Source organism: Granulicella aggregans (assembly GCF_014203275.1).
In the GTDB taxonomy this organism is placed as follows: Bacteria; Acidobacteriota; Terriglobia; order Terriglobales; family Acidobacteriaceae; genus Edaphobacter.
The window spans coordinates 630,495-688,165 of the sequence record NZ_JACHIP010000002.1 but is presented as its reverse complement, the minus strand read 5'-3'; the positions used below and the strand labels follow the sequence as shown (position 1 = coordinate 688,165).

At 60.8% G+C, this 57,671-nt stretch carries 39 protein-coding genes and 1 pseudogene (2 of these 40 cut by a window edge); 22 read left to right on the top strand and 18 right to left on the bottom strand.

All coding sequences use genetic code 11. The features are described 5' to 3' along the window. A protein-coding gene (locus HDF16_RS08215) for a DUF1501 domain-containing protein (protein WP_184215404.1) crosses the window boundary here: on the top strand, positions 1 to 1,465 show its 3' portion. Its footprint begins 5 nt before the window's first position; the window shows 1,465 of its 1,470 coding nt (coding positions 6-1,470); its start codon lies beyond the left edge, outside the window; the stop codon is at positions 1,463 to 1,465. Here the strand turns inward: HDF16_RS08215 and HDF16_RS08210 are convergent, their stop codons facing one another. Next, positions 1,466 to 1,813, bottom strand: coding sequence for a hypothetical protein (locus tag HDF16_RS08210; RefSeq protein WP_221312602.1), 348 nt, complete (start codon positions 1,811 to 1,813; stop codon positions 1,466 to 1,468). 108 nt (positions 1,814 to 1,921) lie between these two features. Here HDF16_RS08210 and HDF16_RS08205 point away from each other — a divergent pair, with 108 nt between their 5' ends. Next, the gene (locus HDF16_RS08205; RefSeq protein ID WP_246408877.1) at positions 1,922 to 2,404 is read left to right on the top strand and encodes a c-type cytochrome; all 483 of its coding nucleotides are present in this window, start codon (positions 1,922 to 1,924) and stop codon (positions 2,402 to 2,404) included. Positions 2,405 to 2,409: 5 nt separating this feature from the next. Here the strand turns inward: HDF16_RS08205 and HDF16_RS08200 are convergent, their stop codons facing one another. Both HDF16_RS08200 and HDF16_RS08195 read right to left on the bottom strand, forming a co-directional pair. After that, complete coding sequence (locus HDF16_RS08200) at positions 2,410 to 3,705, bottom strand: MFS transporter (protein WP_184215396.1); 1,296 nt, start codon at positions 3,703 to 3,705, stop codon at positions 2,410 to 2,412. Between the two features lie 103 nt (positions 3,706 to 3,808). After that, positions 3,809 to 4,717 carry a tetratricopeptide repeat protein gene (locus HDF16_RS08195; protein WP_184215393.1) on the bottom strand — a complete coding sequence of 303 codons (909 nt, stop codon included), beginning with the start codon at positions 4,715 to 4,717 and terminating at the stop codon, positions 3,809 to 3,811. 519 nt (positions 4,718 to 5,236) lie between these two features. Here HDF16_RS08195 and HDF16_RS08190 point away from each other — a divergent pair. The 7 genes from HDF16_RS08190 (at position 5,237) to HDF16_RS08160 (ending at position 14,189) form a co-directional block, all read left to right on the top strand. After that, positions 5,237 to 8,062, top strand: a complete 2,826-nt coding sequence (locus tag HDF16_RS08190) for a DUF1553 domain-containing protein (RefSeq protein ID WP_221312600.1) — start codon at positions 5,237 to 5,239, stop codon at positions 8,060 to 8,062. 21 nt (positions 8,063 to 8,083) lie between these two features. After that, positions 8,084 to 9,463 carry a DUF1501 domain-containing protein gene (locus tag HDF16_RS08185; protein WP_184215388.1) on the top strand — a complete coding sequence of 460 codons (1,380 nt, stop codon included), beginning with the start codon at positions 8,084 to 8,086 and terminating at the stop codon, positions 9,461 to 9,463. Between the two features lie 70 nt (positions 9,464 to 9,533). After that, the gene (locus HDF16_RS08180; RefSeq protein WP_184215386.1) at positions 9,534 to 10,517 is read left to right on the top strand and encodes an ABC transporter substrate-binding protein; all 984 of its coding nucleotides are present in this window, start codon (positions 9,534 to 9,536) and stop codon (positions 10,515 to 10,517) included. 8 nt (positions 10,518 to 10,525) lie between these two features. After that, the gene (locus HDF16_RS08175; protein WP_184215383.1) at positions 10,526 to 11,902 is read left to right on the top strand and encodes an amidohydrolase family protein; all 1,377 of its coding nucleotides are present in this window, start codon (positions 10,526 to 10,528) and stop codon (positions 11,900 to 11,902) included. 3 nt (positions 11,903 to 11,905) lie between these two features. Then, positions 11,906 to 12,670, top strand: coding sequence for an ABC transporter ATP-binding protein (locus tag HDF16_RS08170; RefSeq protein ID WP_184215380.1), 765 nt, complete (start codon positions 11,906 to 11,908; stop codon positions 12,668 to 12,670). Continuing rightward, complete coding sequence (locus HDF16_RS08165; RefSeq protein ID WP_184215377.1) at positions 12,667 to 13,431, top strand: ABC transporter permease; 765 nt, start codon at positions 12,667 to 12,669, stop codon at positions 13,429 to 13,431. The genes HDF16_RS08170 and HDF16_RS08165 overlap by 4 nt, the downstream gene beginning before the upstream one ends. Further along, entirely contained in the window at positions 13,431 to 14,189 is a 759-nt protein-coding gene (locus HDF16_RS08160; protein ID WP_184215374.1) for an ABC transporter permease, read from the top strand. Before HDF16_RS08165 ends, HDF16_RS08160 begins: the two co-directional genes overlap by 1 nt. Before the next feature lie 55 nt (positions 14,190 to 14,244). Here the strand turns inward: HDF16_RS08160 and HDF16_RS08155 are convergent, their stop codons facing one another. Then, entirely contained in the window at positions 14,245 to 14,826 is a 582-nt protein-coding gene (locus HDF16_RS08155; RefSeq protein ID WP_184215371.1) for an AAA family ATPase, read from the bottom strand. Between the two features lie 77 nt (positions 14,827 to 14,903). Beyond that, entirely contained in the window at positions 14,904 to 15,830 is a 927-nt protein-coding gene (locus HDF16_RS08150; RefSeq protein ID WP_184215368.1) for a LysR substrate-binding domain-containing protein, read from the bottom strand. A 463-nt stretch (positions 15,831 to 16,293) separates the two neighbouring features. Between HDF16_RS08150 and HDF16_RS08145 the strand changes: the two genes are divergently transcribed. After that, positions 16,294 to 19,485, top strand: a complete 3,192-nt coding sequence (locus tag HDF16_RS08145) for a TonB-dependent receptor (RefSeq protein WP_221312599.1) — start codon at positions 16,294 to 16,296, stop codon at positions 19,483 to 19,485. 73 nt (positions 19,486 to 19,558) lie between these two features. On the opposite strand, the gene HDF16_RS08140 is transcribed toward HDF16_RS08145, so the two are convergent. The 3 genes from HDF16_RS08140 to HDF16_RS08130 are packed head-to-tail and all read right to left on the bottom strand — an operon-like array spanning position 19,559 to position 23,689. Beyond that, entirely contained in the window at positions 19,559 to 21,283 is a 1,725-nt protein-coding gene (locus HDF16_RS08140; RefSeq protein WP_348641289.1) for a tetratricopeptide repeat protein, read from the bottom strand. A gap of 45 nt (positions 21,284 to 21,328) precedes the next feature. Then, positions 21,329 to 23,122, bottom strand: coding sequence for a tetratricopeptide repeat protein (locus HDF16_RS08135; RefSeq protein ID WP_184215362.1), 1,794 nt, complete (start codon positions 23,120 to 23,122; stop codon positions 21,329 to 21,331). After that, positions 23,123 to 23,689, bottom strand: a complete 567-nt coding sequence (locus HDF16_RS08130; protein WP_184215359.1) for a hypothetical protein — start codon at positions 23,687 to 23,689, stop codon at positions 23,123 to 23,125. A gap of 71 nt (positions 23,690 to 23,760) precedes the next feature. On the opposite strand from HDF16_RS08130, the gene HDF16_RS08125 reads away from it, so the two are divergent. Then, on the top strand, positions 23,761 to 26,232 hold the full coding sequence (locus HDF16_RS08125; protein WP_184215356.1) for an amylo-alpha-1,6-glucosidase: 2,472 nt from the start codon (positions 23,761 to 23,763) through the stop codon (positions 26,230 to 26,232). On the opposite strand, the gene HDF16_RS31205 is transcribed toward HDF16_RS08125, so the two are convergent. Both HDF16_RS31205 and HDF16_RS30555 read right to left on the bottom strand, forming a co-directional pair. Then, entirely contained in the window at positions 26,233 to 26,667 is a 435-nt protein-coding gene (locus HDF16_RS31205; RefSeq protein WP_281383439.1) for an alpha-glucosidase C-terminal domain-containing protein, read from the bottom strand. Between the two features lie 105 nt (positions 26,668 to 26,772). Further along, positions 26,773 to 28,071, bottom strand: a pseudogene (locus tag HDF16_RS30555) (alpha-amylase family glycosyl hydrolase); the annotation flags it as partial. Positions 28,072 to 28,509: 438 nt separating this feature from the next. Between HDF16_RS30555 and HDF16_RS08115 the strand changes: the two are divergent. The 3 genes from HDF16_RS08115 (at position 28,510) to HDF16_RS08105 (ending at position 35,697) form a co-directional block, all read left to right on the top strand. Continuing rightward, a complete protein-coding gene (locus HDF16_RS08115) occupies positions 28,510 to 32,181 on the top strand; it encodes a TonB-dependent receptor (protein WP_184215353.1) in 3,672 nt (1,223 codons plus the stop codon). A 102-nt stretch (positions 32,182 to 32,283) separates the two neighbouring features. Beyond that, entirely contained in the window at positions 32,284 to 33,342 is a 1,059-nt protein-coding gene (locus tag HDF16_RS08110) for a tetratricopeptide repeat protein (RefSeq protein ID WP_246408871.1), read from the top strand. A gap of 57 nt (positions 33,343 to 33,399) precedes the next feature. Next, complete coding sequence (locus HDF16_RS08105) at positions 33,400 to 35,697, top strand: FG-GAP-like repeat-containing protein (RefSeq protein WP_221312598.1); 2,298 nt, start codon at positions 33,400 to 33,402, stop codon at positions 35,695 to 35,697. 137 nt (positions 35,698 to 35,834) lie between these two features. On the opposite strand, the gene HDF16_RS08100 is transcribed toward HDF16_RS08105, so the two are convergent. After that, positions 35,835 to 37,211: an NAD(P)/FAD-dependent oxidoreductase gene (locus tag HDF16_RS08100; RefSeq protein ID WP_184215347.1), complete on the bottom strand. Its 1,377-nt coding sequence runs from the start codon at positions 37,209 to 37,211 to the stop codon at positions 35,835 to 35,837. A gap of 133 nt (positions 37,212 to 37,344) precedes the next feature. Further along, positions 37,345 to 38,199, bottom strand: coding sequence for a sulfite exporter TauE/SafE family protein (locus HDF16_RS08095; RefSeq protein ID WP_246408869.1), 855 nt, complete (start codon positions 38,197 to 38,199; stop codon positions 37,345 to 37,347). A 311-nt stretch (positions 38,200 to 38,510) separates the two neighbouring features. Between HDF16_RS08095 and HDF16_RS08090 the strand changes: the two genes are divergently transcribed. The 3 genes from HDF16_RS08090 (at position 38,511) to HDF16_RS08080 (ending at position 43,638) form a co-directional block, all read left to right on the top strand. Further along, positions 38,511 to 40,415 carry a CRTAC1 family protein gene (locus tag HDF16_RS08090; protein ID WP_184215345.1) on the top strand — a complete coding sequence of 635 codons (1,905 nt, stop codon included), beginning with the start codon at positions 38,511 to 38,513 and terminating at the stop codon, positions 40,413 to 40,415. Beyond that, complete coding sequence (locus HDF16_RS31545) at positions 40,412 to 42,280, top strand: FG-GAP-like repeat-containing protein (RefSeq protein ID WP_348641272.1); 1,869 nt, start codon at positions 40,412 to 40,414, stop codon at positions 42,278 to 42,280. The genes HDF16_RS08090 and HDF16_RS31545 overlap by 4 nt, the downstream gene beginning before the upstream one ends. A gap of 263 nt (positions 42,281 to 42,543) precedes the next feature. Continuing rightward, positions 42,544 to 43,638, top strand: coding sequence for a GntR family transcriptional regulator (locus tag HDF16_RS08080; RefSeq protein ID WP_246408867.1), 1,095 nt, complete (start codon positions 42,544 to 42,546; stop codon positions 43,636 to 43,638). 196 nt (positions 43,639 to 43,834) lie between these two features. Here the strand turns inward: HDF16_RS08080 and HDF16_RS08075 are convergent, their stop codons facing one another. Further along, positions 43,835 to 44,809: a PfkB family carbohydrate kinase gene (locus HDF16_RS08075; protein WP_184215340.1), complete on the bottom strand. Its 975-nt coding sequence runs from the start codon at positions 44,807 to 44,809 to the stop codon at positions 43,835 to 43,837. 260 nt (positions 44,810 to 45,069) lie between these two features. Here HDF16_RS08075 and HDF16_RS08070 point away from each other — a divergent pair, with 260 nt between their 5' ends. Genes HDF16_RS08070 through HDF16_RS08060 form a run of 3 tightly spaced genes read left to right on the top strand, consistent with a single transcriptional unit; the run spans position 45,070 to position 47,966 of the window. Beyond that, on the top strand, positions 45,070 to 46,131 hold the full coding sequence (locus HDF16_RS08070; RefSeq protein ID WP_184215337.1) for a galactitol-1-phosphate 5-dehydrogenase: 1,062 nt from the start codon (positions 45,070 to 45,072) through the stop codon (positions 46,129 to 46,131). Beyond that, a complete protein-coding gene (locus tag HDF16_RS08065; RefSeq protein ID WP_184215334.1) occupies positions 46,132 to 46,929 on the top strand; it encodes an SDR family oxidoreductase in 798 nt (265 codons plus the stop codon). It abuts the gene before it with no gap. An 8-nt stretch (positions 46,930 to 46,937) separates the two neighbouring features. After that, a complete protein-coding gene (locus HDF16_RS08060; protein ID WP_184215330.1) occupies positions 46,938 to 47,966 on the top strand; it encodes a ComEC/Rec2 family competence protein in 1,029 nt (342 codons plus the stop codon). A 132-nt stretch (positions 47,967 to 48,098) separates the two neighbouring features. Here HDF16_RS08060 and HDF16_RS08055 read toward each other — a convergent pair whose 3' ends face one another. Together HDF16_RS08055 and HDF16_RS08050 are read right to left on the bottom strand one after the other, a co-directional pair. Then, positions 48,099 to 49,427: an MFS transporter gene (locus tag HDF16_RS08055; protein ID WP_348641271.1), complete on the bottom strand. Its 1,329-nt coding sequence runs from the start codon at positions 49,425 to 49,427 to the stop codon at positions 48,099 to 48,101. 85 nt (positions 49,428 to 49,512) lie between these two features. Beyond that, positions 49,513 to 50,295 (bottom strand): SDR family oxidoreductase, encoded by a 783-nt coding sequence (locus HDF16_RS08050; RefSeq protein ID WP_184215324.1) that lies wholly within the window; start codon positions 50,293 to 50,295, stop codon positions 49,513 to 49,515. Between the two features lie 90 nt (positions 50,296 to 50,385). On the opposite strand from HDF16_RS08050, the gene HDF16_RS08045 reads away from it, so the two are divergent. Beyond that, the gene (locus tag HDF16_RS08045) at positions 50,386 to 50,916 is read left to right on the top strand and encodes a TetR/AcrR family transcriptional regulator (protein ID WP_184215321.1); all 531 of its coding nucleotides are present in this window, start codon (positions 50,386 to 50,388) and stop codon (positions 50,914 to 50,916) included. Positions 50,917 to 51,021: 105 nt separating this feature from the next. After that, complete coding sequence (locus HDF16_RS08040; protein ID WP_184215318.1) at positions 51,022 to 54,417, top strand: S41 family peptidase; 3,396 nt, start codon at positions 51,022 to 51,024, stop codon at positions 54,415 to 54,417. Positions 54,418 to 54,700: 283 nt separating this feature from the next. On the opposite strand, the gene HDF16_RS08035 is transcribed toward HDF16_RS08040, so the two are convergent. The 3 genes in view from HDF16_RS08035 to HDF16_RS08025 are tightly spaced (each overlapping or abutting the next) and all read right to left on the bottom strand, a layout consistent with a single transcriptional unit that may run on beyond the window. Further along, complete coding sequence (locus tag HDF16_RS08035; RefSeq protein ID WP_221312596.1) at positions 54,701 to 55,540, bottom strand: thioesterase domain-containing protein; 840 nt, start codon at positions 55,538 to 55,540, stop codon at positions 54,701 to 54,703. Beyond that, positions 55,537 to 56,751, bottom strand: coding sequence for an NAD(P)-binding domain-containing protein (locus HDF16_RS08030; protein WP_221312595.1), 1,215 nt, complete (start codon positions 56,749 to 56,751; stop codon positions 55,537 to 55,539). Before HDF16_RS08030 ends, HDF16_RS08035 begins: the two co-directional genes overlap by 4 nt. Next, positions 56,748 to 57,671: the 3' portion of an ATP-grasp domain-containing protein gene (locus tag HDF16_RS08025; RefSeq protein WP_184215312.1), read on the bottom strand. The gene runs 366 nt beyond the window's last position; the window shows 924 of its 1,290 coding nt (coding positions 367-1,290); the start codon falls outside the window, past its right edge — the gene reads right to left on this strand; it ends in the stop codon at positions 56,748 to 56,750. The genes HDF16_RS08030 and HDF16_RS08025 overlap by 4 nt, the downstream gene beginning before the upstream one ends.

Below are 57,671 nucleotides of genomic sequence, written 5' to 3'. Positions count from 1 at the left end.
GTGTGTCAAACCGAAACCGATCGATCGTAGAGACGCCCTTCGCCGCATTGGCGGCGGATTCGCCATGATGAGCTTTGCCGGAATGATCGGCGAGTCGCTGGCGCAGGCCGAAAGCCTCGGTGGCGCAGCGGCTGTCACTGAATCGACCCCCGTCCCCGAGTACATGCTGAAAGACCCCGGCTTTAAGCCCAAAGCCAAACATGTGATCTTCCTCTTCATGAACGGCGGTCTTTCGCACATCGACAGCTTCGACAACAAGCCGGCGCTTGTGAAGTACCACGGCCAGCCCATGCCCGGTGGCGATCTTGGGCACGAGCGCAAGACCGGCACGCTGATGAAGTCGCCGTTCGAGTTCAAGCGTTACGGCAAAAGCGGCCTCGAAGTCTCGGAGCTCTTCCCCAACGTGGGCGAGTGCGCCGACGACATCTGCGTCGTCCGCTCGGTCTTCACCGAGATCCCCAACCACGAGCCCGCGCTGATCATGATGAACACCGGCGCGAACATCATTGGCCGTCCGTCGATGGGATCGTGGCTCACCTATGGTCTCGGTGTCGAGAACAAGAACCTTCCCGGCTTCGTGGTCCTCTGCCCGCAGGTTCCCAGCACCGTCGGGCCGCCGCTCTGGAGCTCCGGCTTCCTCCCCGCTGTCAACCAGGCGACCTATGTTTCCACCGACACGAGGCAGAAGGACTTTGACCCTTACAAGCTGATCCCCAACATCCACAACGACAAGTTCGACATCGGCCAACAGCGCAAGGAACTCGACCTCGTCAAGAAGCTCGACGCGCTGAGCGAGCAGCAGACCTACGGCCCCGCAGACGCCGATCCGCAGCTCGAGGCGACCATCGGCTCCATGGAGACGGCCTTCCGGATGCAGACCGAGGCCCCCGACGTCTTCGACGTGCGCAAGGAGAGCGAGGCCACCATCAAGATGTACGGTGAGGGCTCAACCGCCCGCGGCTGCCTCACAGCAGCCCGCCTCATCGAGAAGGGTGTTCGCATGGTGCAGGTCTATTACTCGCTGGGCGACCCGTGGGATGCACACGCGGACATCCAGTCGCACCGCAAGAACGCAAAGGATTCCGACCAGCCCTTCGCCGCGCTGATCAAGGACCTCAAAGCACGCGGCTTGTTGGACGAAACGATCATCGTCTGCGGCTCGGAGTTCGGCCGTACCCCGGTCGTCGAGCTAGGCGGCGGCGGAACCCACGCCGGTCGCGACCACAACCCGCACGGCTTCAGCATGTGGCTTGCAGGCGGCGGCATCAAGGGCGGCATGACCTACGGCGCGACCGATGACTTCGGCTGGAAGGTGGTCGACAAGCCAGTCCACGTCCACGACATCCACGCGACCATTCTTTACCTGATGGGCATCGATCACACCAAGCTGACCTTCCGTTCCAGCGGCCGCGACTTCCGGCTGACGGACGTCTCCGGCAACGTGATCCACGACATCATTGCCTAACTAGCTACAGCCGCGAAGCACCGCCAGCCACAGCAGCGATAGGACGATCGACCCAGCAACGCCGAGCGCGAATACAGGCGCTCGGCCCGCGCTGGCACCTTCTGAAGACCGATCGTTCTGCTGCGGTGCCAAAGGGTTATAACAAATCGAAAACTGCTCATTTTGCGGAATGGCCACAGCGGATTGAAACTCGTCGGAGTAGGTCTGGCCGTGCGCAACATAGTCAAATGCGATGCGGTATTTTTCGCCACTCTGCACCCCCATCCGAAACGTATTCATTCTCGCAAACTGATACCTGCAGGAGACGACCGTCGCGGTGGTTTCAATCCATCCTGATTGTTCAGTCAACTTGCAGTCCCTCGCTGTTCAATTTGATGCCGTAGGCGATTCGCCGCCTACGTTTGCCTCGCAAAAGAAACGGAGCTTTACAATCCGATGATGCCTCGTACTATATCGATGAAGAGACTGGGTAGCCTGATCATGCTCGTCGCCCTGCCGACTCTACTCGCTGGCTGCGCCGCGAAACCGCCCTCAAAGGCAGAGACGAAGATCGCCAACTGGACCAAGCACCACGTCACGGTCGGCGGGAAGAAGGACATCAACCCGATCAAGGCATCCGAAGGGAGCATCGACGAAGGCAAGCAGAGCTTCACTGCATACTGCATGGTCTGCCACGGGCTCGACGGCCAGAACACCGGCGTTCCCTTCGCGACGACCATCTCGCCGCAGGTGCCATCGCTCGCCAGCGCCGAAGTTCAGTCTTACACCGACGGGCAGTTGCACTGGGTCATCAAGAATGGCATCTACCCTTCTGGCATGCCGCCTTCGAGTGGCGACTTCTCTGACAAAGAAATGTGGCAGATGGTCCTCTACATCCGCCATCTTCCCAAGGCCGGCAGCCTCGGTGAACCAGCGGTCTACGGCGGCGCTGCGAAGTAGCCGGCTCAGCCTTCGAGACACACTGGCTCTTCACGCGTCCGATCCGCGCTGGGATGTCCCACAACCGGCGTGCGCCGCCCGGTCAAGTGACGCAACGTCGCCAGCGCGATAAAGCTCATCGCCAGTCCACATACGCCATTCCACTTCCAGTGTGTCCACGCTATCGTCGCCAGAGCGGAGCCAGCGGCAGCTCCACTGAAGTAGATCGTCATGTAGACGGTATTCAGACGGCTCCGCGCCGAAGGATCGAGGCCGAAGATGCGCGTCTGGTTGGCGATCTGAATCATCTGCGCGCCCACGTCGAGGATGATCACACCCACCGCGAGCGCCGCAATGTGTACGGCGAAAGGCAGCCGCGCCTCCTCCGCGCCCCACAACAGCGCGTAGGAGCTCGCCAACACCACGATGCCGAGACTGATCACCCATCGCGATCCGCGCCTGTCCGCGAACTTGCCGGCTATGGGCGCGGCCAGCGCACCGGCCGCGCCCACGAGCCCGAAGCTTCCGGCTATTCCCGGCCCAAGCCCATAGTGGCTGAACAGCACGAAGGCCAGCGTCGTCCAGAAGCAACTGAAGGACGCAAAGATCAGAGCGCCCAGCACGCAGGATTCGCGCAGCAGCGGTTGCGTGCGAAAGAGCGTCCATAGCGAACGCATCGCGTCGGGATAGGCGATGGTCTGCTTCGGCGGCAGCTTCGGCATGTAGCGCCAGATAAGCGGCGCAAAGGTAGCGTTCACGATAGCCGCGATGATAAAGACGCTGCGCCATCCGCCAAGATTGCTGACCCACCCCGAGAACGTCCGCGCCAGCAGTATACCCAGCAGCAGCCCCGTCATCACGATGCCGATCGCGCGTCCGCGCTGCGCGTCGTCGACCAGGTCGGGCGCGATCGGAAGGACGATATGCGTCACCGAGCAGAAGATCCCCATCAATGCGCTGCCGATCAGCAAAATAGTAAGGTTCGGCGCAGCAGCGACCAGCAGCAACGCTCCGGCCACGGCGGCGAACATGCGAACGATCAGCGTGCGGCGCTCCAGCACATCGCCCAGTGGCACGAAGAAGAGAAGGCCGATGGCATATCCCACCTGCGTCGCGACCGCGACGAATCCGGTCCGACCAGCCGTCGTATGGAAGGTCCGCGACATCTCCAGCAGCAGTGGCTGGTTGTAATAGATTCCCGAGACGCCCACGGCGCACGCCAGCCCAAGAAAGGGCAGCGGAGCCTTCGGAATCGGCGTATTTACCGGGCCAGTGGGCGCAGCCGGTGCGGGATATTCGGATTGGACATCGGTCGGGTTCATCAGGAGAGCAGTTTTAGCTGCTAGCTCAAGTGTAGTCTTTTCGCGGCGAACGTAAGGATTGGTCTGTCAGATAGTGGGTGCTGTCAGGCCACGAATCCGCAGTCTATCCCGCGATGGGCACTCGCTGGCCGCGCCGGCTCACGATCGACAACCGTTCGCTGCTCAGGATCTTCCGAGCCTGGATCTTGGCGTGGCTGGCCCATGGGCCGACGGGATCGAGCCGGGTGTACATCAGCCAGTGGCGCAGCGCACGCCGACGTTCGCCTTGTCGTTCATAGGCGAGGGCAAGGTTGTAATGCGCGTCGGCGTAGTGAGGCACCAGCGCGATGGCGCGTTGATAAGCGGCGATCGCCTCATCGAGCTGCAGGGTCTCGTCCAGCACATTACCCAGGTCGAAGAAGGCGAGAGCGTAGTCAGGATCGGCAACAGTCGCGTTGCGATACAACTCTTCGGCGCGAACGAAGTCGCGGCGATTGTAGTGAATCGTTCCAAGATTGATCGACGCCGGAGCGTGATCCGGGTTCATCTGCAGAATCTCGCCGTATAGCAGCGCTGCGGCGTCCAGCGTCGACGCGTCTTCCTCAAACTGCACCGCCCGCAAAAACATCTCCTGCACCTCCACCGCACGCTGCGAACGCGTGATCACGCCGCCGTTTGCAACCTGCAGCACCTCGGTGAGGCTCTGGTCAAAGTCGAAGGAGAGTTGATGCGTGACCGGGTCGAGCAGGGCTCCGGCATATCGGAAGGACACGCGCGAGCCATGCCGCACCACGCTTGATTCAAGCAGAGGATTCACAACGCCGGACATGCGCTGCATCGCGGTGACGGAGGCACGAATGTTTCGCGAGGGCAACCGCGTGGCCCGCAGGTCGCGCAAGGTTCGCAACTGGCTCAGGTGGGCAAAGCTGTAAGTTTCCGTGGGAAGAACCAGCCCCGCCCGCTCCCATGCCGCAAGCTGGTGGTGGTGCAGGTGCAGAATTCTCAAAACATCCTGACGGCTATATCGGCTCACGTTGTGGTCTCGTCCTGCCCGTCTCTCGCCCGCGTGTCTGATGTGTTCTGTGAATCGCAATTCAGCTTCCCTACAAGCCTGAGTATCGATGGGAAGACCGCGTCAATCAAGGGGATTCGCGTTGCGTAACGGTGAAAACAGTGGATATCGCGTACCTAATTAGGTTCCAGTGCTGAAACCGAACGCGAAGGTGCTTCGCAATGTGATAACGACAACAATCTGACTCCTCGCGAACTTCGTACGAGGCGATCAAAAGTACGAGCTGTAATCACTTCCGCGAATGGACCCATCGTGACAATTGATTGGACTTCACAGGGTAAAGTTTGTTGTCATTATCACTAGAGCGAATCCATCGATTGTGCCTCGACGCGCGTCGGTACGCTTCACAACTCCCACCAATTTCTCTGATGATCTAACGGCGGAAGTGCCCCTCGCCCTGGAGCTTTGTTCATCCTCCCCGTGCAACATCGGCGACCGCGTAGTGCGCCATTCAGCCACCAGTCGCAGAAGGATGTGTTCATGTATTTAGGTCGACGACTACGCGAAGTTCAAATGCCGTGGCGTAAGAGCGCGGGCATGGCAGCGGCGTCGCTCGCGCTCGTCTTCGCGGCAGCATCTGTTGACGCAATGGCCCAGACCACAAAGCCTTCGACAGAAGACAGCTTCCAGCAGAACGTAAAGCCGATCATCGACCGCAACTGTGCCGGCTGCCACGTTCTGGGCGGCCACAGTGGACAGCTTCGCCTCGACTCCCTCGCCGATGTGATGAAGGGTGGCGAGGACGGCGCCATCGTCGCCTTCGGCAAGCCCGAGAAGAGCCTGCTGACGAAGACCATCCACTACGAAGATCCCGATATGCAGATGCCGCCCAAGGGCAAGCTCTCCGCGGAGGACATCGCAACCATCGACAAGTGGATCGCCGAGAGCGCGGAGCCGCTGCCGGGAGATTTGAAAGACAACCCCACCCCCGCCGCTCCGGTGCCGGTTGCAAGCGCGCCTGCTCCTGCTGCCGCTGTGAAAGCAGTACCGGTTGCGCTGGGAGGCGCACCCCAGGCGGCAGCCTCTCCGCTGATGTCCGCCGAGCAGGAACAGTTCTTCGAGACCAAGGTTCGCCCGGTGCTGGTGAACAACTGCTATAGCTGCCACGCCAGCGCGGCGAAGGCCGGCCTGCGGCTCGACTCGCGTGAAGGCGTGCTCGCCGGAGGCAAGAGTGGCGATATCGTCGTCCCCGGCCACCCCGAGCAGAGCACACTATCGACCGCCGTCCACTACAGCGACCCGAAGCTGCAGATGCCGCCGCGCAAGGCACTCAAGCCCGACGAGGTCGCCGCGATCGATCGCTGGATCGCCGACGGTCTGCCTTGGCCGAAGGGATCGGCTTCGCCAGCGATCAAGACCGTCTCCGCCGCGCAGCGCGACTTCTGGTCGTTCAGGGCGCCCGTCACGCCCGCCGTTCCTGATGTTAGGAGCGCATGGGCAAAAAACGACATCGACCGTTTTGTCCTCGCGAAGCTCGACGAGAAGCACCTGAAGCCTATCGCCGACGCCGACAAACACACGCTGATCCGCCGCGTCACCTACGACCTCACCGGCCTGCCACCTTCCCCAGCTGAAGTCTCTGCCTTCATCTCAGACCACTCGCCCCTCGCCTACGAAAACCTCGTCGACCGCCTGCTCGCCTCGAAGGCCTACGGCGAACGCTGGGGCCGCATCTGGCTTGATGTCGTCCGCTACGCCGACACCTCCGGCGGCGGCGGCGACTATCCCATCGCACAGGCCTCGAAGTATCGCGACTATGTCATCCAGTCCTTTAACGAGGACAAGCCCTACGACCGCTTCATCAAGGAGCAGATCGCCGGCGACCTGCTGTCTTCAGACAGCGAGCCGCAGCACTGGTCGAACGTCGTTGCCACGGGCTATCTCGCGAACGCCTCCCGCTACGATGGCGCATACCTGAACGATGCCGTCGATAACATCGGTTATGCCTTCATGGGCATGACGGTCGCCTGTGCTCGCTGCCACGACCACAAGTTCGATCCCGTCCCAACATCGGACTACTACGCGATCTACGGCATCCTCGAGAGCACGAAGTTCCCCGATCCCGGCGACGACGTCTCACGCCGTCAGATCGGCTTCGTCTATCGCGACCCCAAGTCCGCGGACCGCCAGGACATCAAGGACTTCAACGCGCAGTTGAAGCCCATCGCCGGCGCGATCAATGCGGTCTTCGCTCTACCCGGTACCTACGACGACATTCTGCCGCAGCTCGAAGCGCGCCGCATGAATCTTTATTCGCACGCACCTGTCTTCCCGGAGAACGCCTACGCCGTCACCGAAGGCCCGGTGCGACAGGCACAGATCCAAGTTCACGGCGATCCCACGAATCTTGGTGAAGAGGTCCCGCGCGGATTTCTGCAGGTGCTGGGCGGCGGCCCTCTGCCCGCCGGCACCAAGGGCAGCGGAAGATTGCAACTCGCGGACTGGATCGCCAGCAAAGACAATCCGCTTACGGCGCGCGTCCTCGTCAATCGCCTATGGCAGGGACACTTCGGCCGCGGCATCGTTCCTACGCCGAACAACTTCGGCACACGTGGAGTCCCGCCCAATAACCAGGCGTTGCTCGATTATCTGGCAACGGAGTTCATCGCCAAGGGCTGGTCGATCAAGACGATTCAGCGCGAGATTCTGCTCTCACATGCCTACCGCCTCTCAACCGCGGACTCTGCGGCCAACGACGAGGTCGATCCCGATAACGCTCTGATCTGGCGGCACTCGCGTGTCCGTCTCGATGCCGAAGAGATTCGCGACTCGATGCTGGCCGACGCGAAGCTGCTCGATCTCACACCCGCCAAACCCCATCCCTTCCCGCCACAGTCGCAGTGGAACTGGGAGGAACAGAACCCCTTCGCGCCTGACGTGACCAGGTACGAGAACGACCACCGCACGGTCTACATGATGGTGCAGCGCAGCGTGAAGCACCCGTACCTGACGCTCTTCGACGGTGCGGACGCGAACGCCAGCACCGAGCAGCGAACCAGCAGCCTCACCCCGCTGCAGGCGCTTTACTTTTTGAATGCCAGCTTCCCCAAGCGCTGCTCTGACAACCTCGCCACGCAATGGACCGAGGCAAAGGTGCCTGATTCGAAGATCATCGAAGAAGCCTTCGTGACCATCTATGGCAGGCCCGCGCAGAAGGTAGAACTCGATCGCTCGGAAGAGTTCCTAAAGCGCGCTACCGCTCTCTACATCTCGCGCTCGGACGCGCCCGACGACGCTCACAAGAAGGCTGTCTCCAACTTCATCCAGGCCATGTTCTCCACCAACGAGTTCATGTTCGTCGAGTAGGCAACACCAGAGGTCATCCCCATGTCGCAGAACCCAAGCCAGACACGCAGACGCTTCATCCAATCGCTGGCCAGCGCCTCCATGCTCCTCCCCGGAATGATGCACGAGATGCTCGGCGAGACGCCCACGCCCGCACAGTCTGCCGACCCGCTCGCGCCCAAGTCACCCATGTTCCCCGCGAAGGCGAAGCGCGTCATCTTCCTCTACATGAGCGGCGGCGTCTCGCACGTCGACACCTTCGATCCCAAGCCGCTGCTCACGCGCGACCACGGCAAGGAGTACAACGGCGAGTTCCTCCACGCCTCGAAGTACAAGTTTAGCCGCTACGCCAAGTGCGACACCGAGGTCAGCGAACTCTTCCCCAACGTCGGCGCAATGATGGACGACATCTGCGTCATCCGCTCTATGAAGTGCGACATTCCCAATCATTCGCAGGCGGTCATGCAGATTCACGGCGGCTCCGCCGTCGAGGCGCGCCCGAGCATCGGCTCGTGGGTCAGCTATGGCCTCGGCACCTTCGATAAGGAGTTGCCGTCCTACATGGTGCTCGCTCCCGAGGTGCCCTACGGCGGCGCAACCTGCTGGGACTCTTCGTTTCTACCCGCGTGCCATCAGGGGATTCGCGTCGTGCCCGGGCAGGAGGCGATCCCGAACATGACGCGTAAGGCGTCGCTCGAAGTGCAGGACCTCGACCTAGGTCTCATCGAATTCTTCAATCGCCGCAATCTCGCCGAGCACGATGCCGACAAGACGCTCGCCGCACGCATCAAGACCTTCGAGACCGCGTACGGCATGCAGAAGGAAGCTCCCGACGTCTTCGACATCACCAAGGAGAGCGACGCGACCCTCGCCATGTACGGCATCACGCGCGACACGAAGAAGGGCTTCGGCTGGCAGTGCCTGATGGCTCGCCGCCTTGCGGAACGCGGCGTTCGCTTCGTCGAACTCATCGACACCGGCTCCGACAAGTACACAAACTGGGACGCGCATCTCGACATCAAGATGCACGCGACTTCCGCGAAGAAGGTCGACAAAGCCATCGCCGGCCTGCTTCAAGATTTGAAGTCGCGCGGCATGCTCGAAGACACGCTGGTGGTCTGGACCACTGAGTTTGGCCGTGCTCCCGGCGACAGCGCTCCCAACGAAGCCGGCCGCACGCACCAGTCCTCGGTGTACTCCTCGTGGCTCGCGGGCGCCGGCATCAAGGGCGGCATCACCTACGGCGAGTCTGACGACTACGGCTACAAGGTCGCGAAGAACGAGTGCGACATCCACGACTTCCAGGCGACCATCCTGAATCAGTTGGGTATGGACCACAAGAAGCTGACCTATCGCCACGCCGGACGCGACTATCGTCTCACCGACGTCTCCGGCCGCGTCATTCGCGATATTCTGGCCTAGCAGTTGCAAAATTTTGGAGCATAGGTTTCGAGTGCAAAGATGGAGTCGACGTCGATTCATCGGCAGTGGCGTGGCCACAGCTTCAGCAGCTCCGTGGCTCTCAGGCTGCAGGTCGGTCGCCAGTAAAGACCTCATCGTCGCACTCGGCTGGGTTCCAAACGTCGAGTACGCCGACCTCTTCGTCGCGGAGGCGCGCGGCTACTTCAAGCAGGAGCACTGCCCGCTGAAGATCTGGCCCGGCGGCCCCAACGCTCCGCAGCCTGTGATCGAAGTCGCCGCAGGTCTCGCCCACATGGGCGATGCCGAGTGGCTACCGCTGCTCGACGCCATCCTTCGCGGCAACGACTTCGTCATCATTGGCTCCATCTTCCCCGTACATCCCGGCGGCCTGATGTCGTTGCCGAAACGGCCGATCCTCAAGCCTGCGGACCTGCCCGGATCGCGCTTCCTGGTGCAGGGCCCGAGCGAGCGCACCACCATTGAATGCACCTTCAAACTGAACCACTTCGCGCCGGATTATCAACTGGTCCCTGTGGGCTTTTCGCCCGAGGCTCTGTTGAACGGCGCTGGCGACGCCTACTACTGCTTCATCACGAATCAGCCCATCGTCTTCGAGAACATGGGCATGAAACTTGGTTCAGACTTCTTCGTGACGCGTCTCGATCAGCTCGGCTACAAGGTTCCTTCAACTCTGCTCTTCGCCCAGCGCGACACGATCACGCGCCGTCGCAAAGAGATTGTCGGTTTCCTGAAGGCACGTCTGCGCGGCAAGATGGACAACGACAAGGATCCCGCGTACGCCGCAAACCTCACCGTCGATCGCTACGGCGCTGACCTCGGCATGAGCTACGACCACGAACTGCGCACCAACAAGCTGCAGTTGCCGCTCTATCAAACGCCGGGTTCGCGCGGCCCTTATTGGATCTCGGACGAGGATCTGCAAAAGAACATGTACGGCGCGGCGCTGGTCACTGGCCGCAAGAATCTGCCCGATCCATCGCGGATCATGGATATGAGCTTGCTTGAAGAGGCTTACCAAAGCCTCGGAATATAGGAGATGGTGTGGAGCAGCCGCAGCAGATAGACCTCTTGATTGATGGCGCCTACGTGGTCGCGTTCGACGCAGTTGGCACCGAAGTGAAAGACGCCGCAATCGCCATCGTTGGCAACAGCATCGTCTGGATCGGTCCGGCCGGCGAAGCCACGTCACGCTTCATCGCGAAAGACAAGCTCGATGCTTCGGGCCTCATTGCCATGCCCGGATTCGTCGACGGGCACCTGCACACGGCGCAACAGTTCCTGCATGGCAAGCTCGCGGCCATCAGGCGCAGAGGACAGTTGAAGGAACCGGGCTGGTCAAACTACCTCGTCCCCTTCGAGGCCTGCCTTGAGCCTGAGGACATCTATTGCAGTGGCCTCGCGGCGTATGCCTCGATGATTTCAAGTGGCACGACGTGCTTTCTTGAAGCCGGTGGCCCGCATCCCGATGAGATGGGACGCGCCGCCGACGAGATCGGTATTCGTGGCCGCATCGCGCTCTCCACCATGGACTGCGACGAGAGCATTCCCGCTGGCTCACGCTTCACCACCGACGAGGCGCTCAAGCAGAACGAAGCTCTCGTCAAGCGCTGGCAGCATCATCCGCGTGTGAATGCGTGGCTCGCACTGCGGCAGATCATGGTGAACACGACCCCGCTCACGCAGGGCATGAGCGAGCTGGCGAAGCAGCTCAACACGCCGATCCATACGCATCTTGGCGAAGGCGCCTACGAGGTGGACTATTCGGTCGCCAAGTGGGGTCTGCGGCCGGTGGAGTACATGGAGAGCATCGGCGCGCTCGATGAAAATATCCACGCCGCCCATTCCGTGCTGCTCAGCCTGAAAGAGCTCGATCTCTACCAAAAGCGCGATGTCTCCGCCTGCCATTGCTCGTTCAACAACTACACCATGGGTTCGCCGCGTGTGCTGGAGATGCTGCATCGCGGTATCCGCGTCGCGCTGGGCAACGATGGCGCGGCCACACGCGGCAGCCTCGATATGTTCGAGGTCGTCCATGCCGCGACCGTTGGCCAGCAGGCTGTCGGAGGCGCGCCTTATCACATCGAAGCGCCCATCACGCATGAGCAGATGCTCGCCGCCGCTCTGCGTGGAGGTTCGCAGGCCGCTCGCCTTCCGGACAAGATCGGTTCGCTCGAAGCAGGCAAGCTCGCCGACCTCATCCTCGTTGAGTGCGATAGCTTTGCGCAGTTCCCAAATCACGATCCCCGCATCACCCTCGCCGAAAGCACCGTCGGCCCCAACGTTCGCACCGTCATCATCGATGGCCGCGTCGTGATGAAGGACCGCATCCTGCTCACCGTCGACCTCACCGCGATGAAGCAGAAGGTCGCATCGCGTTACGCGAACATCATGGAGCGTTACGATAAGGCCATCGCATAAACCATGGCCGCCATCGAGATCAGCAACGTCAGTAAATCGTATGCTCTGAATCGCAAGTCTTCGGTGACTGCGCTCCAGGGCATCGACCTCTCTGTCGCGCAAGGCCAGTTCGTCGCGCTAATCGGTCCCTCAGGCTGCGGCAAGAGCACGCTGCTGCATCTCGTCGCAGCGCTCGAGGCCGTCTCTGCCGGGTCTATCTTGATCGACGGTGAACCGCCGGCCGCTCTGCGCGACCAGCATCGCCTCGGCATTGCGTTTCAGGATCATGCCTTGCTGCCGTGGCTCTCCGTCGAGAGCAATCTTGCCCTGCCCTACAAGATCGCTGGCGTCGCGGTCGATAAGGCGCGCATTAAGCACCTCATCGAACTCGTGGGCCTGGTTGGCTTCGAGCACGCGAGGCCCTCACAGCTATCGGGCGGCATGAGGCAGCGCGCGGCCATCGCGAGATCACTGTGCCTCGATCCCGCGCTGCTCCTGCTCGACGAACCCTTTGGCGCACTCGATGCTGTCACCCGGATGCGCATGAACATTGAGCTGCAGCGCATCTGGCTGGAGCGCAGGCCAACGACACTACTGGTCACTCACTCGGTTGAAGAGGCGATCTTTCTCGCGGACCGCGTGATCGTTCTCGGAGGCCGGCCCGGCACAATCGTCGAGAGCATCGACGTCCCATTCCCGCGCCCGCGACCCGTCGAGCTCATGCGCTCCGAAGAGTTTCATAGGCTCACCGATTACCTTACGGTCCTGCTGGAGCCGTCCCTCCGATGACAGGACCACGCGAAAAGACGAGCGTTGGCCAAATCTCGCTGATCGTTGCCGTGCAGTTAGCCCTGCTTGCCGCGTGGGAGCTTCTCGCGCGCTCAGGCGCGCTCGGCATCTCGGTCCCGGCCCTCAGCAGAGTGTTGCAGGTTTATGCACAACCGAGATTCGCTGCCCTGCTCTACAGGTCGGCGATGGCGACAGGCAAGTCCGCGCTCACCGGGTTGCTGATTGGAATCGTGATCGGAATTGTAACCGCGATGGTTGCACATCTGCTGCGGCCGCTGCGCCCCGGTCTCGATCGCCTTGCGGTCACCATTAACGCTATTCCCGCCGTGGCTCTTGGCCCCATCTTCATCCTGATGGTCAGTCGCGAACTGACCCCTTCGCTACTCGCCACCATCCCCGTATCCTTTCTCATCTACATCGCTGTTAGCTCCGGCCTGCGCACGGCTTCGACCGGGCTCGGCAGGATGATGACCACCTTCGGCGCAGGCAAAGTGAAGCGCCTGTTCTATCTCGAGATCCCTTCCGCTCTGCCCTCGTTCCTTGGCGGAGTAAAGGTTTCCATGACTGCCGCGATGATCGGTGCCATCGTCGGCGAGTGGTTCGGTGCGCCCACGGGCCTCGGCATCGTCATCCTGAACACAATGCAGAACTTTGAGATTCCGCTCATGTGGGCTGCCGTTCTATTGGTTGCAGGTCTTGCGCTTACCGGCTACGGCATCGCGCACCTGCTCGAACGTCTTGTCACGCGGAGGTTCGCCTAATGGGCCTCGCAGTCCGCCTCGTAATGCGCCTCTTCGAGCAAGCGTGGGGGCTCATCGCCATCTTCGCCTTCTGGCAGATATGGGTGATGGCGAACCATTACAACAGCATCGTGATCGTCTCGCCGTTAGCTGTCTTGCGCGACATGGCGCTGAACCCAATGATCTATCTGCTGCCTTCGCTGTGGACGCTTGCCTTCAGCCTCGGCGGTCTCGCCGCAGGCATGTCCATCGGCTTGCTTCTCGCAATCACAGCATGGAGGTGGCGTCTCTTCGCCGGGACCATAGGACCGACGGCGCTGCTGATCAGTTCGACGCCGGTGGTCTGCCTCATCCCCCTGCTCGCGCGCATCTTCGGCTACGAGAGCCGCACGGAGTTCGTCACCGTAGCCGTCATGTCTTTCTTTCCGTGCTTCGTCTTTGCCACCGCCGGCCTGCGCGCGTTGCCACCTATGTCGCGCGAGCTCTTCCACGTCCTTGCCGCCTCGCGCAGCCGCCAGCTACTCTCGCTCGCTCTGCCTGCTGCCATTCCCAGCCTGTCCATCGCTCTACGCGTGGGCGCTGCAACCAGCGTACTGGTCACAATGGTTGCCGAATACCTGATGCAGACCGGAGGCCTTGGCAACATGTTCGCGCTCACCAGCCAGGCCTTTCAGACGGAGCGCGCATGGGGAGCGAGCCTTGCAGCGATGATGCTATCGGCGATTCTCTACACGATTGGTGGGGCAGTCGAATTGAAAGTTCGCGAGCGTTTCCGATAGCGGAAGCTTCTTGCCCATCGCATCGCGATCATGAGATGGGCGAAAACAGATGTTTCTACTTCTCTTCCTTGGCCCCAAGGTATAGCTCGTCAAGATACTTGCCCCACGGCGTCTGTTCTTCGGACAGCTTGTTGCGGAGCTTCGCGCCATCTGTCCACCAGTGCTTGACGTCGCGCCCCATCTCCGCGCCGCGCCGCGTGTGCAGGTCGACCATGAAGTCCTCGACCACTACTTTGCGCTCACCGCGCGCCGTCGCAAACTGCGCCCAGCATGCAAGCTCCATCGAGGTGTTGTCCTTCTTCGCGGTTGCCAGCAGACGCACAGCATGGACGGAGTACATCCAGCGATCGCCGCGATCGGCCATGCGCAGGCGCTGTTGATTCAGCGACTCAAGAATCACCGGAGCCTCGATCAAACCAAAGCCCACATCTTCTGTCGCGATGATCTCAAGCCTGCGCCACAGCACCTCTTCGGCCTCTGGGCCGCTCGAGAAAAACTCGTACGCGGCAAGTACCGCTTCTTCAATCAGGCCGCGACGAATCGACTTTTGCAGCACCGAGCGCAACTCATCGAAAGGGAAGCCGTTGACCGACGTGGCGCGGCTCCAGACATCCTGACTCTGGTAGTTCTGGGACATGATCTTCCTCACTGGATTTCCAGCTTGGTCGTCTGAGGAGGTTCAGACCTCGATGCCGGAAGGGTTCACCTTCAATTTTACGCGACTTCAATCGCCGAGTGGCGCTTCCCAATCGTGCACGAGATGGAGATGATCGACCGGATCACAGGCGAAGGCTCGCCAGCTCGCGTTGCTATCCCCAACTCTGAAAGCGCAGGCTCACGGCTTCCCACAATGGGTTTGACCACGATGGAATCGTTCGGCAGCGAAAGCACCATCCGTGGAATGATCGCGATCCCCACGCCCGTCGCCACCAGTGTCGCGGCAAGATACATCTCATCGATCTGTTGCGCCACGACCGGCTGAAAGCCAGCCTCGCTGCAGAGTTCCAGAAAGTGATCGTGAAATCCCGGAGCCCACTTGCGTTCGTAGAGGATGAACCGTTCCTCGCGCAGATCTTCCATCCGCACATGCGGGCGTGTGGCCAACTTGTGTCCACGCGGCAGGCAGACGACGAGCGGCTCATGGTGGACCGGAGTGATGCGCAGTCCCTTCGCTTCAACCGGCAGGCGGACATAGCCGATGTCGATGTTGTCCTCTTCAAGCGCCGCAATGGTCAGGCTGGTATGCAGCGAGAACAGGTCGAGCTTGATCCCAGGATGCTGCTTATGGAACTCGATCATTATCTTCGGCATGATCTCCTTCAGCACCGAAGGAGGGAAGCCGATGCGAACGCGACCTGTCTCGCCGCGAGACACGCGCTGTGTTGCCAGGATGGCCTGATTTGCGCTCTCGAGGGTCGCGCGCGCCCCGGCAAGGAACGTCTCTCCGGCTGGAGTCAGCCTTACCGATCGCCGGTTGCGGTCCAGCAACTGAACGCCAAGCTCCTCCTCCAGCCGTTGAATCTGGGCTGTGACGGCAGGCTGCGAGAGGTGAAGGTGCTCGGCTGCGTGTACGAAGCTCTTCCTCTCGGCAACCGCGATAAACGAGGTAAGGTGCCGGAGTTCCAGTGGAGTGAACCTCAACAAATTTTTCTTACGATAACTGAACGCTAATCTGTTGGTAACAGCGTGTCAAATGAGTTTTCGCCAGTCGTGGCGAGCGTTTCAGCGAGAGCGCCACGATTGCAACGCCGCTTCCCGCCTCAAAACTGATTACGACATCACCACATTCGATTAGACGCGCGAGGACAGTACGTGTTTAATTGAAGCATCTTCCAGATAACTTCCCGTTCCGAACCTTTCACAGGTTCCATACGGACCCAGGTTTTGCCAGTCGCGTCGAAGTGAGGGACCACGCCGTCCTGAACTCATCCGTTGACCGCAGAGGCAACAGCGAACTCTACCTCCCTGGTCGATCTTGCCTCAGCCTGCGACGCCACGGCACCTCGCTCGATTTCCATTTTTGTTAGAGGGCAACCGAGGCCCTTGCAGCCGTTCACCACAGCCTCACCACCACTGTTGTAGTTCTTTTCTTCGCGAGGTCAATATGTCAGGCAAGACTCTTCGTCGCTCCGCTCTCTCTTTGAGCACCGCCCCGCGCGTTTCCCGGTTGCTTCTTCGCGCCGGTCTGCTCGCAGGCTCCGTCTTCGCGTTCAATCTCGCCGCCATCAATCTTGAGCCGATCGCCTTTGCCCAGTCACTGGCTGGCCTTGGAGCGTTGAACGGAACAGTCGCCGATGCGGCGGGCGCAGTTGTGCCCAAGGCGACCATCGTAGTGACCAACCCCAAAATTGGCTTGAAGCGCGAGATCGTTGCCAGCTCCGATGGAAACTTCGAGGCCTCTTCTCTGCCGCCGGAAGATGGCTACGTAGTCACCGTTACGGTACCCGGCTTCGCCACCTACGAAGTCACCAAGGTCAGCGTCCACGTCGGTCAGACGACGGGCGTTCCGATCAAGCTGACCGTCTCTCAGGCGACCGAGACCGTAACCGTTGATGCCTCCATCTCCGAACTCGACACCACCCGCTCCGGCGTCTCGGCGCTCGTCGATCAGAAGGAGATCAACGATCTTCCAATCAATGGTCGCCGCGTCGACCAGTTCGTCCTTCTCACCCCCGGCGTCACCACTGACGGTGCAGGCGGCCAGGTCACCTTTCGCGGCGTTCCCGGCAACAACATCTTCCTGCAGGACGGTATGGACGTAACCCAGCAGTGGGGACAGGATGACGCAGGCAGCACCAGCGCATTCTCCCCGCTGAGCCAGGACGCGGTGCAGGAGTTCCAGGTGCAGACCTCAGGCTACAGCGCGGAGTTCGGCCATGCCGCTGGCGGAATCATCAACACTCTCACAAAGAGCGGCACAAACAGCTTTCACGGTTCCGCATTCGAATTCTTCAAGAACCGTACGCTCAACGCAACGGATCCCTATTCACTGGACAGTGCCGGCAATTCCTTCAATCCTCCGAACTGGCGGCATCAGGTCGGCGGCAGCGTCGGCGGACCGATCATCAAGGACAAACTCTTCTTCTTCGGTAACACCGAGATCACCCGCGAGAGCCGCCCGCTAGTTTCCTCGACGACCGGTGCCAAGACCGAGTTAAACCCAGACGGCAGCTTTGTAGCTGGGGCGTGCCTGGCCTCAGCGACGCAGTGCGCGGCGGCCCAGGCATACATTCAACGAACGTTTGCAGTCCTTCCCCGCAAGCTGAATGAGAACGTCGGTTTTCTCAAGGTCGACTACCGGCCCAGCGACAAGGACAGCGTCAGCATGAACTTCAACCTGATGCAGTTTGCGTCGCCGAATGGCACGGTCAGCGCATCCGCTCTGGCCGATGGCAGCGGCTTCTACCCGAACGGCAACCAGATCGACCTAACCCGCTGGGCGCGCTTCTCCGAAACTCACGTCGTCTCCCCGACTGCGTTGAATGAGTTCCGCTTCGGCTGGTTCAAGGACACACGTAAGCAATCCATCAACCAGGCGATCACGCCTTCGAATGGGCTCGTCTCCGGTCTCTCAGTGAATGATCTGGCGAATCTTGGTCTCTCAGTTAACATTCCCAACTCGCAGCCGTCTGAAGATCGCTTCCTCTTCGTCGACAGCTTCTCGAAGACGGTACAGAAGCATCAACTGAAGTTCGGTGCGGAGACGAACTACCTGCGTGATGTGGAGAATGCTCTCTTCTTCGCGAAGGGGACTTACTCCTACGGAGATATCACCAGTTGGGCGGAAGACTTGACCCCGGTTGCGGGAGATCCACTCGCAGGTAAGCGTTATAACTATTTCCTGCAGAGCTTTGGCCCGTTACTTACGCGGGCTATCGTTCGTGACTATAACTTCTACGCGCAGGACCAGTATCAGGTGAATCACAAGCTGACACTGAACCTCGGTGTGCGCTACGAGTTCAACCGCTTCACCCAGCCACCTCTGAACCCCGACTACCCCCAAACCGGCCAACTCAACGAGCCTCTTGGCAACGTTGCTCCGCGCATCGGCTTTGCCTACTCAATGAACGAGGGCGCAACCGTTCTCCGCGGCGGCTACGGAATCTCTTATGCCCGGCTGCCTTCTGCCAGCGTCATTCGCCTGCAGCAACGCAACGGAGTCATTCAAAAGACGATCTTCTTTACCTCGTCCACGCCGGGGGCTCCGACGTTCCCAGGCTATGATCTCGCAAGCAACCTGTCTGGCGGCAGCCCCAATAGCACCCACGCGGATACCAACCTGAAGACCCCTTACACCGAGCAGGCCGACCTGACGCTCGAACAGAAGATCGACAAGAAGACGACTCTCGATGTTGCCTACTTATTGAACGTGGGTCAGGATTTTCTGACGCGTAAAGACGACAACCTGGTCGCCCCGACTCAGACGTTCACCTACATCATTCAGGATGCCAGCGGCAAACAGACTGGCACCTATACGACGCCCATCTATACGGCTGTGAAAGATCCCCGTTACCAGGTGCTCAACCACATCTATAACGGCGGCAAGATCTACTACGACGCCCTCGCAGTCTCTATGGCGCGGCGTCAATCGAAGTCCACCTCGTTCAATCTGGCGTACACATGGTCGCACGCGATCGACCTCGGCCTCGGTGCCGGAGCGGACAACATCTACTACACCGACCCACCGCTTTCAGTGTTGAACGGTGATCCGAAGAGCGAAAAAGGACGCTCGCCGCTTGACCAGCGTCATCGCCTGGTTGCCAGCGGCCTCATCGCCAATCCGTTCCATGCCTATGGATCGGAGTTGCTGAACCAATCTCTCAATGGCTGGCAACTCTCGGCAATCGAAACTTACGCAACTCCACAGGGAGTCAACTCGGATGTAAGCATCTCCACCCTTCCAACCAATGCTTTCAGTGGTGTCTACAACTCCACCATCAGTGGAGATGGCATCGGTTTTGCCGCCTACCAGCGTGTTCCCTTCGTTCCGCGCAGCAACCTGAACCTCGGAACGACGATCCGAACGGATCTTCGCCTGACCAAAGAGTTCAAGTTGCCGAAAGAAGAGTCCATCACACTCAACTTCGAAGGCTTCAACGTCTTCAACTACATCACCACGACTTCGGTCCAGCAGGTTGCTTACGTAGCATCAACGAACGGCGCGGATACCCCTAACCCCGGGACTATCGGCTACTTAACAGCGCAACCGAGCGCAGGTACTGGAACGGCTTCTCAAGGCTTCCCCGACGGCACCAACGCCCGGCGTGGACAGGTCTCCGTACGCTACACGTTCTAACTGCAACCCTGGTTCTCTCACCAGCAAGCCCCGCAGACCAAAAGTCTGCGGGGCTTGCTCTTTGTGACCGTGACTACTTCTTCGGCAACTGCGGATTCAGCAAGCAGCGCTGCCCGGCGTACTCGCCCGTATCGGCGAAGCGCCGCAGTTGCGGGTCATCGGGATTCGATCGCCGAAGCCGCTCAAGCAATGCAGCCGCCTTCTCGCGCCGATCGAGACTGCACTCGATGAACGCCAGGTTCAGCCCCGCCGCAGTACGCGAAGGATCGGCATCGACAAGCCGTTGCAGCAGGTTGATCGCCTCAGGCACACGGCCCGATCCAGCATCGAGCACCGCCAGATTCGCCAGCGCCGTCGGCTCCCACGGATCCGTCTCCAGCGCAGACTTGTACGAGGCTGCTGCTTTCCCCGCATCGCCGCTGATCTGCTCTAGATACCCAAGCCGCACCGCCACATCGACACCCGCCGGAGCTCTCGCCGGCAGCTTTGACAGCAGGCCTAGCGCGGTTCGCGCGGCTGCACGATCGCCGTGTCCTGCAAGCTGTGCATAGGCGAGCCCAGTCTCGCGGTCACCTGCCTCGAATCCACCCACAGCTACAAGCTTCGACATATCATTCGCCCCAAGCGTCGCAAGCTGCAATCCGCCCTGCGAAGCTGGCCGCGCCTCGATATCGTGATCGGTGACCTGCTCATGCGAGATATCAACCGTCTTTCGCGTCGGCATGTGGCAGGTCGCGCAGTCCTGCTGTTCAGAATGATGCGTCGCCATCGCGGACTCCGTATGGCACGCGAGACATCGTGCGCGGAAGTACGACACTCGCTCGGCAGCCGAAGGGGCAGAGTGCGGATCATGGCAAGTCGTGCAGGTGAGCTTATCGCCGCTGGCCCGTTTGCACGCACTCCGCAGAAGCGCTTCGTACTGACTGGTCGCTCGCCTTCCATCCCCAGGCTCGCTCGCGCGCACAAAATAGACGGCGATGTCGGAGAGCTTATCTCCCGGCCTGAACTGGGCCAGAGATCGTCCGGGCCGATAGACCACTGCATCGCCCTCAAGATGGCACTGGATGCACGCGCTGTCTCTCTCCGCGACCGGCAGCTTGCCGGGGTTCACAATCGGCCCGTGGCCCTTGTCCGCGAGATGCCGCGTAGGATCGCCGTGGCACGCGCTGCAACCGATCCCGCCTTGCCGGAACGGCGCTGCCGCGTAATGATTCCGCGCGTCCTGCAAGGACGCTTGCACGTCCGTCGCATGGCAGTGCAGACAGTTCGGATCGACGGGCAGCGGTGCAGGCATGGCTGTAACGTTATCGAACGCCGGAGCCATGTCCCACGCCGCGCGCCGGGTGTAGTAGTTGATGGGAAGCTCGTACCAGCGACCACTCTCGTTGAAGAGATAGGTGCGTCCGCGGTGGCCAGAGCCAACGTAAAACTCAACCCGCCGCTCTCCTTCGAGAGCTCCCCGAGCCGTGTCCGGCGCGGCCTTCGCCGGACGCGAGTAGGACATCCATGCAGCTCCATCCCGCTCGAAGACTCGGTAGTCCACGCCCGACGGAGCGTGATGAAATCCCCCGGCGATCAGCCCGTCCATCGCCACGCCGCTGCCGCGCGCCATGCCCGTCTGGCGGTACTTGTCATAGATCGTCTGGTGGCACGCCGCGCACGCCGCGTCCGGATTCTCCAGTGTAGCGCGGCTGCCTGGAGTGGCGTGAACGACGGCCACCCTCGGCGCATCGACATACAGCACAGACGCTGCGATCGCGATCAATGCGAATGCGATCACACGTCGGAATGTCGGCACAGTATTCAAGCGGACCTTCTTTTCGTTCGGCACTCTAGTTCGAGCTTACGGCTTCTTTGCCGAGGCCAACGCCTCCGCTTGCTGCCGTTCCACCGCTGCATCTGCGGCCTTCCCTTGCCGCATGTAGGCCTCAGCCAAGAGGCGGTGCGGCTCGGCGAGGGATGGCTCAGCATGTACCGCAGTGATCAACTGAAAGACCGCATCGCCCAGCTTGTTCTGCTCCAGTAGAGTGCGTCCGCTCTTCAACGCAAACTCAGCCCGCTGGCGACTCATTGCCGCCCGGCTCAGGTCTGCGGCTGTCTTGCGCTCCGCCGCAGCCTCTGCTGCGTGACCGGCCTGGCTCTCCAGCGTCGCAAGCTGGATGTGCAGGCTGGGCTGGTCAGGCTGCAGCTCGATCGCATGGTGCAACGCATCGGCCGCTGCCGCTAAATCGCCCGAGTCCTTCAATACGCCGCCTAACAGCGCCCACGCGTCTCCATTCTCAGGCCGCAGTGCGGTAGCGCGTCTCAGGTTCGCAATCGCCTCGGGATACTTTCCCTGTTGCATGTAGATGACGCCAAGCGTGTACGCGGGGTCGGGAAGCGTTGAGTCCAGCGACGCTGACCTTTCGAACTCCGGCACCGCCTCGGCGAGGTTGTCCTTCAGCTTGTAGGCCAGCCCCAGGTCATAGTGCAGATGCGCATTGTCCGGCTCAATCGCCAGCCCCGCCTTGAACTGTATGATCGCGTGGTCGAGGTCTGCCTTTTGTAGATAAGCCGCGCCAAAGTCCTCACGCAGCGTCGCAGAGTCCGGCCCAATCGCCAGCGCCTGCGCATAGATAGGTAGAGCGCCCACCGCATCGCCAGTAAGCACGCGGGCAAGCGCGTAGTTGATCAATGCGGACCCGCGCGCAAACGATGTCTTCGCCGTCGCGTCCGAGGTCGCAGCCGCAAACAGTGGAAGAGATCCAGCGGCGTCTCCGCTTGCCTGCAGCGCGAGTGCAAGCGAATAGAGCGAGTCGGGCGTTTGCAGCTTCGTTCGAAGCTCCGTAGCGCGATGAAGATGCTCAAGCGCCTCGGCATCGCGATGCCCTGCGGAAAGCGCCCGCCCAAGTTGAAGCTGTGCATCGAAGCTGTCATGCGCCGCTGCTACCGCTTTATCCGCAAAGGGAATGGCTTCGGCAGGTCTGTCCAGCGCAAGCAGAGCCGCAGCCGCGTGGAGTTGTGGAGCCGCCTGTGCCGGATCGATCGCCACCGCACGTTCGAAGTGCGGGAGCGCCGTATCCAGCTTGCCCTGCTGCGCCAACGCCGTACCCAGTCCATCCTGCAGCAGCGCAGAGTCTGGAACCGCATCGACGCCACGCTGCAGCAACTCGACAGCGGACTGAAGCTGACCGGTTGCTGCCAGTGCCGTCGCATAGGCGAGCGTCTCATCAGGCGAAAGAGCTGGCGTCTCCGCACCTGAAAGGCCCGCGCCGAATGCCTTCACGGCGTCGTTGTAGTGTCCAAGCGCAGTCTGCGCCCGGCCCAGGTTTATCGCGACGGCATAATCATCCGGAGCAAGCCTGAGTGCGATCTCCAATTCGCGCACCGCACTCTCGTTCTCACGGAGCGCCAGCAACGCCGAACCGAGCGCCGCGTGTCCGGGCTCCACCTGCGGGGCTAGTCGCACGACGGTGGAGAAGTCGCGCTTCGCACTGACGAAGTCTCCAACCTGCATCGCGGCTACGCCATGCACCATAGCGGCTTTCGCCGCGTTCAGGTTCGTCGCCTTCGACTGCGCGGCTTGGCCATCGCATTGGCATGGAAGCAGAAGGAGCGCAACTGCTACGCCCCCCGCAAAGACACACGACCTCGGCATCTAGTTCTGCTTCGGCGCAGCTTCAAACGTGACATAGCTGCGGCCCAGGTAAAGGCGGTAACGGCTGGCGGAGCCTGGATCAGGCAGCACCTGGAGTGGGTTCGGTCTCGGCAGCGCGGCATCCCGCGTCGTTGTCGTCGAGAGCAACTGGTTCGCTCCAAGGTCCATCACCACCATCTTGTCGTCCGCAATGAAGCCGAAGCCATAAGCGCCAGGAGCGAGCTTTTGATCGCCCAGCATCAGCGGCACCTCGGTAATCAGGTAGGCCTGGTAGGTCTCCTTCACCGCCGTCGAGTAGCCCGATGTATCCACCAGCGCCGTCAACACCAGCTTCGAATCCGCAAACCTTACGCCGCCCGAGTTGCGTGCCTGGATAGGAGCCGACAGTCCGCGGTAGAAGACCTTCTCTGGCAGAATCGCTGCCGCCTGTTCGCGGTTGAGGATGCCAACCTTCGCAGTCGCAGTAGAACTCTGGGCCTGCAACGCTGCACCGTAAAAAATAGTAATAGGGGAGGAGAGCAGGGCAGCCGCAAGCAGCATCGATCGAACAGAAATTACGGTCTTCATAGGTGCTCATCCTACGGAACTGGCTCTACAGTTTGCAAGGTAGAATTAGGTCGCTTTCAAGGGGTGTCTCCATGTTGTACCGCGCGCTCGCTTCCATACTCGCACTTTCAACGATCCACGCGGCGGCGCAGCAGCCAGCCCTCCATCCTCTAAGTGCCTTCCCATTGCGAACCGATGGCCCCATGCTTCGCCAGGGCGTGCAAACGAAGGTTCCCTTTACCGTCGCAGGCCAGCGTGGTGTCATCGTGGGCCAGCAGCAGGGAGTCTTCGAAGGCTGGGTACTTCCGGTCAAGCTGCTAAGCCACATGACCATCGAGGCGAACATCGAAGGCTACCCCGTTCCGCTCGACCTCAACTCCATGGCCCGAGAGATCGAGGTGCGCCCCGACCGCACCACCATCACCTACTCGCACATCGCCATGACGTTGCGCCAGATCATGTTCGCGCCCAACGAAATGCCCGAGGGCACCGGTGCCGCTGTCCTCTTTCAGGTCGACTCCGTCCGCCCGGTCGACCTCACCTTCCGCTTCACCGGCGAACTGCGCAAGATGTGGCCGGCGCTCAGCAGCGGCCAGCCTTCACCGGAGTGGGTCTCCGAAGGCAAGTCAGGCCTCTACGTCCTCCACTCAGACTTCGACGACTTTGCCGGCGCGGTCGCTCTTCCCGGTGCAACCTCAGGCATCATGGCTCCCTATCAGGAACAGCCTCAGACTCATCCGCTCGAGTTCCGCCTGCACATCGATCCGAAGACCGATCGCGATAAGTTCTATCCCTTGCTGATGGCCGTCGGCAGCACGAAGGCTACTGCCTCCAGCACCGCCCTGCGTGCAAAGCTCGCCGAGGTCGACGACCAGATCCCCTCGCTTTACGCGGCACACGCTGATCGCTATCGCAAGGAGGAACAGACGATCACCGAGATCGTCACGCCCGACGCTGGACTGAACGAAGACTTCTCCTGGGCCGAGACGTCCATCGACCAACTCCAGGCCCGCGCTCCCGATGGCGAGGTCGGCCTCGTCGCCGGATACTTTGCCTCGGGCGACTCCGCTCGGCCCGGCTTCGGATGGTTCTTCGGACGTGACTCGCTCTACACGCTCTACGCCATCGACAGTTACGGCGATCACGCGCTCGCCAAAACCGAGCTTGAGTTTCTGATGAGGCGCCAGCGCGCCGACGGAAAGGTCATGCACGAGTACTCGCAGACCGCAGGTGAACTTGACTGGAGATCCCTACCCTACGAATACGCCGCCGCCGATGCCACCCCGCTCTTCCTCACCGCCATGCTCGACTACGTCCGCAGCACCGGCGACGTTGCGTTTCTACAGACGCACCGCGACGCCGTGATGAACGCATGGACCTTCGAGACCACGCACGACGCCGATGGCGACGGCATCTACGACAACGCGCAGGGAACCGGCTGGGTCGAAAGCTGGCCTCCCGGCATGCCGAAGCAGGAAGTCTATCTTGCCCTGCTCGATGAGCAGGCATCGCGAGCGATGAGCGACCTCGCCACGTTGCTCGGTTCGGGAGATATCTCGACCGCAGCAAAGACTCGCGCGGCAAAGCTCCATGACACGATCGAACACGAGTATTACAGTGCCCCATCCAATACCTACGCCTTCAGCCAGAATAACGGCACGCTCGACACTACCGCGACCATCTATCCTTCCATCGCCTGGTGGAACGGCGGCAAGGGAATTGACCACCCTCAAGCCAGCCTTCGCCGCTGGGCTTCGCACGACTTCGCGACCGATTGGGGCGCGCGTGACATCGCCGCCAGCGACCCGCTCTACGACCCCATGAGCTACCACCAGGGTTCGGTCTGGCCGCTCTTCACCGGCTGGGCATCCATCGCACAGTACCGCTCCGGCAACGCGCTCGCCGGCTATCAAAGCGCCATGCAGAACGCCGATCTGACCCACGCGCAGGACATCGGTGCCGTAACCGAACTGCTATCAGGCGATCTCTTCGAACCCTTCGGTCGCAGCACCAGCCACCAGCTATGGTCTTCCGCCATGGTCATCACACCGGTCCTGCGCGGCATGTTCGGCATCGGCGTCGACGCGCTGAAGCATGAGATCACTGTCGAACCTCACCTCCCCGCAGACTGGACCAGTGCTGAAGTGAAGCGCATTCACGTCGGCGATTCTATGGTCGATCTCTCGTTTCAGCGCGAACGGTCCACACTCGTCGTCTCCTTGCACCAGCCCGCGGGGGCAAAGCTCCGCCTCGCCAGGGCATCGGGCGATGGAGTTACGTTGCGTCTCCCGCTGCCAGCGGTCGAAGTCGCCATCAGCCATGGCCTGCCGACACCCGGCTCACGCACCGAGCAGATGAAAGTTCTCAGCGAGGTTTACGAGTCCCACTCGCTGCGCCTCGAACTCGAAGCCATGGGTGGCACTCAATCGCTCCTTAACCTGCGCCTCAACGATCCCAAAATAGCCATGAAGATCGAAGGGGCGAAGCTCGATGCAGACAAGCTGCATGTCGACTTCGCCCCCGGTTCAGGATATGTAACGCAGATGGTTACGATTCGTTGGTAGCTACTCCACGCTTGCAACCCAGCTCGCGAACGGTGGCAGCGTGACACTTGTCAGCGTGCCTGTCGACTTCAACGAAGCCGCATCCGTCGCCAGCGTCTTCACCTTCGTGCCCGCAACGCCCGCGCCGCTCAAGTCCAGGGAGATCGTCTTCGCCTCCGCCGTGCAGTTCATCGCAACTACTACCGCCGATCCCGACCCGGTCGAACGAACGTAGGAGAGCACGTCATTGTTGCTCGTATCGAGCATCGTCATCTTCCCGTCGCGCAACGCGGGCGTTGTGCGACGAAGCTCGATCAGTTTCTTGAACCACTCAAGCTGAGAACCCGGTTCCCTCGACTCCACAGCTACGTTGATCGTTTTGTAGCTCGAAGGGATCGGCAGCCACGTCTTTGGATTTGTGCTGAACCCGGCTTGCGGACCCGTCGTCCACTGCATCGGTGTCCGTTCGCCGTCTCGGCCCTTCTCCTTGGGCCAGCCGGCAAGTCCGGTTGGGTCTCGCACATCTTCCTTGCGCGTCGGCGTGGTCGTCGGCATGCCAAGCTCCTCGCCGTAGTACATCAGCGCCGTAGCCTTCGTAGTGAAGAGCATCGTCGCCAGCAGCTTGTTGATCTCGCCGTTATGCACGCCGTCGCCATAGCGGTCGATGGCGCGCATATTGTCGTGGTTATCGAAGACGATCAGCGGCTGCGACCCATGCACCTGCGTCTGCACCTCTTCGAGATGCTGCCGAAACTTCGCAACGTCAAGCTTCGCGTGATCGCCATTCATTCCGATCAGCATGTCCATCGGAAGCTGCAGTTCATTCTTCGCCTCGCCGCCGTACCACTTGTCCAGCTCCGCGGTGTTCGGCAGATACGTCTCGCCGATCAGCACCCGGTCGCCCGGATAGGTAGCTACCATCGCCCGCATCCGCCGGATCACGTCATGCACCTCCGGCAGGTTACTGGTATAGATGTCGCTCACCGCCGGGTCGCCATAGGCATTCGTTCCGCCGGTCTCAGGTTCATTGCGCAGCTGCGGATCTTCAAACAGCGTAGGAATCGCGTCCAGCCGGAAGCCCGCCACGCCACGATCCAGCCAGAAACGCATTGCATCGAAGCAGGCCTTCTCGACCACGGGATTGCGCCAGTTCAGATCCGGCTACTCCTTCTCAAACTCGTGATAGTAGAACTGATGCACCGCCGCCACCCACTCCCACGGCGAGCCGCCAAAGATGGACACCCAGTTATTCGGCGGGACCTTCCCCTCATGCTCATACTTCTTCTGCAGCGCCGTCACGCCCGCCGAGCCGGCCGGGATGCCATCGTTCCACACATACCAGTCATGTTTCGGATTGGTGCGCGAGCTCGCTGAATCGATAAACCACTGGCTCTTGTCGGAGGTGTGGTTCAACACCATGTCCAGCACCACCCGGACGTCGCGCTTCTTGCCCTCCGCCACTAGCCGGTCGAAGTCCGCGAGCGTTCCGTACTGCGGATCGACAGCCTCATAGTCCGAAATGTCGTACCCAAAGTCCATCTGCGGCGACGGGTACATCGGAGCAATCCAGATCGCGTCGACTCCCAGATCATGTAGATATCCCATGCGCTGGGTGATGCCGTTCAGGTCGCCTACACCGTCGCCGTTCGAGTCCAGAAACGACCGCGGATAGATCTCGTACACCACCGCGTGTTTCCACCACGTATCGGCGCCAGCCGAGCCCGCTTGAGCTTCCGCAGACAATACCGGGAACGCCCAGGTTAGGGAAGCGATTGTTGCCAAAGCGAATGTCGCTACAGCCGCGCGGCGAAGGGCGCGGGTACCTTCAAGCAGGCAGACGCGGGCGGAGTACAAGTCCATCGAAGGGCCTCCAGAGACAACGTTGAGAAATATAGCATTCCCTTGCTGAAGGGGAACAAGCTGTCATGTCATTCGATCAGTAACGGGGCGGATTTCAAGTAAACGATTTCTCAAAACCGTTCGGGCGCAATGGAAATGCGCTCGGAAACGCTGAAGCCAAGCGATTATCCACCATATTCAAGAAATCGTTACCTCAAAAACAATTGTCATAGCATTTGTGGGACAAAAAACCCCGAGCTCCCCGATAAAACAGTTGACAACTCCGCAACGCCGTCATTAGGGTTACCAGCGCAATCGAAACTTCACTTTCAGTGGAACCAGTCTCTTCCCAAAGAGGAAGCGCCTTTGACAAGCGCAGGGCTGTTCCGCCAGTAGGCCAATAAGCCAGAGTGAACTGAACGCAAAGAAGCAAGGAACGCAATTTTGAGGGGGAGTGACATGAGAAGTAAGTTTCAATATCTAAGGTTGTCGCTCGCTGTGGGCGTGGTCGCCGTTCTTCTGGCCTCCGGTCACAGTGCGCTGGCACAAGCAATCTTTGGGCAAATCGCCGGAACGGTTACCGATTCCACAGGTGCGGCAATTCCTAACGCCACCGTCGTTGTAAGCGACGTTGCCAAGGGCACATCGATCACCGTCACCAGCAACGGCGACGGCCAGTTCACCGCAAGCCACCTGATCCCGGACACATACTCCGTCAAGGTCAGTGCCCAGGGCTTCAAAGGATTTGAGCAGAAAGGCATGGAGGTTCACGCCGACGACTCGCTGAACGTCGCGGCTATCCTGACCATCGGCTCGTCCGATCAGGTCGTTGAAGTCTCCGCCGACCAGGTTCCGCAGTTGAAGACTGACCGCGCAGACGTCGCGACGACCTTCAACACTCAGGAGATCGGCGAACTCCCGATCCCGGATCATAACTTCACCAACCTGCAGCTCCTGCTGCCCGGCGCCGTACAGCTCGGATGGGCTCATGCCGCCTCAGAAAACCCGCAGGGCTCCAAGCAGATCCAGGTCGACGGCCAGGCCTTCGGCGGCGTCAACTACACCCTCGACGGTACCGACAACCAGGATCCGATTCTCGGAATCATCGTCGTCAATCCGAACTCGGAATCCATGTCCGAAGTCAAAATTGCGACGCAGAACTTCGACGCTGAATTCGGCAAGGCGGTATCGTCGGTTCAAACCGTACAGACGAAATCTGGTACCAACGCATTCCACGGTTCGGCGTTCGACAATCGTGAGAGCAATGCTAACCTCGCTCGCGACCCCTTTACAGTAACCAAGGCAGCGGGATATCCCGGTGGTCTGAAGAACCAGTTCGGTGGCTCCATCGGCGGTCCCGTACTGAAGGACAAAATATTCTTCTTCGGGGACTACCAGGGTGTGCGGCAACGTGTGGGTGGTTCGGGCCTCGGCTCTGTCCCGTCACTTCGTGCTCTTCAAAGCTGCACCGGCGCTGCCGGTGCGTTCTGCGACTTTAGTGAGTATCTGCCCTACGGGTTCCAGATCTATGACAACACCGTCGCCGGAAAAACAACGCCCTACGCGCAAAATATGATCCCGCTGAGCCAGGTCTCTCCGCGTGCGCAGAAGCTCTTCGCGCTGCTCCTTGCTGGCGGAAAGACTCCCAATCAGACACCGTCTACCGCTAACGACAACGGTCTCTACAATAACTATGCTGGCACCGGCAACGGTATCTTCAACAGCAACCAGTGGGATGTGCGTGGTGACGCGACTCTGAACCAGAGGATGCACGTCTTCGGTAGGTTTAGCCGCTTTACCGACGTTCTCAGTGGCGGAAGCCTCTTCGGTGCGGCAGGTGGCCCCGGTCTGGGAATTGCGGGCTTCGGTGGCAAATCGCTTGGCGCGAACGACTCACTCGCTCTTGGAACTGACATCGTCGTCAATGCAAAGCTTGTTACGGACGTCCGCCTGGGCTACTTCCGCTACAACATCTCGACGGCAAAGAACGATCCTGGGAACACCAACCTCCCGTTTCTCGGTGAAAACGACGGCACAGCGGTCAACTACGGAACGCCGGACATCCGCATTGCCGACCTGAACGTCTCGAACGCGTCACAGGAAAACAGCGGTCAAAACACGGGTGCTCAGTTTGGCACCGGCTTGCAACAGAACCACTGCAACTGCCCGCTGAAGGAGAAGGAAGACCAGTTCCAGATCGTCAACAACTGGACTAAGACGATCGGAAATCACTCGATCAAGTTCGGCGCCGACATCCGTTATGCGCGTAACCTGCGCGTACCGAGCGACGCCGACCGTACCGGGGTAAATCACTTTGACGAGGGCCCAACTTCCAACGGTTCCACCGGTGGTCTCGGCTGGGCGACGTTCATTCTGGGAGACGTAAGCCGCTTCAATCGCTACACTAGCTCCTTCGCCGGCGAAGCCAATGCCAAGGAGTTTCAGCCCCGCGACTTCTTCTACGGACAGGACACATGGCGCGTCACCCAGAAACTCACGGTCAACGCTGGTCTCAGATACGAGTACTATGCTCCGGAGCGGGTCAACGGTAAGGACAACGGTGCTCTGCTCAACCTTTCCACCGGTTTCATCAATGTAGCGGGCGAGGGCGGCATTCCTTTGAACATGGGTGTGGGAGCCGCAAAGAACGCCTACAATCCTCGTCTTGGCGTTGCCTACCAGTACAACGAGAAGACTGTCATCCGCGCCGGATACGGTCGTAGCTTCGATCTTGGCGTCTTCGGATCTGAGTTTGGCCACGTTGTAACGCAGAACCTGCCGGTGCTTGCCAACCAGTCGCTGACCGGAACTGGCACCAACACCAGCTACGCCTTCAACCTCAGCGATCCTACAAACGCAGCGGTTCCGGTCAATATGGGCTTGTCAACGGGTGCGCCAGCAAATGCAACCAGCCCCCTGCAGGCGTTTGGCGTCCCCACAATCAGCTCTGCTGGACAGATATCCATCCAGCAGAATGTGCCCGGCACAACGGCCTCCATCGGAAGCCAGGTCAACGTAAAGGCGCGTCCTTTCACGGTGCGCCTGCCTACGCTTGATGCTTGGAACGCCGCGGTCCAGCGCTCGATTACCCCAACCCTGTCGCTCGAAGTCGCCTACGTAGGCAACAAGGGGACGCATACGCTGAGCGATGGTGACGGCAACAACACTAACCCGAATGAGCCTGCAGTTTTCCTGCCTGCATCCTTTACACAAAACGGCGTAGCACTCCATTACGACGGTTCCGTTACGACCGGTGTGGCAGCGGACGGCGGAACCTCGAACACGACGCTACTTCGCCGCTATACAAACGGCACGCTGCCGGCCTGCACGGGACCCTGCGGATGGACGCAGGATATCTCCTACTACGGCAACAACCAGGACACCCACTACAACTCGATCCAGGCGAAGCTCACCAAGGCTTACACCAAGGGGCTCAGCATCAACCTCAACTACGCTTACGCTCGCGCAACCTCGAACTCCAGCGGGCTTGCTACCTGGGATAAAGCTGCTGTGAGAATTCAGGACAGCGCTGTACGCCGCTCGGCCTTTACGGCATACGGCCTCTACCAGCTGCCCTTCGGTCACGGCAAGCAATTCCTCGGGAACTCAAACGCGGTCGTCAACTACCTCGTTGAAGGATGGGAGTTCAGCCCTGTCGTTCAGTGGCAGAGCGGCCTACCCTACACACTCAGCTACAGCGAGTGCAGTGCTGTGCTCCCGAGCGACGCTCCGTGCCGGGTGAATGGCGACGTTGGCGCTCTCAAAACCGGCATCAAGGGCGTTCCAGGAAACGGAATCACCTTCTTCTCTAAGTCTGGAACAAAGGGCGTTTTGCCTTCAGGCTTCACGTACCCCGGGCTGGATCAGATTGGTAATGTTGGTGGTAACTCGGCCTTCGGTCCGCATTTCTTCAACGCCGATATGTCGATCTCCAAGAACATCACCTTCAAGGAGCGTTATGTCGCCCAGTTCCGCATGGACGCCTACAACGCCTTCAACCACATCAACCTAGCTACTCCGGACGGCAACCTTGAAACCGGCGGTAGCATCGGTGGCGGTCCCTTCCCGGCCGGTATCGGTGGAACCACCAACCCGCGGCAACTGCAGTTCACCGTTCACTTCCAGTTCTAACCAACGAACACAACCTGAAGGTGGGAGCGGAGATTTCTCCCTCCCACCTTTTGCTTTGCATGTAGCCTTTCTTCCATGGGTCGCTCCGGAGTCTTTCGTAGCATGAACACCGCAGCAAAATGTATGGGCACGGCGTGCCTTCTCCTGCTCTTTACCTTCTCCCCTCTCGCTCAGCAGCCAACGTCCGCGAACGAACCTCCCCAATCGCAGCAATCGGCTGCAATAAACCTGACCGCCATCCGTAAGACCATCGACACCGGCCATCCCGCCGACGCTCTCCAACGCCTTCAAGATCTTCGCAAGTCAGGCGATCAGCCGGGCCTCAGCCGTCTCGAAGGCCTCGCCCACTACGCGCTCAACGACCTAAAGGCTGCCGACACCGCCTTCGCCGCCGCGCTCGTCTTCGATCCATCAGACATCGAATCGACCCAGATGCGCGGCCTCACTCTCTTCCGCCTTGGCCGCCCCGCTGACGCTATCCCTCTGCTTGAATCCGCTGCCGCCAAAGGCAGCCTCGGCAAGGCAGATCCCAACTACATCCTCGCCCTCTGCTACATGGACACCCGCCGCTACGACGACGCGCGCCACGCCTTCGCCGCACAATTCGGCTTCCAGCCCGACAGTGCCGCCGCCTATCTCGCCGCCGCCCGCATGTTCCTTCGCCGCGAGTTCATCCCCGTCTCGCAGACCTTCGCGCAAAAGTCTCTGGAACTCGACCCCGCACTGCCGTTGGCACACGAACTCCTCGGCGAGATCGCCCTCGCAGGCAATCATCTCGACGACGCCATCGCCGAGTTTCAGAAGGAGAAGGAGCGCAACCCCCTCGAAGGCTCAATCTACGACCGCCTCGGTGACGCCTACACCCGTGCCGCTCGTTACGATGACGCGCAGCGCAGCCTGCAAGCGGCCCTCCTCTTGGAGCCGAACGCGACCGGTCCCTACATTCTTCTCGGCAAAACCATGCTGAAGAAGGGAGATGCGGTTGCCGCCACAACTTACCTTGAGCACGCCAACCAACTCGACCCATCCAACTACATCACGCACAGCCTTCTCGGGCAGGCCTATCGCGCGATGAGCCGCGCAGAGGACGCCAGCCGCGAGACCGCTACGGCACAAAAGCTTCAGGCCGCAACCGAGCCCAGGCTCGATGGCCCTCACTAAATGCCTCGCCCTCACGCATCCGGATGCTCCATCCATTCACAGCGCCATCGCGAATGGGTGGGACTGATCAGCCTCCTGGCGACACTTTGCGTTCTGCCCTCACCGGCTCAAGACGCAAAGATCGCCATGGCCCCTCCTGCCATCGGCTCGGTCTCTATGCCCACGAAGGGCGAAGATGCCGCTCCAATCTACCAGGCCGAATCCACGAAGCGCATGGCGAAACTCCTCCGCAACATCTTCGCCGCCACGGACTGGAAGCTTGATCCCAGCAAGCCCACGCAACGCGTGGACTACTACTCGGAACTCCTTCGCACTAAGCCACTCTCATTCGAACAGGACACCATCGTCCGTCAACAGCTCGCCCGCGAGATGCTCGGCTCAGGCGATGCCGCAGGCGCAATCCGCCAACTCGAAGAAGTCCGCCGCCGCTGGCAGCGCGATGCCCGCATCATGTCCGCAAACGGTATCAAGCAGCTAGGCAAGGACCTCGCGCTCGCCTATCTCCGTCTCGGCGAACAGGAGAACTGCGCCACCATGCACGGCCAACGCGCCTGCCTCTTTCCGCTTCGCGCTTCTGCCGTCCACCAGATGCCGCGCGGCGCTGAAGGTGCCGTTCGTGAGCTCTCCGCTCTGCTCGAAGCCAATCCTTCAGACTCTGAATCGCAGTGGTTGCTCAACGTCGCCTACATGCAGCTAGGTCGCTACCCCAAAGATGTCCCCGTCCGCTGGCTCATTCCCGAGAGCCGCTTCGACTCCGAAGCCAAGCTCCCCGAGTTCCCCGAAGTCGCCGCGTCCTCTGGCATCGACATCACCGGCCACGCCGGCGGTGTCGTGGTCGAAGACTTCGACGGCGACGGCCAACTCGACATCATGGTCACCTCCTCCGGCCCGCTCGATCAGATGCACCTCTTCCACAACAACGGCGACGGGACCTTCCGCGATGTCACGCGCCAGTCCGGCCTTCTGGGCGAGACCGGCGGCCTTAACCTGGTCCTCACCGATTACAACAACGACGGCCACCCGGATGTCCTCGTCCTGCGCGGCGGATGGTGGGGCAAGCAGGGCCTCTACCCCATGTCGCTTCTCCGCAACAACGGAAACGGCACTTTCGATGATGTGACGGAAGCCGCCGGCTTGCTCCTGCCCGCCTCCTCCGCGCCCACCAACACCGCTGCCTGGGCAGACTTCGACGGCGACGGCTGGCTCGACCTCTTCGTCGGCCACGAGAGTTCTGCCTCGGACCCCCACCCCTCGCAGCTCTTTCACAACAACCACGACGGCACCTTCACGGAGATCGCCGCCGCGAGTGGGATCGCGAATCTAGGCTTCGTGAAAGGCGTTGCCTGGGGCGACTTTAACAACGATGGCCGCCCCGACCTCTACGTCTCCATGATGTACGGTCGCAACAAGCTCTTCCGCAACGACGGCCCGGCTGACAAGAATGCCCCGCACGACCTCACCAAAGGCTGGAAGTTCACTGACGTCCCCGAAGCTGCCGGGGTCTCCCAGCAATCGAACAGCTTCGCCACCTGGTTCTTCGACTACGACAACGATGGCTGGCCGGACATCTTCGTTGCCGGCTACTCGCTCCAGTCCTCAAGCGACGTCGGCGCCTTCGAGATGGGCCTTCCAATAGCCTCCGAGAAACCAAAGCTCTACCGCAACAACCACGACGGCACCTTCACCGATGTCAGCGCCCAGACTCACCTCGACCGCGCCATCCTCACCATGGGCGCAAACTTCGGCGACCTCGACAACGATGGTTGGCTCGACATCTATCTCGGCACCGGCGACTCCACCTACCAGGCACTCCTTCCCAATCGCATGTTCCGCAACGACCACGGCCAGCGCTTCCAGGATGTCACCACTGCCGGCGACTTCGGCCACCTTCAAAAGGGCCACGGCATCGCCTTCGCCGACCTCCGTCGCTCCGGCTTCGAGGACATCTGCGAAGAGATGGGTGGCGCGCAGGTCGGTGACGTCTACCAGAGCGCTCTCTACCGCAACCCGGGCAACAAGAACCACTCCATCACGCTGAAGCTCGAAGGCGTCCGCTCCAATCGCGCCGCATTTGGAGCCAAGATCAAGTTAACTGTTGGTTCAGGAAAAGGAACGAAGCGCTACATCTTCCGCACCGTAGGTTTCGGCTCCAGCTTTGGCGGCAATCCCTTCGAGCAGCACATAGGCATCGGACTGGCGGAGGTAATCGACGAGGTAGAAGTCACATGGCCCGCCACAGGCATCGTGGACCGAATCCGCGCTGTGAAAGCAGACCATCACTACACGCTGCGCGAAGGCGACAGCAAACTCACACAATTAAACTCCGCTAACTCACGAGGGCAAGCAAAGTTTTAGCCGCTGGCAGAGTCACTCCGGCACGGTTTGCCGCGAAGAACTTCTTCAGGCAGGCCGAGACCTCCGTTGAGCGTTCCAGAGGCGTAAAGTGCCCAGAGTCGAACTTGATGCCATGGATAAACAGGATCGCCTTCCCCTTACCCTTCGTTATGCAATGCAAGCTCTTTCCTCTCTTCGAGAGCCAGGGGTCGAGTAGCCGCTCTGTGCCGTTTGTTCAGCTGCCGACTCACTCGAAACGCGGCCCATGCCGCCATCCTCATCGTGAGAAGGGCCGACCCAAGTATCAGGGTGCCCAAAATGCGGCGTGGCCGGGTGCGCGCATAGATGAGATTGGTCGTCCACGCAGGCACCGTATACACGTCGCCCGCGCGAAACACTCCAATCAACCCCCGCAGCGATGGCTCGTAGAAGATCTTTTCGATGAGACTGTTGAAGAAGCGGCCAAGCCCAACATGGCGCAAGTTGTAAGCGTATCTCGCGAGCAGCGGAAAGCTGTCTCTATCGCGAGTGGCAGAGATCATCGCGCTCGCTTCGGACGCATGACGCAGCGCAGCGGTAACCCCATTGCCAGTAATCGGGTCAGACTGCGAGCCCGCTTCACCGATAAGGATCCAGTTTTTGCCACAAAGCTGGGTGTAGGTGCGGCATAGGAAAGAGGTGACCGCGAGCGGCACGGACTCGGAGAATTGCAGGAGCGGCGCAAACTTCGGGAAGTTCTCTAACTGCTTGCGCCATATCTCCGCGTTCGACAGTCCATGAGCGCGGAGTATCTTGACCTTCGACCCCGGAGCCACGTACCCAAGGCTGCTCACGCCCGGGCTAATCGGAATCTCCCAGAGCCACTCCATGTACTGATCTGCGGAGTTGAGCATGTACAGGTTCGTTCCTTCCACCCATTTGTCGGTGGGAACGTGCCCCCAGATAGCAACCTTTCGCGGTCCATAGTTCACAGAGGGTATTTGAAGCTCGCGGCCGAGCACACTGGCCGCCGCGCCAGCGGCGTCGATGAACCACGATGCATCGAACCTGCGTCCGGCTGAGGTCTCCACAGCCAGGATTCTGCCGTCGCGTGTCTCGAAACCGACGGCCTTCTCGTGGATCATCTGAACGTCTGTCCGCGCAAGAATCTTCGTCAACGCCTTATGTATATGGTCGCGATCGAGATGCATCGTCCGCACCTCAACGTTGAACGGAGGCTTCGCCAGCCACGGGCCGGGTTTGTAGTGCTCTTCCTTGCCGTCGATATCGCTTATGACGATATGGCGCTTGTAGGTCGCGGCCCCCGACGAAAGAAGCTCTTCCATGGGAAGGCCAAGTTGAGCCAGCAGATCAGGGGCAGACCAGTCGAGAGATTCGCCGACGATATGCTGAATCGTCTCACGCTGCTCCAGGCACACGACAGCAAGACCAGCGCGCGACAGATGGATGGCAGCGGCGAGTCCGGCAAGACCTCCGCCAAGAATCACAACATCTGCCTTCTGGTTCGGGAGCTCTTTATGTGCGCCGTTTGGCATAGGGTCGTGAGACGTCCAGCGATTCGAGTGCGAACAAAAGGAGAGATAGGGATCCCGACACTTATAGCAAGCGGACATAGCGACACACATCAATCAAAAGGTTGATGTGTGTCGACGGACTAATCGGAACGCTTTACAAGCGTCCCGGCCGATAGCGGCTCGCGGAACTCATCGCCCAGGCGACCGACCCAAACAGAGCGAACGCTCCAGACGATGCCCACAAGACCTGCTTCGACAGCGAGACCAAAGCAAGCGTGCTGACAAACTCCAGGGCGATGAGCGAGAGCAGCAGGATCACGATGGCACGCCGGGGCATGTAAGAACAGATCAACGCGCCCAGCGGCCCTCCGACCGCGACCACCGGTACGGCGGCCAGCCAATAGCCCATGACCGGCGCACCGAAGTCTCTGATCACAAAGAGATGCAGGAGGAATCCTGGAATGGTCACAATACTCATCAAAATGACTGTTGTCGGGGTCACGACTTTCTCATCCATGCGGAACAAGAGCACCATCACCATGAATGCAATCGTGTTTTCCCCGCAGCCAACGAGTGCGCTGATGATGCCACCCACCAGCCCCGCGAACACGAGGATGAGTTTCTCCCAGTTCCCAAAGATGGGAATTCGATCGTTGCGCAGTACCTGCCTATCGAGATTCATCAGCAGGACGGCGAGCCCCAGGCTGCTGACCAACACGGTGAACGAAGCTCGCACCAGCGGAGGAGACGCGTGCGGAGCCACAAAGAGCGCTCCGATAGTCACCCCGATGAGGCCTGCGACGCCTGCATAGAGCAGTGCTCGCCTCTCAATGGGTATCTTGAGATACAGGATGCTCAGCGATGCTGAGACCATTCCGATGCTTTGGATGCCGAGAGAGAAGTTTCTCGCGTCTATCGGCGCAATGTGCAACAGCTTGGTGAAGACAGGAAAGGCAATCGCCCCGCCTCCTTCACTGGTACCACCGCCGACCATTGATCCGAAGATCATCGTAAGGGCGATGCGCCAATTCACCGCGAAATAGTGGAAAACCGCATGCCCCCCCAAAAGCGCCCACACTGCCCAGACAGAGCACGCAAGCAGCAGATTGAAGCGTAGCGCTCTGATCCTTAGTTGAGTCTGTGCCAGGCAATCCTCCCCAAACGTAACGACAGAGGCCTCTGAACGATCTGGCCATCGAACTATGTTCTTGTCTGATTGTTCCAATTCTCGCTGACGGTGAGCCAGCCGTGAGTCATCCTTTCGATCGATTGCGACTCAATAGAACGGTTGACTATACTTCCTCACTGAGGCCGCACAGCATGATCTTCACCCGTCGCGGCTTTGTCCGCTCGCTCTCGCGAACCGCTCTTGTGCTCGCGCTGGAAGACGTGCTGAAGCTCGCCATTCCCGCGCAGCAGCCCGTGCCAGCAGCAAGCCAGATCGGCTCCCGCCCTACCTACGATGCCAAGCCCAAAGCCGCTCCTAAGCAGGCATCTCCCGTCACCGGAACTCCTCTCGGCTTCAGCTTCGTCGACGTAGCCAAACAGAGTGGCCTCACCGCCAAGACCATCTACGGCGGCGAGCACAAGAACCGCTACCTCCTCGAGACCACCGGCTGCGGCGTCGCCTTCTACGACTTCGATCACGACGACTGGCTCGATCTCTTCCTCGTCAACGGCACCCGCCTCGACGCCGACTCACTTCCCAAGGGCCCGGCCCCCATCAGCCGCCTCTTCAAGAACAACCGCGACGGCACCTTCACCGACATCACTGCCAAGTCCGGTATGACGCGGTCTGGATGGGGTCAGGGCTGCTGCGTCGGCGACTACGACAACGACGGCCTCAACGATCTCTTCGTCAGCTACTACGGCCAGAACATTCTCTACAAGAATCACGGCGACGGCACCTTCACCGACGTGACAGTGAAGGCCGGCCTCGCCCAATCGAAGACCCGCTGGAACTCCGGCTGCGCCTTCCTCGACTACGACAAGGACGGCCACCTTGACCTCTTCGTCGCCAACTACATCGACTTCGACATCAAGACCGCTCCGCTACCCGAGGCCGCCGGCTGCGCCTACAAGGGCATGCAGGTAGCATGCGGGCCGCCCGGCCTTGACGGCGGAAAGAACATCCTCTACCGCAACAACGGCGACGGCACCTTCACCGACGTCAGCCAGAAGAGCGGCATGTGGGACACCATCGGCACCTACGGCCTGAGCGTGACCGTCGCCGACCTCAACAACGACGGCTGGCCCGACATCTACGTCGCAAACGACTCCACCGCCTCCACCTACTACGAGAACCAGAAGGACGGCACCTTCAAAGACATGGCCATCGAGTCCGCCATCGCCTACTCGCCAGACGGCAAACCCCAGGCCGGCATGGGCGTAGCGGTCGGCGACTTCAACCGCGACGGCCTGCTCGACATCGTCAAGACCAACTTCGCCGGCGACACCGACTCGCTCTATCAGTCACTCGGCGACGGCACCTTTGAGGACCACACCTACCTCTCAGGCCTCGGCATCAACACCCGCTACCTCGGCTGGGGCGTCGGCTTTGTCGATGTCGACAACGACGGCTGGCTCGACATCTTCATCTCGAACGGCCACGTCTACCCGGAGGTCGACGGCTCCCACCTTGACGCCCCCTACGCCGAGCACAAGTACCTCTACCGGAACCTCCGCACCGGCCAGTTCGAAGAGGTCACATCGCAAGCTGGCCCCGGCATCAACGACGCTGTCCCCGCCCGCGGCTGTGCCTTTGGCGATTACGACAATGACGGGGACATGGACGCGGTCGTCAACTGCGTCAACGCCCCGCCCCAACTGCTCCGCTGCGACTCCACCATCAAGCGCAACTGGATCAAGCTCCGCCTCGTCGGCACGAAGAGCAACCGCACCGGCATCGGCGCACGCATCACCGTCACCGCCGCAACCGCGACGCAGGAGATGTCGGGCGTCGGCGAGCAACCGCTACGCCAGGTCGACGAAGTCCGTAGCGGCGGCAGCTACTACTCGCAGAACGATCTCCGCATGCACTTCGGCCTCGACCAGGCGACCAAGGTCGACACCATCGAAATCGCCTGGCCCTCCGGTCAGAAGGACACTCTACGAGATCTCACAGCCAACAAGCTCTACGTGATCGAAGAGGGCGGCAAGATCCTGAAGACAATCGCGATGGGCGCGCCCCCCGCCGATGCGAAGTCCCCAGGAGTTCCGCGGTGAACGAAGCGCAGAATCTCCCTCATCTTCAGCTCCAAAAAGAACATCATCCTGAGCGGAGTCCCTCGCAAAGTTTCATCGCGAGGGACGGAGTCGAAGAACCTGCTTCGCTCTCCACTGCACCACCGCTCGCGTCTTTCGGGCGATGGTTCGCGCCTCTCTTCGCGATTCTCCTTCTCACGGCAGCGCTTCACGCCCAATCCCCCTACCCGCCCAGCGCCGAACACCCCACCCCAGCCTGGTTCGTCGACGTCGCAGCCAAAGCCGGCATCACCGTGCGCGACGTAAACGGCAGCGCCACGAACAAGCAATACATCGTCGAGGCCACCGGCTCCGGTGTAGCTATCATCGACTACGACCGCGACGGCTGGCCTGACATCTTCCTCGTTAACGGCACCGAACTTCACCCATCCAGCAAACAAAACGAAGCCCCCACCAACCACCTCTTCCATAACAATCACGACGGCACCTTCACCGACGTCACTGCCAAATCCGGCATGGTCAGCGCCGGCTGGGGCCAGGGCGCTTGCGTCGGCGACTACGACAACGATGGCTTCGACGACATCTACGTCACCGGCTACGGCCACAACCGCCTCTTCCACAACCAGGGCAACGGCACCTTTAAGGAAGTTGCGGCCCAATCCGGCACAGCCGGCAGCGGTGCCGAGTGGGGAACCGGCTGCGCCTTCATCGACTACGACCGCGACGGGAAGCTCGACATCGTCGTCGCCGACTACGTCCACTTCGACCTCGCCAAGGTCCCCATGCCCGGAAGGGAGGCCGGGTGCACCTGGAAGGGAGCTCCTGTCATGTGCGGCCCGCGAGGCCTGCCCAGCGCGCCGAACATCCTCTTCCACAATGAAGGAGGCGGCAAGTTCAAAGATGTAAGCATCGCCAGCGGGATCCAGAAGACCCTCGGCCACTACTGCTTCTCCGTCACCACACTCGACTTCAATGAGGACGGCTGGCCGGACATCTACGTCGCCTGCGACTCCACCCCGTCTATCCTCTATCGCAACAATCACGACGGCACCTTCACCGACGTAGGAGCCGACGCCGGAGCCGCCTTCAATGAGGACGGCCGCGAGCAGGCGGGCATGGGCTCCACCGCTGCCGACTACGATGGCGATGGCCACATCGACCTCTTCAAAACTAACTTCTCCGACGACACCTCCACCCTCTACCACGCCGTCGGCGACGGCACCTTCAGCGATGTCACCTTCCCAGCAGGTCTCGGCGTGAACCTCGATGCCCTCGGCTGGGGAGCCATGTTCGCCGATGTCGACAACGACGGCTACCCCGACCTCCTCGTCGTCAACGGCCACGTCTACCCGCAGGTCGACGAAGCGAAACTCGGCAGCACCTTCAAGGAGCCTCGCTTCCTCTACTGGAATCCCGGTAACTGGTCACAGCCCGGAGCAAAGTTCAAAGACCTCTCGAAGTCTTCCGGTCCCGGCCTAACCCAACCCCTATCTGGCCGCGGCCTCGCTATCGCCGACCTCTGGAACGACGGCCGCCTCTCTGCCGTCGTCAATAACCTCAGCGACCTGCCGATGCTTCTGGTCAACGAAGCGAAGAACTCGAACCACTGGCTGGGCATCAAGCTGATTGGCACAAAGTCCAACCGCGACGCCATCGGAGCTCGCGTCTCGCTACACGGGACGAAACGCAATTGGGTCGACGAGGTCCGCAGCGGCTCGAGCTATAACAGCAGTAGCGATCTCCGGTTGCACTTCGGCCTCGGCACGGAAACCACCATCTCCAGCGTCGAAGTGAGATGGCCAAACGGCGAGAGAGAGCAATTCGCTATGCCCTTGATAGACCGCATAGCCGACCTCACCGAAGGCACGGGCAAGCCCCTTCAATAGATAAGGCTAGTTAAACTCTTTTTCCATCCGAAAAATAGATAACTTAAACGAATTAGCTAAGACAAACTCTTGGCTTCTGCCCTGCAATCTGTTCTACTTCGTATCTGTCTTCCTTCGGCTGATTTTGCGGGATCTACAGGAAATCGTCCGCGATGACGATCGGCGGCACGCCATCTTGCTCAGGTAGAAAAGGCTCCATGTCTCCTTCGAGGAAATTGCCGCGCTCAGGCGCAATTCGAGATTCGGCTGCAGCGGAGACCGCTTTGCCGGGAGGTCCCCTCCATCGGTCCATCTACGAACAGCTGCTGGCGGAGATCCAAAGCGGCGTCTACAAACCAGGCGAACGCCTGCCCAGTGAAGCTGTCCTGTGCGAGCGCTTTCAGGCCTCCCGCATCACCGTCGCCCGCGCCTTCCAAACCCTGCAGCGAGAGCACCTCGTCACCCGTCGCCCGGGCTCCGGCACCTACGTAGAAAAACCCGCCCGCCAGGACTCGCTCCAGTTCGGCCTCCTCATCCCCGACCTCGGCACCACCGACATCTTCGAGCCCATCTGCCAGGGCATCATGCGCTCGCCCGCAGCCCGCTTCCACTCTCTCACCTGGGGCCACTCCACCGGGCAGGAGAAAGACCTCGAGCGCGCGGCAGAGCAGCTCTGCCAGCAATACATTACGCAGAAAGTGGCCGGCGTCTTCTTCGCTCCAGCCGAGTTCACCGAGACCCGCGGCGACGTGAACCGCACCATCGCAACGCGCCTCCAGGAAGCCGGGGTAACGGTCGTTCTCCTGGACCGCTGTTACGAGCCCTACCCGCAGCGATCGCACTTCGACCTCGTTGGCATTGACAACCACCGCGCCGGAAGAATGCTCACCGATCACCTGCTCGAAACCGGTGCCCGAAGGATCATCTTCGCCACGCGCCCGAACTCCGCTTACACCGTAGATGCCCGCATCGCCGGCTACCGCGACGCCCTCTATAGCTTCGATTCGCGGCTTACTCCCGTCTCGATTTCGGGCGACTTTGAAGACCCCGCCTGGGTCCGCAGGATGCTCGACCGGGAGAGGCCTGATGCGATCGTCTGTGCAAACGATTACACTGCCGCCCACCTCATGCAGACCCTAATCTCACTGGGGATTCGTATTCCTGAGGATATCAAGATGGCCGGGGTCGATGACGTTGCCTACGCGAAGCTGCTACCCACACAACTCACCACCGTTCGACAGAACTGCGCGGAGATTGGCGCAGTTGCCATGGCGGTCATGCTTGATCGCCTAGAGAATCCCTTGCGGCCAGTAAGAGACGTGCTCGTCCGCTGCGACTTGATAGTGCGCGCTTCAACATGCAGCAACGCAATGAACTAAAGCTGAGATCGATCTTCCTTGTATCGATTCCGCTTCGCTGTTTCTCGGCCCGGTGTTCTGTCCGCAATGTTCTGTACTGGTGAATAGACCCGTCATCTCGACAGGACCCCTGAGCATCGCGAAGGGGAGTGGAGAGACCCCCGCATTGGCTTTTGTGCCGGTACAGGTTCCGCTGAACCGCTCCTAACGAACAACCCTACCGTCCCACCATCTCCTCAATCTCTCCCCGCAGCTCTTCCGGAATCTTCGGTGTAGCCCCCGACTGACTCGCCACGAAGCTCCCACAGCGATTGGCCACCGCACTGATCCCCTCGAGGGTCGCGCCCTGAAGGTACGCATGAACCAGCCCAGCCGTAAACGCATCCCCCGCGCCAATCGTATCCACCACCTTCACGACATATCCTCTGTGCCGAAAGCTCCCACGACGATCCATCAGCAGACTCCCGTATGGCCCCAGCGTGATCGCCACCAGCTTGCACTGCGGCGCAAGCATCAGCAACTCCGAAGCGCACCCGATAGCCGCTTCGGACAGTGTCTCCGAATCCACCGCCGCTCGAAGCCCTCGCGAAATGACAGCGTTCCCCAGCATCTGCCCAACCTCGGAAAGCTCTTCGTCACTCACCTTCAACACATCCGCATGAGCGATGCTCCATCGCAAAACCTCTTCGGTACAGAACGGTATCCGCAGGTTCAGGTCGCACATCCTTGTGCACTCCGTTCCCGCCGCGCCAACCACCGCCCGCATGGAAGCACGCGACACCTCGTCTCGCTGTGCCAGCGTGCCAAAGTAGATCACCGCCGCCGTACCTGCGAGCCCGATCAGTCTAGGAACCAGCGAGATAGCATCCCAGGCAACCGGACTGTTGATGACGTACTTCGGTCGTCCCTCCTCGTCCAGTGTCACTGAGACCGTTCCAGTCGGCAGAGAGGCAGAGGTCTGAACGCCCGACAGGCTGAGACTCGTATCCTGAGCCAGCGCAGCCAGGCGACCCATGGCCTCCCGCCCCAACCCGTCATCCCCCAGGCAACTGATCAGCGAGGAGTACTCGCCAAGCCGCGCAGACAGCACGGCAAAGTTCGTCGTTGCCCCGCCAAGCCGAGGGCCGGAGGGCAGCATGTCCCAAAGAAGTTCCCCGATAGCGATCTGCGGGGACGAAGGACTCGTCAACATGGCTTCTCCGGAGTTCCGAAAGCGGCATTGGATTGGGAACGCACTTCCTCGCTCCCGTCTCTCGCAGAATGTTATGTCAGATAACCTTGGCTTGTCCGCGATTCGACATATATCTTTCCCCGGCGACGCCCCCCGGGCACATTCTTGTGGGGAGTCTGGGTTGTCGAACGAGCACAAAACTGTTCTTATGGTCTGCTGTAAGCGGTTGCACATCCTGGCCCGCGCTCCGCCATATGCACCACAACTGAGGAACACCACGCATGAAGGCGCTACTACTCTCGGAATACAACCGGCTCGCAATCTCTGATCTCGCCGCGCCCATCCCCGGCCCCGATGAACTCCTCATCCAGGTCGCCGCCTGCGGCATCTGCGGCAGCGACGTCCACGGCTACGACGGCTCCTCCGGTCGCCGCATCCCGCCCATCGTCATGGGCCACGAAGCCGCAGGCACCGTCGTAGCCATCGGTTCGGAAGTCCAAAACTACACCCCCGGCGACCGCGTAACCTTCGACTCCACCGTCTTCTGCGGTGTCTGCGACTTCTGCCGCTCCGGAGATGTCAACCTCTGCAACGACCGCCAGGTCATCGGCGTCTCCTGCGGCGAGTACCGCCGCGCCGGTGCCTTCGCCGAGTTCCTCACCGTCCCCGAGCGCGTCGCCTACCACCTCCCCGACGAACTCTCCTTCCCCGATGCCGCCATGCTGGAAGCTGTCTCCGTCGCCCTTCACGGCGTCGCCGTCTCTGAGATGAAGGGCGACGAGACCGTCCTCGTCATCGGTGCAGGAATGATCGGCCTCCTTCTGCTCCAGGCCGCCCGCACCACGGGATACGCCTCCGCCTGCGTCTACATCGCCGATGTCGACGCAACTCGCCTTTCCCTCGCCACCGACCTCCGCGCCGATGCCACCTTCCTAGCCTCCGGCTCCACCCTCACCGCCGAGATCCTGAAGCGCACCCAGGGCCGCGGCGTCGACATCGTCCTCGAAGCAGTCGGCCGCGACGAGACCATCTCCACCGCCATCGACTGCGTCCGCAAAGGGGGCACCGTCGTTCTCGTCGGCAACATCTCGCCCCAGGTCAACCTGCCCCTGCAGAAGGTCGTCTCCCGCCAGATCCGCCTGCAGGGCTCCTGCGCCTCCGCAGGCGAGTACCCCGACGCCATGGACCTCATCGCCTCCGGCAAGATCAAGGTCGCTCCGTTAATCACCGCGATCGCTCCGCTTGCGGATGGCCCGCAGTGGTTCGAGCGCCTGCACTCCCGCGAACCCAACCTGATGAAGATCGTTCTCGATCCCCGCCCCCAAGCGACGGAGTTGGCCTAAGTGGCAGAGAACCTCTTCGACCTTACCGGCCAGCTCGCCCTCATCACCGGAGCCTCGCGCGGCCTCGGCCAATACTTCGGTCGCGCGCTCGCCCGTGCCGGCGCAGACCTCATCATCACCAGCCGCAAGAAGGCTGACCTGGCGCCCTTCGTCACGGAGATAGAAGCCCTCGGCCGCAAGGCCCATCCGCTCGAACTCGACGTTCGCGATCACGAAAGCATCCTCACCATGTCCGCCGCAGCCGAGCAGATCGGCCAGGTCCACATCCTCGTCAACAACGCCGGCTGCAACGTCCGCAAGCCCGCCGTCGATGTCACCTGGGATGACTACAACCTCATCCTCGAAACCAACCTTCGCGGCAGCTTCTTCGTAGCCCAGCAGATCGCGAAGCAGATGATCCCGCACCGCTACGGCCGCATCGTGAACATCGGCTCCGTCACCAGCGTCTTCGGCTTCGCCGGCCTCGCGCCCTACACCGCCAGCCGCGGCGGCATCCGCCAGCTCACCATGAGCCTCGCCGACGAGTGGGGACGCGATGGCATCACCGTCAACTGCCTCGCCCCCGGCTGGTTCCAGACCGCCCAGAACAAGGTCCTCTACGAGAATCAGGAGTGGGTCGACTACCTCGTCGATCGCATCCCGCTCAAGCGTCCCGGCGAACCCCACGACCTCGACGGTGCCGTCGTCTTCCTCGCCTCCGAGGCCAGCCGCTACATCACCGGCCAAACCCTGCTCGTCGATGGCGGCATCTCCACCGGCGCAACCCGCGCCACCGTCCAGCTAGCTTCCAAGTCTTAGGAGAGATCATGTTCTCAAAAAATGTGCTTCCTGTAGCCCTCGCAATCGGCGGCGTCTTCGCCAACGCACAATCCTCTGGCAAGCTGCGCGTCTACTTCATGGACGTCGAAGGCGGCCAGTCGACACTCTTCGTCACCCCCGCAGGTGAGTCTCTACTCATCGACACAGGCTGGCCCGGCAACAATGGCCGCGACGCCGATCGCATCGTCGCCGAGGCGAAGAAGGCCGGCCTCGCGAAGATCGACTACGTCCTCATCACCCACTTCCACGACGACCACGTCGGCGGCGTCCCCCAGCTCGTCGCCCGCATCCCGGTCGGCACCTTCATCGACCACGGCCCCAACCGCGAACTGACTCCCGGCGTCGAGCACAACTACGCCGAGTACCAGAAGGTCCTTGCCACAGGCAAATTAAAACATCTCACCCTCAAGCCCGGCGACACGCTGCCCATCAAGGGCTTCCACGCCACCGTCATCAGCGCTGACGGCGAACTGATCTCCCACTCGCTCCCCGGTGCGGGCCAGCCCAACGAAGCCTGCAAGACCTCGGCCACCAAGGCCGCCGACCAGACGGAGAACGCCCGCTCCCTCGGCATCGAGATCGACTTCGGCAAGCTCAAACTCCTCGACCTCGGCGACCTCACCTGGGACAAGGAGATGGAGCTGGTGTGCCCGATGAACAAGCTCGGAAACATAGACATCTACATCGTCTCCCACCACGGCTGGTACCAGAGCTCCAGCCCCGCGCTGGTCCACGGCATTCATCCCCGCGTCGCCATCATGGATAACGGCGAGAAGAAAGGCGGCTCGCCGGGAACGCTCGACACCCTGAACTCCACCCCCGGCCTCGAAGCTCTCTACCAACTCCACTTCGCCGCGGAGAGCGCAGATAAGAACGCCCCAGCCGATCACCTGGCCAACCTTCAAGGCACAGTCCCCGACGCGGGCAATCCCATCGAACTGACAGCTTCAAAAGACGGCAGCTTCAGCATCACCAACACCCGCACTAAAGAGACAAAACTCTTCCCCGCAAAATGACGTTCCACATCAACAAGACGTCACCCGCCCCCGTTCCCACCTCATAAAAGCGTCATCTCGACCCAAGCATCGCGGCACTATCGCGATGCGCAGTCGAGAGCCCCCCGCATTTAGCTTTTGCACTGTCCGTCGTCAAGCCTCCGCAGCAACCGGCTCAATCCGCCCCAGCAACAAAATGTAGCTAGCAATTCCGATCGCCAGATAGATTGCCGCTATCCCAAACACCCAGAGATACGACCCCGTCGCCAGCAACACATACCCCGTCACAATCGGCGCTGCGATCCCTGAAACCTGGTTCGAAAAATTGACGATCCCGCCCACCGTTCCCACACTGCCACGCGGAGCGATCATCGAAGGGATCGACCAGCCAATGGGCGCCGCCGCCGACAGCCCGCCAAGGCAGATGCTGATCCAGAACAGCGCTGTCACCGGCGTGTGCGCGTGCGCCGCGCCAAGAATGCCCAGTCCGAACGCCGTCCCCGCCACCAGGATCGTCTTTCGCACCCGGCTCGCGTCCCACCCACGCTGGATCAATGCATCGGAAGCAAGCCCGGCACCCAGATCGCATACCGTCGCGAACAGCCAAGGCACGCCCGTGTACAGAAACGAGTGCAGCAGATCCACATGCAGCGCCGAGGCAAGATAACTCGGGAGCCACGTCAGCAGCAGGTAAAAGCTGTAGTTGTAAGCCCCAAACCCAATCGCCAGCCCCAGCACCTTCTTCTGCCGGATCAGGTATCCAAGCGAAGCCCGCTCACTCCCCGCATGGGCCTCTTGATGAACCCCGTCCGCCTCCGCGATGTACTCGCGCTCCGCCTCCGTCAGCCGCGCGTCGTCATCAGGATCGCGATAGACCTTGCTGAAGATCCCGAAGTAAAGCAGGCTCACCAGCCCCGTCGCCGCAAAGCTCCACCGCCATCCCACCTTCACCAGCAGCACGCCAATCACCGGCACGCCAATCGCCGAAGCGAACTTCGCCGCCGCATCGAAGATCGACGTAGCAAAGCTCCGCTCCTTCGCCGGAAACCATAGCCCTATGGCCTTCGCATTCGCCGGAAACGTCGGAGCCTCGCCCACGCCCAGCAAAAACCGCGCCCCAAAGAATCCGGCTATGCTCGATGTCGCCGCCGCAGCGAACGACGCCAGACTCCACAGCAGCGTACTGATGCGCCCCACCCGCCGTACCCCGAACCGGTCCAACAGCAAGCCAACAGGCAACTGGCACATCGCGTAGGTCAGGTTATACGCGCTCGAAAGATAGCCAAACACCACATCAGAGATCCCAAACGTCTCATTCAGAGCCGCATGCGATACCGACAGGTTCACCCGGTCGAAGTAGTTGACCAGCACGCCCAGACCCAGCAGCCACGCAATCATCCAGCGACGCCCGCCCACCTTGTCGCGCCGCGCTAGTACTTGCTCGTCGATCATGAACACCCATGCGAACAGTCGTCTAAGCATAGACGCGCCGGGCATAATGGCAAACAGCCAACAGAAAAAGGGAGGCCGCTCCAGCGGCCTCCCTTTTTCTGATCGAATTAAGGCTTCAACCCCGGAAGATCGAAGACCCCCAAGGCGCGCCAGTCACTCCGCCATCAACCGTCAACTCAATCGCATTCACATACGACGAGTCATCCGATGCCAGGAAGAGCACCGCCTTGGCAAGCTCCTCCGGCTCACCCCAGCGTCCTAGTGGAATCGCCGAAGCCACGAACTTTGCCAGCTTCGCAGACTCCTCCGCCGGCGCATTCGCCCGGCCTCCGCGACTCCAGATAGGAGTCTTGGTGGCTCCCGGCGCGACCACGTTCACCCGGATGCCGCGCGGCGCAAGGTCAGCCGCAATCGCCCGAGCCATGGAGACCAGACCGCCCTTGGTCGCCGCATACGCCGCCATACCCGGCTGTCCAAGATGGTTATGCACGGAGCCGTTGAAGATCACGCTGCCCCCATCGTTCAGCAGCGGAGCTGCAGAGTTGACGGTAAAGAACGCGCCATTCAGATTGATGTGGATGATGTTCTCGAAGACAGCCTCGTCGGTCGAGCCCGTAGGCGTCTTGCCCGAGATGCCCGCGTTCGCAAAGACGATATCGAGCTTGCCGAAGTCCTCTGCCAGCGCCGCGAAGAGCTGCTGCCGGTCCGCCGCAATCGTCACGTCGGCGCGATAGCCGCGTGCGTTCGGGCCGAGTTCCGCAATCGCTTCATCGATCGTCTCCTGGTCACGGCCGGTAATGGCCACCTGCGCGCCCTCGGCGATAAACAACCGTGCTGTTGCAAGTCCAATGCCGCTGTTGCCTCCGGTGATAAGACCTTTCTTCCCTGCGAGTTTCATACTGCCTCCTCTTGCTGTCGCGGTCATCAAATAGGATGATCGTCATACATGAATTATGATGAGCGTCATAGATGGAGGATGCAAAAAGAAATGCGATACCCAGCCCAGGAGACCGCCGAAAAGCACGATCGCATCGTCGAGGAGGCCTCCCGCCTCTTTCGCGAACGAGGATTTGAGAACGTAACCGTAGGCGAAGTCATGAAGGCCGCAGGCCTGACGCACGGCGCGTTTTACGCTCATTTCAAGTCGAAGGAAGATCTCCAGGCAGCCGCAGTCGCCTATGGACAAGGAATCTCTCTGGGCAGCGTGCAGCGAGCCTATGGCAAAAAGGGCGGAGAAGCCGCGTATGCCGGTAGCTATCTCAGCCCGAAACATCGCGACAATCCCGGCGACGGCTGCACCATGGCCACCCTCGCACAGGAGATCTCAAGATCGACCCCAGAAGCTCGCGAGGCCCTCGAGAAAGGACTGCAGGACATCCTCTCCGCGATGGGCGGAGACCGAAAGGACGCAATCTACCGCTCCGCCGCGATGATTGGAGCAGTCGTGCTCGCTCGCGCCGTGCAGAACAAGCCGTTCTCGGATGAAATCCTTAGGAGCGTTCACGAAAGGCTCGACTGAGGCTCTGAACCGCGATTCGGCCGGTGATATCCTCCTCAAACAGCTTCAAGCCAATCCCAAAGCTTCGTCCGGACCTGTTCTCCGGATCAAGAGGACACCCTTCCCATGGCCCTGCAGCATAAGCTCCGTCTAGCCGCCGTTCTCTTCTACTTCGCCGCACACACCGTCTCCGGTCAGACTGCCAGCCAAGCCCATCGCGGCTACTACACCGACCCCGCGCTCCACGGCGACACCCTCATCTTCACCTCCGAAGGCGATCTCTGGTCGGTCTCCGCGCAAGGAGGCGCAGCCCACCGCCTTACCTCCGGCACCGGAACCGAAAGCCACGCAACGCTCTCGCCCGACGGCCAAACCGTCGCCTTCCAAGCCCACTACGAAGGCCCCGCCGAGGTCTACACCATGCCCATCACCGGCGGCATGCCCCAGCGCCGGACCTGGGATGGCGACGCCGCGCCCGAGGGTTGGACTCCGGATGGACGCCTCATCGTCAACACCAGCCGCTACTCCACCCTGCCCGACAACCAGCTCATCCTGATCGGCAGCCACGGCGAACACGAAGCCGTCCCCCTTGCGACCGCCTCTGAAGCGGCCTACTCCTCCGACGGCAAAACCCTCTTCTTCACCCGCTCTCAGCGCCAATGGAGCGAGACCAAGCGCTACAAAGGCGGCTGGGCGGAGAACCTCTGGCGCTTCGACGGCCACTCCGAGGCCACGCCTCTCACCGCCGACTTCACCGGTACCTCGCACGCGCCCATCTACTCGAACGGCCGCGTCTACTTCCTCTCCGATCGGGACGGCGTGATGAACCTCTTCTCCATGGACGAACAGGGCCACGACGTCAAACAACTGAGCCATCAGCGCAAGTTCGACGTTCAGTCGGCGACGGTCTCCGACGGCCACATCGTCTACGCCTCGGGCGCGGAGCTCTGGGCACTCGATCCCACCTCCGGCCACGAAGAGATCATCCCGGTTACACTCTCGTCAGACTTCGACCAGCTTCGCGAACACTGGGTCACCAAGCCGGCGCAGTACATCACCTCCGCGCATCTCGCCCCCGACGGTTCAGCCGCGGTCTTCACTGCACGTGGCGAGGTCTTCACCCTCGCTCCAAAGAATGGCCGCATCATCAAGGTTGCCGGCGACTCCGCAACCCGCTTCCGCGATGCCCGCTTCCTTCCCGATGGCAAGAGCATTCTGACCCTTTCCACCCAGACCGGAGAGACCGAGTTCTGGAAGTATCCCGCGAACGGCCAGCTCACGCCGGAGACCAAGCCCGAGGAGTGGACGAAGGACACCAAGGTCCTGCGCTGGGATGGCCTCATCTCGCCCGACGGACACTACCTCGCCCACTACGACAAGGACCAGCAGCTCTGGCTCTTAGACACGAAGACGAAGCAGAATAAGCTGATCCGTCAGTCTATGCACGGCGACTTCGCCGACCTCTCCTGGTCCCCCGACAGCCGCTGGCTTACCTTCGCCGAAACCGCCCCCGACATGTTCACGCAGGTCGAGATCCTCGAAGTCGCCACCGGCACGGTGCAACCGCTCACCTCCGAACGGTTCAACAGCATGAGTCCTGTCTGGAGCTCGGACGGCAAGTGGATCTACTTCCTCTCCGACCGCAACCTCAGCACTACCGTCCAATCGCCCTGGGGTCCAAGGCAGCCGTCTCCGCACTTCGACCGCACGGTACGCGTCTACCAGATGGCGCTAACCGCCGATCTCCGCTCGCCATTCCTGATGCCCGACGAACTCCATCCGGAGAGCAAGTCCGACAAAGACAAAGATAGCGACGAGAAGAAGGAAAAGAAGGACGAGGACAAGAAGAAGGAAGCAGGCAAGCCCGTCGACAAGGCAGGCAAGGACAGCAAGACCATCGCCGACGAAAAGTCTGACAAAGAGAAGGAGAAGGACAAGAAAATCCCAGAGGTCAAGATCGATTTCGCCGGCATCCAGTCACGCATCTCTGAGGTTCCAGCCGCGCCCGGCAACTATTCAGCTCTACAGGCCACGGAGAAGCGCCTCTGCTGGTTGAACTCCACCGATGAGGCAGACCCCAAGCAGTCCCTGCAATGCCTCGAGATCGACAACAAGGGAGACGAGACCGACACCGTCATGGGCGACGTGCAGGGCTACGAGATCTCGTCCGACCGCAAGAAGTTGCTCCTCCACAAAGGCGAAGACTTCTGGATCCTCGACTCCGACGTCAAAGGCTCCGGCCTCTCCGACGCCAAGGTCATGGGCAAAGCCCGCATCGATCTCTCCCACTGGGCCTTCAGCACCACGCCGCAGGCGGAGTTCCACGGCATCTTCCTCGACGCCTGGCGGCTTGAGCGCGACTACTTCTACGACCGTCACATGCAGGGAGTCGACTGGCCCGGCATGCGCGACCGCTACATGCCCCTCGTCGACCGCGTCTCCAATCGCGAAGAGCTCAACAATGTCATCGCCCAGATGGTCTCCGAGCTCTCCGCCTTGCACACCTTCGTTCAGGGCGGAGACGCCCGCAAGCCCGCTGACAATATCGCCATTGCCGCCCTCGGCGCAAGGCTTCGCCGCGACGAGAAGGCCGGCGGCTACGTCGTCGAGCACATCTACGCCTACGACCCCGACCTGCCCGCTCAGGCCCCGCCGCTCTCCCGGCCCGAGTCTCTCGTCCATGAAGGCGAAGTCATCACCTCGATCGATGGCACGGAGATCCTCAGCGTCCAGGACGAGCGCGAACTCCTTCGCGGCAAGGTCGGCGTCCCCGTCCTGCTGCACGTCAAGCCCGTAACCGGCGAACCCCGCAATGTCCTCGTCAAGCCCGTCGCATCCCGCGATGAAGCCAGACTCCGCTACTCCGAGTGGGAGTACACCCGGCGCACCCAGGTCGAAGCCGCATCTTCGAATACCATCGGCTACGTCCACCTCCGCGCCATGGGTTCGGGCGATATCGAGCAGTGGGCCCGGGACTACTACCCCGTCTTCAAACGTCAGGGACTCATCATCGACGTGCGCCACAACCAGGGCGGCAACATCGACTCCTGGCTGCTCAGCTCACTTCTTCGCAAAGCATGGTTCTACTGGCAGCCGCGTGTCGGCGAGCCCGACTGGAACATGCAGGGAGCCTTCCGTGGCCACATCGTCGTCCTCACCGACGCCGAAACCGCCTCCGACGGCGAAGCCTTCACCGAAGGCTTCAAGCGCTTCAACATGGGCAAGGTCATCGGCACCCGCACCTGGGGCGGAGAGATCTGGCTCAGCGGCAGCAACGTCGAAGCCGACGGAGGCGTAGCCACAGCCGCCGAGATAGGCGTCTACGGGCCGGAAGGGAAGTGGCTCATCGAAGGTCACGGAGTCGACCCCGACATCACCGTCGACAATCTTCCCCATGCCACCTTCTCTGGCACTGACGCTCAACTCCAGGCGGCGATCGATCTCCTGAAGCAGCAGATCAAAGCCGATCCTCGCCCCGTTCCGCCCGCGCCTGCGTACCCGGACAAGTCCTTCAAGAACTGACCTGAAAGGGGAGACATCGTCCTCCCCTTTGTCAGTTCTTCTTGTTCGTCGTTCCCGAAAGTAATCTGCGTTTAGAAGTCAACGTCGACCTCCATCGTAGGTCCAGTTGAGGATCTTGATGGTATTCGCTGTCGCTTCAGCGGCGGCGGTGAATCCGACCGACGCGATACCGAGCCCAGCGCTAGGGGGAGACTAGGTTGTGAATACGGCAACCGGAAATACGCCGTCTTTTGCTCTGATCTCCACTCCATAACCGGATGCAGGTAGCGGCGAGCCGCAGCTCTCAGGCAGGCGTCTCGAGGGCTGCGGCCCCCGCTCTGCTGAACTCCATCGCTGCTGCTCCAAACGCCTTGCGCATCTCTCCGATGTTCTCCGCTTCAAACAATGTCTCGTGGGTTCCCGGAACCTCGTAGATCGATACGTAGGGGCACCGCCGCATCCACGAAAGATCGTCGCGCGCGGACACCTTCGTGCGCAGCAGAGCGACAGGCGCGATCAGCGGAACCGGCTCGCAATCAAGCTCCTTCAGCCACGGCGCCAGGTGGACGATGAGCAGCCGCATACTCAGCTCCTGATCGGCCATCGCATCTCTGGCGAGCAGCGTGTTCATGCCGCCCGACCCGGAGACTCTGCCGACTAAACTCAAGAGCGGCTTCCCGCCCAGTCGCAGAAGCCCTCTCCATGCCTTCGATCGGATAAATCGGGCGAAGGTCATGTATCGCCCCTTTCGCAGCAGGTCCATCCCTTGCGCCAACGCGCGCCCCTGCCAGCCCGCGGTGGCCTTCGAACTCTCAATCATGAACGAATCGACCACGCAAAGTCCGGCAATCTCTCGTCCCTTAGCCTGCAAACGGAGCGCAATCGTATAGCCCAAATGTCCGCCAATCGACATACCCATGATCCTGATCGGACCCGATGGAACCTTCCTCTCGATCTCAGCAGCCAGTTCTTCGAGGAGTATCTCAGCTGAAAATCCCTCCGCCATCGATCGCTGCCAGCCCGGATAGCGAACCGGCTCAAAGCTGACCGGAAAATCCAATCCAGCCGCCAGCTCCGCAAGATCGCCCTCGCCGCCACCACCCGCCCCGGGCAAGTACACGAATGTTGTGGAGTTCTCCGTCATGAACGGCCCGCGAACTGCGTCGCCGCATGGCGAGTAATGGTTCGAGACGTATAGTCGGCCCCGACCACGAAGCGGAAGAGCGGGCCAAAGCTCATCGCAGAGGCCGCGCCGACAAAGCGCAGTCCCGGCACGGACGACTCGAAGTTGGCGTTCAGCTTCGGATAGTTATCGATGCGCTCGATCTTCTCGCGCAAACTCGCGTCCAGAAATGGAACGCTGTCGACATCGACGCGATATCCGCTTCCCGCGAGCACATGGTCAAACGTCATCTTTTCGCTTGTGTCAGTCTTCGAGTTCCGCACCGTGAGCGCAACATGACTGCAGCACTCGCTTGCCCCGACCACCTCGGAATCGAAGTGGACAGGGACATGCTTCTCAAATCGTTCACGCAGCCACCACGCGCCCTCTGCAGGCAGATGACTCTTCACAAACCTGCTCCTGACGTGGGTGGGTATCCGATGCATCGCTCCCGGAAAATTCGTCAGCGCCCACGCCTTCGGCCCTGTGCCCAGCCCCGAGATAGGCGACCTCACCTTCTTCCACAGACTTCGCTTCAGAGAAACCCTGTGGTGCCACCGAAGCGATCCCTCGCGCACCAAAAGCGTCGGTCGCGCGCCAGACTCCCGCAGCAGCGCACAAGCCTCAAGAGCGGACTGTCCCGCTCCCAGTACCGCCACGCTCTTACCCTCAAAGGCTGCGAATCGCGTGACATCGGCGGTATGACTCACCAGCGAAGGCGATACCGATTCTAGCGCTGAAGGTGTATTCGCGAAGTACGAAAGTCCCGTCGCCACCACAACCTGATCAGCCATCAGATCTTCACCGCTCGAAAGAGAGAGAGCGAAGCCGATGTCTTCCCTCTTGATATTCACCACATCGACCGGCTCGACCCACGGAACCTTGTTCTCTTGAAACCAGCGGCCGTAAGCTGCAAAGTTCGCCATGGAGCAAGGCTCGAACGTCTCAAGACCACGCGGCGTGTTGTAGTCCGTAAACGAAAATCCCGGCTCCGGCGCGGAGAGGTTAGTCCCGAAGCAGTAGGACTTGAGATAACGTTCGCCGGCGGCGTTGGCAATCTGCGACCAAAACTGCATCGGACGCCCGAAAATCCGGTGTTCGATCCCTTGCCCCGCGAGATGCGCCGCAAGCGACAATCCGTAAGGCCCGGCACCCACAATGGCGATTCTTGTCTTTGTTATAGCTGTCTTCACGCCGGAACCGTCGGGATCAGGGGGTCAACCTCAGTCACCTCACGCTCCGTCGAGCGCAGGAATCTTCGCGCAGCTTTTACACCCAGAAAGATCTCTGAAAGCGCATGGACGATGCCAGGCATCGGGTCGCTTACATCGGCGGCAAAGTAAACCGTATCCGCTCGGTTCCTTCTTTTCCACTCTCTCCAGTACTCCCGCTCACCCGGCTCCGCCCGTCCGGTAAGGGCTTTGGCGGTAAGAATAGCCCACAACGTGAAGCGGTCGTAGAAGACCGCCGGCCGGTTGTGATCATCCTTCTGAGCCTTCTCGACAACTTCTCGCAACTCGGCAGTCCTGCCCGCGGCATCGAGGTAAGCCATCAGAGGCAGCGGCATGCCGCGATAACTATCCATCCCAACTTGATTGAAGAGCCTCGGATTGAAGTCAATGACCGCCCAGCCATCGCCAAAGCTGATGAACTCCACTTCGAAGATGCCGAAGTAGCCCAGCTCCTTGCAGAGCCGGCGAACACAGTTCGACAAGCTTGGATTTGCCGGCAGAGCCTCGAAGCACACGCCGACCCCTGCAGGCATGCTGCGTTGAAAGACCTTGCGGGCATGGCGGCTCACAAAGAGTTCTCCGCTCTCATCGATAAACCCGGAGACCGAATGCACGCCCTTTGCTCCGATATTCACAAAATGCTGGAGCAAAGGTATGTTCGCATCGGGCAGATTCACGTCTAGAGCCTCGGGATACTCCCTTGACATGAATGCGTGGTACTTCTCAACTAGGTCGCTCGGCGAATCCGCGACCATGCCCTTGTCGTTGTTCGCCCGGTGGACCTGCGTGCGCGGCTTGATCAGGATGGGGTACTGAAGAGTTGGTGCCGAGTCGATCACCTCGTCCATCGTGCGCGGCTCCCAGGTAGGCAGAACCTGGAG

Excerpts from the sequence above, each read along its gene's own strand:
- HDF16_RS08155 (WP_184215371.1), bottom strand. The coding sequence starts at position 14,826 with ATGTCCCAGAACTACCAGAGTCAGGATGTCTGGAGCCGCGCCACGTCG.
- HDF16_RS08100 (WP_184215347.1), bottom strand. The coding sequence starts at position 37,211 with ATGCCAAACGGCGCACATAAAGAGCTCCCGAACCAGAAGGCAGATGTT.
- HDF16_RS08200 (WP_184215396.1), bottom strand. The coding sequence starts at position 3,705 with ATGAACCCGACCGATGTCCAATCCGAATATCCCGCACCGGCTGCGCCC.
- HDF16_RS08050 (WP_184215324.1), bottom strand. The coding sequence starts at position 50,295 with ATGAAACTCGCAGGGAAGAAAGGTCTTATCACCGGAGGCAACAGCGGC.
- HDF16_RS08095 (WP_246408869.1), bottom strand. The coding sequence starts at position 38,199 with ATGATCTTCGGATCAATGGTCGGCGGTGGTACCAGTGAAGGAGGCGGG.
- HDF16_RS08205 (WP_246408877.1), top strand. The coding sequence starts at position 1,922 with ATGAAGAGACTGGGTAGCCTGATCATGCTCGTCGCCCTGCCGACTCTA.
- HDF16_RS08070 (WP_184215337.1), top strand. The coding sequence starts at position 45,070 with ATGAAGGCGCTACTACTCTCGGAATACAACCGGCTCGCAATCTCTGAT.
- HDF16_RS08115 (WP_184215353.1), top strand. The coding sequence starts at position 28,510 with ATGAGAAGTAAGTTTCAATATCTAAGGTTGTCGCTCGCTGTGGGCGTG.
- HDF16_RS08040 (WP_184215318.1), top strand. The coding sequence starts at position 51,022 with ATGGCCCTGCAGCATAAGCTCCGTCTAGCCGCCGTTCTCTTCTACTTC.
- HDF16_RS08160 (WP_184215374.1), top strand. The coding sequence starts at position 13,431 with ATGGGCCTCGCAGTCCGCCTCGTAATGCGCCTCTTCGAGCAAGCGTGG.
- HDF16_RS08125 (WP_184215356.1), top strand. The coding sequence starts at position 23,761 with ATGTTGTACCGCGCGCTCGCTTCCATACTCGCACTTTCAACGATCCAC.
- HDF16_RS08055 (WP_348641271.1), bottom strand. The coding sequence starts at position 49,427 with ATGCTTAGACGACTGTTCGCATGGGTGTTCATGATCGACGAGCAAGTA.
- HDF16_RS08060 (WP_184215330.1), top strand. The coding sequence starts at position 46,938 with ATGTTCTCAAAAAATGTGCTTCCTGTAGCCCTCGCAATCGGCGGCGTC.
- HDF16_RS31205 (WP_281383439.1), bottom strand. The coding sequence starts at position 26,667 with ATGCAGTGGACGACGGGTCCGCAAGCCGGGTTCAGCACAAATCCAAAG.
- HDF16_RS08170 (WP_184215380.1), top strand. The coding sequence starts at position 11,906 with ATGGCCGCCATCGAGATCAGCAACGTCAGTAAATCGTATGCTCTGAAT.
- HDF16_RS08190 (WP_221312600.1), top strand. The coding sequence starts at position 5,237 with ATGTATTTAGGTCGACGACTACGCGAAGTTCAAATGCCGTGGCGTAAG.
- HDF16_RS08165 (WP_184215377.1), top strand. The coding sequence starts at position 12,667 with ATGACAGGACCACGCGAAAAGACGAGCGTTGGCCAAATCTCGCTGATC.
- HDF16_RS08090 (WP_184215345.1), top strand. The coding sequence starts at position 38,511 with ATGATCTTCACCCGTCGCGGCTTTGTCCGCTCGCTCTCGCGAACCGCT.
- HDF16_RS08185 (WP_184215388.1), top strand. The coding sequence starts at position 8,084 with ATGTCGCAGAACCCAAGCCAGACACGCAGACGCTTCATCCAATCGCTG.
- HDF16_RS08145 (WP_221312599.1), top strand. The coding sequence starts at position 16,294 with ATGTCAGGCAAGACTCTTCGTCGCTCCGCTCTCTCTTTGAGCACCGCC.
- HDF16_RS08130 (WP_184215359.1), bottom strand. The coding sequence starts at position 23,689 with ATGAAGACCGTAATTTCTGTTCGATCGATGCTGCTTGCGGCTGCCCTG.
- HDF16_RS08135 (WP_184215362.1), bottom strand. The coding sequence starts at position 23,122 with ATGCCGAGGTCGTGTGTCTTTGCGGGGGGCGTAGCAGTTGCGCTCCTT.
- HDF16_RS08035 (WP_221312596.1), bottom strand. The coding sequence starts at position 55,540 with ATGACGGAGAACTCCACAACATTCGTGTACTTGCCCGGGGCGGGTGGT.
- HDF16_RS08110 (WP_246408871.1), top strand. The coding sequence starts at position 32,284 with ATGAACACCGCAGCAAAATGTATGGGCACGGCGTGCCTTCTCCTGCTC.
- HDF16_RS08045 (WP_184215321.1), top strand. The coding sequence starts at position 50,386 with ATGCGATACCCAGCCCAGGAGACCGCCGAAAAGCACGATCGCATCGTC.
- HDF16_RS08075 (WP_184215340.1), bottom strand. The coding sequence starts at position 44,809 with ATGTTGACGAGTCCTTCGTCCCCGCAGATCGCTATCGGGGAACTTCTT.